This window comes from Mycobacterium gordonae, from assembly GCF_002101675.1.
GTDB classification, from domain to species: domain Bacteria; phylum Actinomycetota; class Actinomycetes; order Mycobacteriales; family Mycobacteriaceae; genus Mycobacterium; species Mycobacterium gordonae.
On the sequence record NZ_LQOY01000014.1, the window covers coordinates 57,242 to 113,532 of the forward strand.

58 protein-coding genes and 1 pseudogene (2 of these 59 running past the window's edge) are annotated in these 56,291 nt (G+C 66.0%); 34 read left to right on the top strand and 25 right to left on the bottom strand.

The window, feature by feature from the left end:
• The 3 genes in view from AWC08_RS01640 to AWC08_RS01650 are tightly spaced (at most 29 nt apart) and all read right to left on the bottom strand, a layout consistent with a single transcriptional unit that may run on beyond the window.
• Positions 1-869, bottom strand: the 5' portion of a protein-coding gene (locus AWC08_RS01640; RefSeq protein WP_069433049.1) for an acetyl-CoA acetyltransferase. Its footprint begins 304 nt before the window's first position; the window shows 869 of its 1,173 coding nt (coding positions 1-869); its start codon is at positions 867-869; the stop codon falls past the left edge of the window.
• Positions 866-2,335 carry a class I adenylate-forming enzyme family protein gene (locus AWC08_RS01645; RefSeq protein WP_083271046.1) on the bottom strand — a complete coding sequence of 490 codons (1,470 nt, stop codon included), beginning with the start codon at positions 2,333-2,335 and terminating at the stop codon, positions 866-868. Before AWC08_RS01645 ends, AWC08_RS01640 begins: the two co-directional genes overlap by 4 nt.
• A gap of 29 nt (positions 2,336-2,364) precedes the next feature.
• Positions 2,365-3,438, bottom strand: coding sequence for an LLM class flavin-dependent oxidoreductase (locus AWC08_RS01650; RefSeq protein WP_065133418.1), 1,074 nt, complete (start codon positions 3,436-3,438; stop codon positions 2,365-2,367).
• A gap of 117 nt (positions 3,439-3,555) precedes the next feature.
• Here AWC08_RS01650 and AWC08_RS01655 point away from each other — a divergent pair, with 117 nt between their 5' ends.
• The 7 genes from AWC08_RS01655 (at position 3,556) to AWC08_RS01685 (ending at position 10,023) form a co-directional block, all read left to right on the top strand.
• On the top strand, positions 3,556-4,383 hold the full coding sequence (locus tag AWC08_RS01655) for a MaoC/PaaZ C-terminal domain-containing protein (protein WP_065133417.1): 828 nt from the start codon (positions 3,556-3,558) through the stop codon (positions 4,381-4,383).
• A gap of 2 nt (positions 4,384-4,385) precedes the next feature.
• The gene (locus AWC08_RS01660) at positions 4,386-5,018 is read left to right on the top strand and encodes a TetR/AcrR family transcriptional regulator (protein WP_069433047.1); all 633 of its coding nucleotides are present in this window, start codon (positions 4,386-4,388) and stop codon (positions 5,016-5,018) included.
• A complete protein-coding gene (locus AWC08_RS01665; protein ID WP_065137676.1) occupies positions 5,008-5,757 on the top strand; it encodes an SDR family NAD(P)-dependent oxidoreductase in 750 nt (249 codons plus the stop codon). Before AWC08_RS01660 ends, AWC08_RS01665 begins: the two co-directional genes overlap by 11 nt.
• 71 nt (positions 5,758-5,828) lie before the next feature.
• Positions 5,829-6,599 carry an enoyl-CoA hydratase-related protein gene (locus AWC08_RS01670; protein WP_065137672.1) on the top strand — a complete coding sequence of 257 codons (771 nt, stop codon included), beginning with the start codon at positions 5,829-5,831 and terminating at the stop codon, positions 6,597-6,599.
• Between the two features lie 13 nt (positions 6,600-6,612).
• The gene (locus AWC08_RS01675; RefSeq protein WP_232007777.1) at positions 6,613-8,244 is read left to right on the top strand and encodes a class I adenylate-forming enzyme family protein; all 1,632 of its coding nucleotides are present in this window, start codon (positions 6,613-6,615) and stop codon (positions 8,242-8,244) included.
• On the top strand, positions 8,241-8,894 hold the full coding sequence (locus AWC08_RS01680; RefSeq protein WP_065137671.1) for a nuclear transport factor 2 family protein: 654 nt from the start codon (positions 8,241-8,243) through the stop codon (positions 8,892-8,894). Before AWC08_RS01675 ends, AWC08_RS01680 begins: the two co-directional genes overlap by 4 nt.
• Positions 8,878-10,023: an acyl-CoA dehydrogenase family protein gene (locus tag AWC08_RS01685; protein ID WP_232007776.1), complete on the top strand. Its 1,146-nt coding sequence runs from the start codon at positions 8,878-8,880 to the stop codon at positions 10,021-10,023. The genes AWC08_RS01680 and AWC08_RS01685 overlap by 17 nt, the downstream gene beginning before the upstream one ends.
• 5 nt (positions 10,024-10,028) lie before the next feature.
• On the opposite strand, the gene AWC08_RS01690 is transcribed toward AWC08_RS01685, so the two are convergent.
• Complete coding sequence (locus AWC08_RS01690) at positions 10,029-10,838, bottom strand: SDR family oxidoreductase (RefSeq protein WP_065137669.1); 810 nt, start codon at positions 10,836-10,838, stop codon at positions 10,029-10,031.
• A gap of 103 nt (positions 10,839-10,941) precedes the next feature.
• On the opposite strand from AWC08_RS01690, the gene AWC08_RS01695 reads away from it, so the two are divergent.
• Together AWC08_RS01695 and AWC08_RS01700 are read left to right on the top strand one after the other, a co-directional pair.
• Complete coding sequence (locus AWC08_RS01695) at positions 10,942-11,712, top strand: SDR family NAD(P)-dependent oxidoreductase (protein WP_069433046.1); 771 nt, start codon at positions 10,942-10,944, stop codon at positions 11,710-11,712.
• Between the two features lie 16 nt (positions 11,713-11,728).
• A complete protein-coding gene (locus AWC08_RS01700) occupies positions 11,729-13,012 on the top strand; it encodes a DUF427 domain-containing protein (RefSeq protein WP_065137667.1) in 1,284 nt (427 codons plus the stop codon).
• A 9-nt stretch (positions 13,013-13,021) separates the two neighbouring features.
• On the opposite strand, the gene AWC08_RS01705 is transcribed toward AWC08_RS01700, so the two are convergent.
• Together AWC08_RS01705 and AWC08_RS01710 are read right to left on the bottom strand one after the other, a co-directional pair.
• Positions 13,022-13,633, bottom strand: coding sequence for a TetR/AcrR family transcriptional regulator (locus tag AWC08_RS01705; protein ID WP_065137666.1), 612 nt, complete (start codon positions 13,631-13,633; stop codon positions 13,022-13,024).
• Between the two features lie 67 nt (positions 13,634-13,700).
• The gene (locus tag AWC08_RS01710; RefSeq protein ID WP_082986832.1) at positions 13,701-14,000 is read right to left on the bottom strand and encodes an aldehyde dehydrogenase family protein; all 300 of its coding nucleotides are present in this window, start codon (positions 13,998-14,000) and stop codon (positions 13,701-13,703) included.
• A 357-nt stretch (positions 14,001-14,357) separates the two neighbouring features.
• Between AWC08_RS01710 and AWC08_RS01715 the strand changes: the two genes are divergently transcribed.
• The 4 genes from AWC08_RS01715 (at position 14,358) to AWC08_RS01730 (ending at position 17,622) form a co-directional block, all read left to right on the top strand.
• The gene (locus AWC08_RS01715) at positions 14,358-15,137 is read left to right on the top strand and encodes an SDR family NAD(P)-dependent oxidoreductase (protein ID WP_232007775.1); all 780 of its coding nucleotides are present in this window, start codon (positions 14,358-14,360) and stop codon (positions 15,135-15,137) included.
• 99 nt (positions 15,138-15,236) lie between these two features.
• Positions 15,237-16,037: an SDR family NAD(P)-dependent oxidoreductase gene (locus AWC08_RS01720; protein ID WP_142283361.1), complete on the top strand. Its 801-nt coding sequence runs from the start codon at positions 15,237-15,239 to the stop codon at positions 16,035-16,037.
• Between the two features lie 5 nt (positions 16,038-16,042).
• The gene (locus tag AWC08_RS01725; RefSeq protein ID WP_065137664.1) at positions 16,043-16,447 is read left to right on the top strand and encodes a Zn-ribbon domain-containing OB-fold protein; all 405 of its coding nucleotides are present in this window, start codon (positions 16,043-16,045) and stop codon (positions 16,445-16,447) included.
• The gene (locus AWC08_RS01730; protein ID WP_065137663.1) at positions 16,447-17,622 is read left to right on the top strand and encodes a thiolase family protein; all 1,176 of its coding nucleotides are present in this window, start codon (positions 16,447-16,449) and stop codon (positions 17,620-17,622) included. Before AWC08_RS01725 ends, AWC08_RS01730 begins: the two co-directional genes overlap by 1 nt.
• Before the next feature lie 17 nt (positions 17,623-17,639).
• Here AWC08_RS01730 and AWC08_RS01735 read toward each other — a convergent pair whose 3' ends face one another.
• The 3 genes from AWC08_RS01735 to AWC08_RS01745 form a co-directional block, all read right to left on the bottom strand.
• Entirely contained in the window at positions 17,640-18,116 is a 477-nt protein-coding gene (locus AWC08_RS01735) for a VOC family protein (RefSeq protein WP_065137662.1), read from the bottom strand.
• 63 nt (positions 18,117-18,179) lie between these two features.
• Positions 18,180-18,665: a hypothetical protein gene (locus tag AWC08_RS01740; protein ID WP_142283362.1), complete on the bottom strand. Its 486-nt coding sequence runs from the start codon at positions 18,663-18,665 to the stop codon at positions 18,180-18,182.
• Between the two features lie 98 nt (positions 18,666-18,763).
• Positions 18,764-19,348, bottom strand: a complete 585-nt coding sequence (locus AWC08_RS01745; protein WP_065137660.1) for a TetR/AcrR family transcriptional regulator — start codon at positions 19,346-19,348, stop codon at positions 18,764-18,766.
• 109 nt (positions 19,349-19,457) lie between these two features.
• Here AWC08_RS01745 and AWC08_RS01750 point away from each other — a divergent pair.
• Together AWC08_RS01750 and AWC08_RS01755 are read left to right on the top strand one after the other, a co-directional pair.
• Positions 19,458-19,927 (top strand): annotated as a pseudogene (locus AWC08_RS01750) (DUF1772 domain-containing protein).
• A gap of 34 nt (positions 19,928-19,961) precedes the next feature.
• Entirely contained in the window at positions 19,962-20,336 is a 375-nt protein-coding gene (locus AWC08_RS01755; RefSeq protein ID WP_065137336.1) for a nitroreductase/quinone reductase family protein, read from the top strand.
• Here AWC08_RS01755 and AWC08_RS01760 read toward each other — a convergent pair.
• From AWC08_RS01760 to AWC08_RS01765, 3 genes are read right to left on the bottom strand one after another with little or no spacing between them, the layout of a single operon-like run.
• A complete protein-coding gene (locus AWC08_RS01760) occupies positions 20,333-20,695 on the bottom strand; it encodes a PaaI family thioesterase (protein ID WP_065137337.1) in 363 nt (120 codons plus the stop codon). The two genes, AWC08_RS01755 and AWC08_RS01760, sit on opposite strands and share 4 nt — an antisense overlap.
• A 16-nt stretch (positions 20,696-20,711) precedes the next feature.
• Positions 20,712-21,041 (bottom strand): hypothetical protein, encoded by a 330-nt coding sequence (locus AWC08_RS36230; RefSeq protein WP_065137338.1) that lies wholly within the window; start codon positions 21,039-21,041, stop codon positions 20,712-20,714.
• A gap of 53 nt (positions 21,042-21,094) precedes the next feature.
• The gene (locus tag AWC08_RS01765) at positions 21,095-21,841 is read right to left on the bottom strand and encodes an alpha/beta fold hydrolase (protein WP_065137339.1); all 747 of its coding nucleotides are present in this window, start codon (positions 21,839-21,841) and stop codon (positions 21,095-21,097) included.
• Between the two features lie 149 nt (positions 21,842-21,990).
• On the opposite strand from AWC08_RS01765, the gene AWC08_RS01770 reads away from it, so the two are divergent.
• Entirely contained in the window at positions 21,991-22,197 is a 207-nt protein-coding gene (locus tag AWC08_RS01770; protein ID WP_065137340.1) for a long chain fatty acid-CoA synthetase Faa4p, read from the top strand.
• A gap of 20 nt (positions 22,198-22,217) precedes the next feature.
• Here AWC08_RS01770 and AWC08_RS01775 read toward each other — a convergent pair whose 3' ends face one another.
• A complete protein-coding gene (locus AWC08_RS01775) occupies positions 22,218-24,653 on the bottom strand; it encodes a glycogen/starch/alpha-glucan phosphorylase (protein WP_065137341.1) in 2,436 nt (811 codons plus the stop codon).
• A 259-nt stretch (positions 24,654-24,912) separates the two neighbouring features.
• Here AWC08_RS01775 and AWC08_RS01780 point away from each other — a divergent pair, with 259 nt between their 5' ends.
• A complete protein-coding gene (locus tag AWC08_RS01780; protein ID WP_065133791.1) occupies positions 24,913-25,530 on the top strand; it encodes a TetR/AcrR family transcriptional regulator in 618 nt (205 codons plus the stop codon).
• Here the strand turns inward: AWC08_RS01780 and helR are convergent.
• Positions 25,473-27,692, bottom strand: a complete 2,220-nt coding sequence (helR, locus tag AWC08_RS01785) for an RNA polymerase recycling motor ATPase HelR (protein ID WP_172835135.1) — start codon at positions 27,690-27,692, stop codon at positions 25,473-25,475. The genes AWC08_RS01780 and helR overlap by 58 nt on opposite strands.
• 190 nt (positions 27,693-27,882) lie before the next feature.
• Between helR and AWC08_RS01790 the strand changes: the two genes are divergently transcribed.
• Positions 27,883-28,338 carry a CD225/dispanin family protein gene (locus AWC08_RS01790; protein WP_065133792.1) on the top strand — a complete coding sequence of 152 codons (456 nt, stop codon included), beginning with the start codon at positions 27,883-27,885 and terminating at the stop codon, positions 28,336-28,338.
• On the opposite strand, the gene AWC08_RS01795 is transcribed toward AWC08_RS01790, so the two are convergent.
• The 3 genes from AWC08_RS01795 to AWC08_RS01805 form a co-directional block, all read right to left on the bottom strand.
• Positions 28,335-28,901, bottom strand: a complete 567-nt coding sequence (locus tag AWC08_RS01795; RefSeq protein WP_065133788.1) for a TetR/AcrR family transcriptional regulator — start codon at positions 28,899-28,901, stop codon at positions 28,335-28,337. The two genes, AWC08_RS01790 and AWC08_RS01795, sit on opposite strands and share 4 nt — an antisense overlap.
• Positions 28,898-29,221, bottom strand: a complete 324-nt coding sequence (locus AWC08_RS01800; RefSeq protein ID WP_083271049.1) for a DMT family transporter — start codon at positions 29,219-29,221, stop codon at positions 28,898-28,900. Before AWC08_RS01800 ends, AWC08_RS01795 begins: the two co-directional genes overlap by 4 nt.
• 72 nt (positions 29,222-29,293) lie before the next feature.
• Entirely contained in the window at positions 29,294-29,929 is a 636-nt protein-coding gene (locus AWC08_RS01805; RefSeq protein WP_069433044.1) for an HD domain-containing protein, read from the bottom strand.
• 102 nt (positions 29,930-30,031) lie between these two features.
• Here AWC08_RS01805 and AWC08_RS01810 point away from each other — a divergent pair, with 102 nt between their 5' ends.
• Entirely contained in the window at positions 30,032-30,457 is a 426-nt protein-coding gene (locus AWC08_RS01810) for a DoxX family protein (protein WP_065134284.1), read from the top strand.
• Here AWC08_RS01810 and AWC08_RS01815 read toward each other — a convergent pair.
• Entirely contained in the window at positions 30,450-31,169 is a 720-nt protein-coding gene (locus tag AWC08_RS01815; protein ID WP_065134285.1) for a hypothetical protein, read from the bottom strand. The two genes, AWC08_RS01810 and AWC08_RS01815, sit on opposite strands and share 8 nt — an antisense overlap.
• Positions 31,169-31,999 (bottom strand): oxidoreductase, encoded by an 831-nt coding sequence (locus AWC08_RS01820; RefSeq protein ID WP_065134286.1) that lies wholly within the window; start codon positions 31,997-31,999, stop codon positions 31,169-31,171. Before AWC08_RS01820 ends, AWC08_RS01815 begins: the two co-directional genes overlap by 1 nt.
• A gap of 475 nt (positions 32,000-32,474) precedes the next feature.
• On the opposite strand from AWC08_RS01820, the gene AWC08_RS01830 reads away from it, so the two are divergent.
• Positions 32,475-33,173 (top strand): MspA family porin, encoded by a 699-nt coding sequence (locus AWC08_RS01830; protein ID WP_065134299.1) that lies wholly within the window; start codon positions 32,475-32,477, stop codon positions 33,171-33,173.
• 9 nt (positions 33,174-33,182) lie between these two features.
• On the opposite strand, the gene AWC08_RS01835 is transcribed toward AWC08_RS01830, so the two are convergent.
• Together AWC08_RS01835 and AWC08_RS01840 are read right to left on the bottom strand one after the other, a co-directional pair.
• Complete coding sequence (locus tag AWC08_RS01835; RefSeq protein WP_065134288.1) at positions 33,183-33,848, bottom strand: nitroreductase family protein; 666 nt, start codon at positions 33,846-33,848, stop codon at positions 33,183-33,185.
• Positions 33,835-35,364 (bottom strand): Hsp70 family protein, encoded by a 1,530-nt coding sequence (locus tag AWC08_RS01840; protein ID WP_065134289.1) that lies wholly within the window; start codon positions 35,362-35,364, stop codon positions 33,835-33,837. The genes AWC08_RS01835 and AWC08_RS01840 overlap by 14 nt, the downstream gene beginning before the upstream one ends.
• Positions 35,365-35,578: 214 nt before the next feature.
• Between AWC08_RS01840 and AWC08_RS01845 the strand changes: the two genes are divergently transcribed.
• From AWC08_RS01845 to AWC08_RS01890, 10 genes are all read left to right on the top strand, one after another.
• On the top strand, positions 35,579-36,352 hold the full coding sequence (locus AWC08_RS01845) for an MlaE family ABC transporter permease (RefSeq protein WP_065134290.1): 774 nt from the start codon (positions 35,579-35,581) through the stop codon (positions 36,350-36,352).
• On the top strand, positions 36,349-37,152 hold the full coding sequence (locus AWC08_RS01850) for an ABC transporter permease (RefSeq protein ID WP_065134291.1): 804 nt from the start codon (positions 36,349-36,351) through the stop codon (positions 37,150-37,152). The genes AWC08_RS01845 and AWC08_RS01850 overlap by 4 nt, the downstream gene beginning before the upstream one ends.
• Before the next feature lie 20 nt (positions 37,153-37,172).
• The gene (locus AWC08_RS01855) at positions 37,173-38,594 is read left to right on the top strand and encodes an MCE family protein (protein WP_065134292.1); all 1,422 of its coding nucleotides are present in this window, start codon (positions 37,173-37,175) and stop codon (positions 38,592-38,594) included.
• A gap of 24 nt (positions 38,595-38,618) precedes the next feature.
• Entirely contained in the window at positions 38,619-39,641 is a 1,023-nt protein-coding gene (locus tag AWC08_RS01860) for an MCE family protein (RefSeq protein WP_065134293.1), read from the top strand.
• On the top strand, positions 39,638-40,927 hold the full coding sequence (locus tag AWC08_RS01865) for an MCE family protein (protein WP_065134294.1): 1,290 nt from the start codon (positions 39,638-39,640) through the stop codon (positions 40,925-40,927). The genes AWC08_RS01860 and AWC08_RS01865 overlap by 4 nt, the downstream gene beginning before the upstream one ends.
• Positions 40,924-42,204 carry a virulence factor Mce family protein gene (locus AWC08_RS01870; RefSeq protein WP_065134295.1) on the top strand — a complete coding sequence of 427 codons (1,281 nt, stop codon included), beginning with the start codon at positions 40,924-40,926 and terminating at the stop codon, positions 42,202-42,204. Before AWC08_RS01865 ends, AWC08_RS01870 begins: the two co-directional genes overlap by 4 nt.
• Positions 42,204-43,331 carry a virulence factor Mce family protein gene (locus tag AWC08_RS01875; protein ID WP_065134296.1) on the top strand — a complete coding sequence of 376 codons (1,128 nt, stop codon included), beginning with the start codon at positions 42,204-42,206 and terminating at the stop codon, positions 43,329-43,331. The genes AWC08_RS01870 and AWC08_RS01875 overlap by 1 nt, the downstream gene beginning before the upstream one ends.
• Position 43,332: 1 nt before the next feature.
• A complete protein-coding gene (locus AWC08_RS01880) occupies positions 43,333-44,742 on the top strand; it encodes an MCE family protein (RefSeq protein WP_065134297.1) in 1,410 nt (469 codons plus the stop codon).
• 62 nt (positions 44,743-44,804) lie between these two features.
• Positions 44,805-46,100: a PucR family transcriptional regulator gene (locus AWC08_RS01885; RefSeq protein WP_069433730.1), complete on the top strand. Its 1,296-nt coding sequence runs from the start codon at positions 44,805-44,807 to the stop codon at positions 46,098-46,100.
• A gap of 111 nt (positions 46,101-46,211) precedes the next feature.
• A complete protein-coding gene (locus AWC08_RS01890; protein WP_065134300.1) occupies positions 46,212-46,679 on the top strand; it encodes a 2,4'-dihydroxyacetophenone dioxygenase family protein in 468 nt (155 codons plus the stop codon).
• On the opposite strand, the gene AWC08_RS01895 is transcribed toward AWC08_RS01890, so the two are convergent.
• Both AWC08_RS01895 and AWC08_RS01900 read right to left on the bottom strand, forming a co-directional pair.
• Complete coding sequence (locus AWC08_RS01895) at positions 46,663-48,891, bottom strand: carbon starvation CstA family protein (protein ID WP_232007864.1); 2,229 nt, start codon at positions 48,889-48,891, stop codon at positions 46,663-46,665. The genes AWC08_RS01890 and AWC08_RS01895 overlap by 17 nt on opposite strands.
• Positions 48,892-48,939: 48 nt before the next feature.
• Positions 48,940-50,463, bottom strand: a complete 1,524-nt coding sequence (locus tag AWC08_RS01900; protein ID WP_065136922.1) for an ATP-dependent DNA ligase — start codon at positions 50,461-50,463, stop codon at positions 48,940-48,942.
• A 112-nt stretch (positions 50,464-50,575) separates the two neighbouring features.
• Between AWC08_RS01900 and AWC08_RS01905 the strand changes: the two genes are divergently transcribed.
• Positions 50,576-51,334 carry an SDR family NAD(P)-dependent oxidoreductase gene (locus AWC08_RS01905; RefSeq protein ID WP_065136908.1) on the top strand — a complete coding sequence of 253 codons (759 nt, stop codon included), beginning with the start codon at positions 50,576-50,578 and terminating at the stop codon, positions 51,332-51,334.
• 72 nt (positions 51,335-51,406) lie between these two features.
• A complete protein-coding gene (locus AWC08_RS01910; protein ID WP_065136909.1) occupies positions 51,407-53,572 on the top strand; it encodes an acyl-CoA dehydrogenase family protein in 2,166 nt (721 codons plus the stop codon).
• Positions 53,573-53,644: 72 nt separating this feature from the next.
• Here AWC08_RS01910 and AWC08_RS01915 read toward each other — a convergent pair whose 3' ends face one another.
• A complete protein-coding gene (locus AWC08_RS01915) occupies positions 53,645-54,319 on the bottom strand; it encodes a winged helix-turn-helix transcriptional regulator (protein WP_065136923.1) in 675 nt (224 codons plus the stop codon).
• 153 nt (positions 54,320-54,472) lie between these two features.
• Between AWC08_RS01915 and AWC08_RS01920 the strand changes: the two genes are divergently transcribed.
• Complete coding sequence (locus AWC08_RS01920) at positions 54,473-55,294, top strand: class I SAM-dependent methyltransferase (protein WP_065136910.1); 822 nt, start codon at positions 54,473-54,475, stop codon at positions 55,292-55,294.
• Between the two features lie 73 nt (positions 55,295-55,367).
• On the opposite strand, the gene AWC08_RS01925 is transcribed toward AWC08_RS01920, so the two are convergent.
• Complete coding sequence (locus tag AWC08_RS01925; RefSeq protein WP_065136911.1) at positions 55,368-55,706, bottom strand: Zn-ribbon domain-containing OB-fold protein; 339 nt, start codon at positions 55,704-55,706, stop codon at positions 55,368-55,370.
• A 61-nt stretch (positions 55,707-55,767) separates the two neighbouring features.
• Between AWC08_RS01925 and AWC08_RS01930 the strand changes: the two genes are divergently transcribed.
• Positions 55,768-56,291 carry the 5' end (the start) of a thiolase family protein gene (locus AWC08_RS01930; RefSeq protein ID WP_065136912.1) on the top strand. 661 nt of this gene lie beyond the right edge of the window, so the window shows 524 of its 1,185 coding nt (coding positions 1-524); it begins with the start codon at positions 55,768-55,770; its stop codon lies off the right edge, out of view.

Below are 56,291 nucleotides of genomic sequence, written 5' to 3' on the forward strand. Positions count from 1 at the left end.
GTGAACGAGTCATACAGCTCGACCACGTCCACCTCGCTCGGGGTCAGGCCCGCAGCCCGGAACGCCGCCGGACCCGATACCGCTCCGGGCGTCACGGTCAGGTCAGGCATCTGCGAGATCATCGCGTGGGATGCCGCCGAGGCGGCACCCAGCACCAGTACGGGCGGCCGGGGTAGCCGGCGGGCCCGTTCGGCGCTGGTCAACACGATCGCCGCGGCACCATCGGTGACCAGGCAACACTCCAGCTTGTGCATCGGCTCGGCGATGAAACCCGATGCCAGCACGTCGTCGATGGTGATCGGGTCACGCAGGTGGGCGCGCGGATTCATCTCGGCCCAGCGCCTGGTGTCGACAGCGATCTGGGCCAGCTGCTCGGCGGTGGTTCCGTAGGTCGCCATGTGCCGATTGGCGGCCAGCGCGTAGGCGCTGATCGGCAGCATGACGCCATAGGGTGTTTCCCACTCCAAACGCTCGGGTGTGGCGAACACCCCGAGGCCCTTCTCGCCGCGCTTGCGGGCAGCACGGGGAGTGGATGCGTAGACGATCACCACCGTCTCTGCCGCCCCGGCGGCGATTGCCGCGGCGGCATGTTCGACATAGAGCCCGTAGGCGGCGCCTCCGGTCTGGGTGGCATCGGTGAATCTCGGTGCAATTCCGAGGTATTCGGCCAATTCGACGGAGTGCATCAGCGTGCCGCCGGTGCACGTGCACAGCCCGTCGACATCGCGGAGCGACAAACCGGCGTCGGTCAGTGCCGCCCTGATCACGCGAGCTTCGAGTTCACGCAGCGCAACGTCGATCACCCCGGACGGCGAAACCTCATCGGCCACACCGACAATCGCGGCCGCGCCGCGGATCGGAGTTGTCACGCCTGCGCCTCCTGGAATAGTTCGCGGATTCCCGGCTGGCTGACCTTCAACGACGGGGTTCGTGGCAACTCATCGACCACGACCAGCCGTGCCGGGACCTGATACCGGCTGAGCCGATCGCGCAAGAAGTCCAGCAGTTGCTCGGCGGTCACCTCGGCGCCGCAGGCCAACTCGACCGCGGCTACCGGTATCTGCCCGAGCCGATCGTCGGGCAAGCCGGTGACGCCGGCGTCACGCACCGACGGGTGAGTGCGCAACACCGCGATGATGTCGGCAGGGTTCACCTTGAAGCCGCCGCGGATGATGACGTCGTCAATGCGGCCGCTGATGAACAGGAACCCGTCCGCGTCGAGGTGTCCTAGATCGGTCGTGGATACCCACTGCCCGCCCGTGGTTCGTACCTCGATGCGACCCTGCTGCCCGGGAGCCACTTCGGTGCCATCCGGGACGGACACGATGCGGATCTCACGTCCTTGCTGCGCCCGGCCCACGCTGCCGCGCTTTCTCCCGGACCACTCTCGGTGCAGGGCAAGGTTCCAACCCGCGACCCCGCCCGCGAACTCGGTGGCGCCGTAAGACGGCAGCACGGCCACGCCGTAGCGGTCTTCGAACGCCGTCTGGACATCCACCGGTAGGGGTGCCGTCCCGGAGGTCACTACCTCGACGCTGGAGAACACCTCGGGGGGCACCTCGGCGTCGAGGACCATCACGAGCGCTGACGGCACCAGACTGACCGCGCGGGGCCGGTGCCGGACCACCAGGTCGACGAAGTCGGGCACTCGGAAGCGCGCGAGGAGCGCAATCTTCCTGCCTTCGCAGATATTCAGCAGCGTACGGAATAGCCCGGACATGTGAACCAGGGGCGAGGAGACGATGGCGACTCCGGACCGAAGTCGGGCCTGCGTGCCGGAGTGGGAGCCGTAATGTGCGCCGGCCGCCGCCAGCGTATGGTCGAAAGACCGATACGTCAACGGGATTCGCTTGGGTGGACCGGTCGTGCCGCTGGTCAGCATCTCGACGGCGACCCGATCGGGGCCTTCTTGGGTGGCACGAAACGGCCCGGAGCCCGGCCGCTCCAGACCGGCAACGGTTAGACAGGCCGCCGGGTCGGCGCAGACCTGCAATCCGAGCGCGCCCGCCGCGGCTTCGCGGACGCCGGGGCGCTGCCAGTCCTTCGGCAACGCGACGACCGCGGGTATCTGTAGGCCCGCGATCTCGGCGGCCAGGCCGGCGTCACCGTGTGATGGGTTGATCGTCACGACACAACCGTCGGCGAGGAGCACGCCGAGCATGGCCCCGACCATCGCCGGATGATTCCGCAATACCAGTCCGACTGCCGTTCCGTCGGTCAAGCCCGCTGCTACCAAATGGTTTTGGACATCGGACGCGATATTCGCCAGGGTTCGCCAGTCCGTCCAGCGGCCCTGGTATTCGATGGCGGGCGCGGACGGATCCAGCGCCAGCACGTCGCGTAGGCGATCGCCGAGTCGCTGACTCAAACTGCGGCGGCCGCAAGCTCGGTGGCGGCCGGGATCACCTCTTGGGCGAACAATTTCATCGACTCGTAGACCTTGGTCCGGTCCATGGCGCCGCCGCGGGACATGCGCAACATGATGTTGCGCCAACCCATGTCGATAACCGTGCGCATCTTGGCCACGATGCGGTCGGGGTCGCCCATCAGGGTCAGGTGCGAGTTCAGTACCTGCTCGTAACTCTGCTTGTCGTGCTTCTCGAACCAGTCTGAGTAAGCCTTGTAATCGGCCGGTATCTCGCCGCCCCGCTCGAAGGGGTTGGAATACTTGCGATGGGTCTGGATCGACAGCTCGACGCTGTCCCTGGGATAGCTGCGGGCGAACCCGTCGTCCTGGTGGCAGAACGCGTTGAGGAGCGCCCAGACGTTGCCGGTGGCGGCATCAAGCCCCTTCTTGGATTGCACATCGAGGTAGATGTCCAGTGCGCCCTGCAGATCTGGATCCACCTGGTAGGGATTGCCGATGATCGCGCCGAAACCCTTGTCCGCCAACCACTCGAAGCTCGCCGGAGTCTTCATCACCGTTCCCCACACCGGCACCGGCCGCTGCACCGGTCGCGGAAAAATGGTGACGTCCTGGACCGCAAAATACTTGCCGTGATAGGTGACGTTCTCCTCGGTCAGCAGCCGGTTCACAATCTCGACGCACTCCTGGTATCGCCCGGTCGCTTCATCCATAGAGACACCGAAGCCCTTGAATTCGTGTGACTGGTAGCCACGCCCGAACCCGGCGTCAAACCGGCCGCCGGAAAGGGCGTCGACCAGCGCGATCCGCTCGGCCAACTGGATCGGGCTGTGGAACGGCGCAACCATGCACGCTGTGCCGATCCGAATGCGCGAGGTTTGCGCGGCGATCGCCGTCGCGATCTGTGGGAGGTCGGCCAGCATTCCGTAGGGCGAGAAGTGGTGTTCGGCCAGCCAGACCTCGTCGTAACCCAGTTCTTCGGCCCAACGCGCTTCCTGAAGCACGTTCGCCAGCACTTCCCGGTCGCTGAGATGGTTGGGCTTGTCGCCGAGAATGAATACGCCGAATCGCATGCCGTTCCTCCCGTCCCCCGGCTCTCCCGGTGAACGCCGTCCACAAAGTAGTTGCAGTAACTGCCACTATACTGCACGATGAGACAGATAGCGTCAATCCGTACAGCAGGAGGCTGAATGGCCCTCGGCGAATCGATGGTCGGAACCGCATTGCGCCCGAGAGCATTTCGCTGGAAAGACACGGACGTGATCCTGTACGCGTTGGGCGTGGGGGCCCGTCCACCGGCCGAACTGTCGTTACTCAACGAGACGCAGGGACCCGCGGTTCTGCCCACCTTCGCCCTGATCGCCAACTGGTGGGCCGTCAAGGATCTGCGCAGCGTCTTGGACCTCGGTACCTACCCGATCGTGCACTCGGCGCAATCGCTGCAACTGCACCGCGCGATCGGGCCGAGCGGTGAAGTCACGGTGCAGGCGGAGGTGTCGGCGGTGTGGGACACCGGTAAGCACGCAGCCGTTGAGGTGACCGGGCGGGGATCCGATGCCGAAGGCACCTTGTTCGTCGCTCGTTCGCAGACCATGGTGCTCGGGGCCGGGGGATTCGGCGGCCCGCGCCCTCCCAGCGCCGATCCGGTCCCCGAAAATGTCCCAGATGCGGTATGGCACGACATGATCTGCCCGGAACAGGCCGCGATCTACCGGTTGTCCGGAGACCGCAATCAGTTGCATATCGACCCGGCGGCAGCGCGCAAATTCGGCTTCGATGACGTCTTTCTGCACGGGCTGTGCACACTGGGATTCGCCGCGAGAGCCTTGATCAATGAGATCGGCGGCGGCAATACTCAGGCGCTGACGTCGGTGAGTTGTCGATTCTCCAAACCGGTGCGCCTCGGTGCTGAGCTGCGGACCGAGATGTGGCGAAACGGTCACGACGTGCAATTCAGGACGTTGCAGGGCGACGTCGTGGCGCTGAGCTCCGGAAACGCCAGACTGGCAGGAGGCTGAGCATGGATCAACGACGAGCCCGCGGATTACGGAACCGCCAGGCGCTGATTCAGGCGGCCATCGAGCTGTTCGCCGCGCACGGGTACGAATCGGTCACCATAGAGCAGATTTCAGCTGCCGCGGGGGTGGCACCGCGAACCTTCTTCCACCATTTCACCGCCAAGGACGACATACTCTTCGACGGCTATGCCGAGCGGCTGGAGGAGGCAACCCGCCGATTCCGCGCCGCCGCTGCCCAGCCGTCCACGTCTCTGTGGGAGGCCCTCGCTGACGCCTCCTCGGCTGTGGCGCAAGCGATTACCGAGGCGCCGGAGATCTTCTTGGCCCGTGCGCGGATGTATCACCGCATGCCCGCACTGCGTGCGACCATGCTGCGGATCAACGAGGACTGGATCGACCAACTCACCGCCGAAGTCGCCCGCTGGCTCAATAGCGGCACCGAGCCCGACCTGCGCCCGCGGCTGGCCGCGACGCTGATCAACAGTGCCAACCGCGCCGCAATCGACGTGTGGGTGGCCGGCGGGGGGACGGCCGACCTGCGCAGGTTGATGGCTGAATCCGTGGAACTGGTCCGGCCCTCCATCAGCGCGATCGAACAAGCCGCGGGTGGCGCCGGAGGTCGGCGTGTCGGTTGAGGCGCTACCCCTGGCGATCGTCACCGGCGGGGCACGGGGCATCGGTGAAGCCATCGTGGCCGAGCTGATCACCACCGGTCACCGGGTGGGCGTACTCGACGTCAACTCCAAAGCAATTGCCAAAGCGGGAGATTCGGACGCGGCACGGCAGGGACTGTTGTTGCCGATGCAACTGTCCATCACCGATCGCGCCGCGGTGCAGAGTGCGCTGAGCGAGCTGGCCGACCGCCACGGTCCGGTCCGCGCCCTGGTCAACAACGCCGGAATGACGCTACCGGCAACCTTTTTGGACCAATCGGAGGAGGACTGGGACCGCATCATCGACGTCAATCTCAAAGGCACGTTCCTGGTCGGTCAGGTAGCCGCGCGACAAATGGTGGCGGAAGGTCGCGGGGCAATCGTCAACGTCAGTTCCGTCTCCGCGCATGGGGTGCGCACCGGCCCCCCTGCCTACGCGGCCGCCAAGGCCGGGGTGGAAGGGCTCAGCCGGTTGATGGCCGTGCAACTGGGTCCACTGGGCGTTCGAGTCAACACGGTCGTCGTGGGTACCACGGCAACGCCGTGGCTGTTGTCGCGGAAGACCGACGAGGAGTTGGCGACGATGCGCCAGAGCACGCTGACCGGTGAGCTGGGGGACCCCGGTGACATCGCAGGCGTGGTCGCATTCCTGTGTTCTCCCGCGGCCAAACACATCACCGGGCAGTTGATCTCGGTCTCGGGCGGCCAATGGATGCCATAACAGCGGCTGCGTTACAATGTGACATTTGATGACTTAGTGTTTAGGTGAGATCGTTGCGTGCAGGAGATGACGTGGACAACTTGAAACGGATCTTGTTCGACGTCAGCCAGCACGTCGCCACGATCACCATCAACCGCCCGGAGCGGCTCAACGCCACCGACGATCTGACCCGTACCGAATTGGGCATGGCGTGGGCGCGAGTGCGCGACGACCCCGGGATCCGGGTCGCCATCATCACCGGTGCCGGTGACCGGGCTTTCTCTGCGGGACAGGACATCCGGGCTACTGCCGAGGGCGGCATCCGCAACAAGGTCCCGGGCTCCCGTCTGCACCACAACGTCTGGAAGCCCGTCATCTGTGCGCTGAACGGGATGGTGGTCGGCGGTGGTCTGCATCAAGTCGCCGACGCCGATCTGATCATCGCGGCCGACCATGCCGAACTGATCGACACGCACCTTGCCGTCGGCAATGTCTTCGCGCTCGAGCCCGCGGTGCTGCTGCGCCGGATGCCGCTGTCCATGGTCATGCAATTGGGGTTGATGACCAAGAAGGGCCGCATCAGCGCCCAACGCGGCTACGACATCGGCCTGATCAATGAAGTCGTGCCTGGCGACCAACTTCAACACCGGGCGCGCGAAATCGCACTTGACATCGCGAAGCTGTCGCCCGGGACCGTGCAGGCATCGATCAAGGCGATGTGGGCCAGTCTGGATGTCGGACTGCACGCCGCCAACGATGTCGCCTACCGCTACGTGCTGCAGCACCAGCTGACCCACCCGGACTATCGAGAAGGGATGGTCGCATTCGCCGAGAAACGGGAGCCGCGTTGGGTCGTGCAGTGAAAGCGGCGGTGCGGTGAACCGCTCGTTCAGCTACGAGCCGATGCCCTACCCACCGGTGGTTACCGCGATGCTCAACGCCGTGGTTACCTCCCACGGCGGTAACGATTTCATCGTCACCTCGACCGGCGATGGCAGGATCGAGCGGATTACCTATGCGGAGGCTGACGCCCGCTCGGCGGAATTGGCCCGCCGTTTGCTGGCTGCGGGCGTCACCAAGGCCGTGCGCGTTGGGGTGATGGCACCCAACGGACCGGACTTCGTCGTCGCCTTCCTGGCCACCACCCGCATCGGTGCGGTTGCGGTGCCGATCAATACGTTCTTCCAGCCCGCAGAGCTTCGCTGGCTGCTGCGTGACGCCGACATCCACACCCTGTTATCGGTCGACTCGCTGCTCGGCAAAGACATGCTGGCCCGGATCACCGAAGCGATCGGCGAAGTCGCCAGCTCGGGTGGTCAACTCGCTTTGGAGCGACTTCCGCAGCTACGCAACGTCTTTGCGCTCGGTCACACCGAGCGCAGCTGGCCCAGTGCCTGGCCGCAACCGTTGTCAGAGGCCTTTCTGCGCGCAGCGGAGTCCACGGTGCGGCCGGCAGACGATCTGGTGGTCATCTACACCTCGGGCAGCACGTCGGATCCCAAGGGCATCATCCACACGCACGCCACCGCGATCACGCACTCCCGATTCATCGCCACCCAGCACGACTGGAAGCCGCATGACCGGGTTTACATCCCGATGGCGTTCTTCTGGGTCGGGGGACTGGTGTTCGGGCTGTTGGGGCCGATGCAAACCGGAGTCACGATCCTCACCGAGCACAGGTTCGATCCGGGTGAGGTACTGCGACTACTCGCTTCCGAACGCGCCACCTATACCACGGGTTTCGGCCACGTCGGTCCGGCGCTGGTCAATCACCCCGACTTCGCCGGCACAGACTTGTCGACGCTCCGGGACGGTTACCAGCAGGTGCTGCTGGCGCCGGAGCTGCGGGTGCCCGATCCCACCTTGCGGGTGGCCCAGCTCGGCATGACTGAAACGTGCAGCTCACACACGTGGTGGCCACCGCACGAATTGGTGCCCGAGAGCAAGCGGGGCTCGCTGGGCGTCTCCGCGCCCGGCTACGAACACAAGATCGTCGACGATTCCGGCCGCGAGGTACCCAACGGCACGGTGGGCGAAATCTGCGTGCGGGGAGTGGCGATGATGCGCGGGATGGTCGGGCGCCAGCGCACCGATGTGTTCGACATCGACGGCTGGTATCACACGAAGGACGCGGGCTACCTCGACGACGACGGGCATTTGTACTTCACCGGACGCACGGACGACATGATCAAGACCTCGGGCGCCAATGTCGCACCGGTGGAGGTCGAGAGGGTGATCGCCCAGACCGACGGCGTGCGGATCGCCTATGTCGTCGGGGTACCCGATGCGGAGAAGGGCGCCGTCGTGTGCGCGGTGGTCATCCTCAACGAAGGAGTTCATGCTGACCGTGACACCCTGACCGCGTCCTGCCGGAAGGCGTTGGCCGCGTACAAGGTTCCGAAGCGCTGGGTGATCCTTGCCGGACCCGAGAAGCTCCCGTACACGACGACCGACAAGATCGACAAGGCCCGGCTGGCCCAATTGGTGGCTGCAGGGGAGCTGGCATGACGGACATGGCGGCACTCGAGGCGCGGATCGCTCGATTGGAAGCACTGGACGAGATACGCCAACTGGCCGCCAAATACGCTGTGGCGCTGGATATGCGCGATTTCGACGCGTTGGTGAACCTGTTCGTGGACGACGTCGGCGTCCCGGGGAAGCGGCGCGGGCGCGAAGCTCTGCGGCGGTGGTACGACACGCAGATCCGGCGATCGCTGCTGCTCGGCAGCGCTCACGGTGTCCTGGGCCACGTCATCGACGTCCACGATGCGCAGCGGGCCACCGGTCTGGTGTACTCCCGCAATGACCTGGAGACCCGATCAGCGTGGGTCATCGAGCTGCTGGCCTACCTGGACAGTTACGAAAAGCGTTCCGGGCAATGGTATTTCACCCGCCGGACACCGCTGTTCTGGTATCAGAGCGACATCACGGATCCACCCGTGGGTACCGCCAAGATGCGCTGGCCCGGCACCACCACCCATGACGGCACCTTCCACCACGCCTTTCCGTCGTGGGAGGCCTTCCGCAATGCCGATCCCGGACATTTCGACCACCCCGTGCCGGCCCCCGCAGCGGTGGGTTGCTGGCTGCAGACCCTGCGTCGCGGACAGGACACGCCGCGGGTGGACCCTACTGGCCGACATGACGGCGGCATCTGACATGTCCGGCGATGCGACGAACTTCGCGCTCAACCATGACCACACCGAGTTGCGTCGCACGGTGCGTTCGTTCTTCGAGGCCAAAGCCGACGAGGCCGCGGTGCGCAGCCAGCTGGAGCCTCCGGTGGGCTACGACGCGCAGGTATGGCATCAGATGTCCGGCCAGCTCGGCTTGACCGGCCTGGCGATCCCCGAAGAACTCGGCGGCCAGGGCTTCACCTTCGTCGAACTCGGCATCGTTACCGAAGAACTGGGCCGATGCCTGCTTCCGACACCGTATTTCGCAACCGTGGTGCTGGCCGCCAGCCTGCTCATGCACGCCGGCGACGACGCAATGCAGGAGCGCTACCTGCCCGGCATCGCCGCCGGCTCCACGGTGGCGACCGTGGCAGTCGTCGAGGAGTCGGGCCGCTGGCACCCCGACAGCATCCAGGCACCCGCGCACGGCGATGGCAACCGCTGGGTGCTGGACGGAGTCAAGACCTACGTCCTGGACGGCTGCAGCGCCGACCTGATCTTCGTGGCCGCCCGAAGCGGTGACGACATATCGCTGTTTGCGGTGCACGAATTCGACACGGTGGTGCGCCGCCCGTTGTCGACCCTCGACCCGACCCGCAAACAGGCGCACATCGAGTTCCACGCCACCCCAGCCGAACTCATCGGGCGCCAAGGTGACGGATGGCCGGTTCTGGCCCGGACTCTGGCGTTGGGCGCCTCAGCGCTGGCAGCCGAACAGGTCGGCGGGGCGCAACGATGCCTGGAGATGGCAGTCGACTACGCGAAGGTGCGCAGACAGTTCGGCAAGCCGATCGGATCATTCCAAGCGATCCGGCACAAATGCGCCGACATCTATCTCGATGTCGAATGTGCCCGTGGCTCGGCCTATTACGCCTTACGGGCTGCTGCGGCCCTCTCTGAGGAACTGCCGGCCGCATCGTCAATGGCGAAGGCCTGCAGTTCGGAAGCGTACGCACGCGCCGCCGCGGCCAATATCCACATTCACGGTGGCATCGGTTTCACCTGGGAGCATCCCGCGCACCTGTACTTCAAACGCGCCAGGTCGTCGGGACACTTGCTGGGTGATGCGGCCTTTCACCGGGGACTACTCGCGGACCTGATTGGCATTTGAGGCACTCAGAAGTCGGTCCCTCCGTCAATGTTGATCGCCGCACCGGTGAGGTACGCGGCGCGCTCGCCGAGCAGGAAAGCGATCAGTTCTCCCGCTTCCGTCGGCCTGCCGCCCCGCCCGAGCGCCACCCGCATGTTCCAGTCCGGGTTGCTGGACAGGTGGGTGTAGATCGCGTCCTGCAATGGCACCCCGTACTCGGCCGCGCGCTGAGCCCGGATGAAGTCGTTGACCTCGGTGTCGAAGAGTCCCGGGCATACCGTGTTGACCCGAATGCCGTCGGCTCCATGCGTTTTCGCCAATATCTTGGAAAGGGTCAGCACAGCTGCCTTGAGCGCGTTGTACGGCGGAATCAGCACCTTGGGCGCCCGCACCGAATAGGCAGCTGTTGTCACGATCGTTCCGCCGCCGTTGCGCTGCAGATGCGGTATTACCGCCCGGCAGGAGCGCACCGTCGCCATCAGGATCATCTGGTAGTACCAGTCCCAGGAGTCGTCGGCATGCTCGAGAAACGGCCCTTGCTGTTTCATCGGTCCGGCGGTGACCGCGAGGCCCCGCAGCGGGCCCAGACTGGCGGCCGCCTGCTCGACCGCGCGGGCCATCCCGTCGCCGGTGGCGGCCGCGTCAACCCCGATGCCCACGGCGCGAACCCCGTGCTCGTCGGCCAGGCGCGCTGCGCGGGCGCGGGCGCGATCCTCGTCGCGGGCCAACAGAGCGACATGTGCGCCGTCCGCAGCCAGTTGTTCGGCGGCGGCGAATCCGATACCGGTAGTGCCGCCCACCAGGACGAAGTTGGCACCCGAGACCCCGAGATCCATGTCGCATCCCCTTCCGAGGTCGTATTCAACTAAACATATTGTGTATTATTGTTCTTCAACGCATACGGTAGGGGACGGCGCGAACCGCAGCAGAGAGGGCGCCATGGCTGAACGGACGCTGGCCGGTAAGCGCGTCGTTGTCGTGGGCGCCTCGGCAGGAATCGGACGGGCATTCGCGGTACGCGCCGGTAAGGAGGGTGCGAGCCTGGTTACCGCGGCACGCCGGGCGGACCGATTGGCGGAAGTGGTCGCTGAAGCTGGTTGCGGCACATCCGTTGCCGCCGACGCCCGCAGTGTCGAGGACTGCGCGCGCATCGCCGACGCCGCCCGGGAACGGCTCGGCGTCATCGATCTGCTGTTCGTTTCCATCGGCTACGCGCCGCTGCGCATGTTCGCCGACACGTCGCCCGACGAATGGTTCGACGTGCTGCAGACCAATGTCGTCGCTGTGCACCGCGCCATAAAAGCCTGCCTGCCGGTGCTGGCGCCGGCCGCGCTGGTGGCGACGATGACCTCGGAGACCGTCGGGCAGCCGCGGGTGGCGCTGGGTGCCTATTCGAGCAGCAAGGCGGCGCTCGCGGAGAGCATGAACGCTTGGCGTACCGAACATCCCGGGTTTCGGTTCTGCAATGTCACGGTGGGTGGAACCGTGCCGACCGAATTCACGGCGGCGTTCGACGCCGACCTGCTCGGTGTCGCCGTGCAGCAATGGATCGCCCGGGGTCTCCTGCAACAGACGATGATGACGCCCGACGATGTCGCCGACGTGCTGGCGGGAATGTTCGCCAGCGTGCTGGACTTCCCGGGGGTCGGACCGGAAAACCTTGTCCTGCGGCCGGCCTCACCGTTGGTGACGCCGCGAGAATGTGTATAAACGGGAAGTACCGACGATGACGACTGCTGAAGTCCGATCGGCGTGGCCCGATCACCCCGGCTACCGGATCGAGGCCACCCCGTGCGGCCACACCGCTCAGGTCTGGTTCGGCGATGTGCTCCTCGCCGAAAGCGACCGTTGCCTGGTGGTCACCGAGACCGATCACATTGATCGGCTGTATTTTCCGGAATCCGCTGTGCACTGGGAACATCTCGCCTCCTCGGACTACAGCAGCGTGTGCCCGTTCAAGGGTCGAGCGGCCTACTGGAATCTGGTTGCCGCGGATCCGGTGATCGAGAATGTCGTCTGGAGCTACCGCACACCTTTGGCCGAGGTGGCGGCGATCGCCGGGCATGTGTCGTTCTACCAGGAGTCGCTGCGGGTGGTGGTGCTCGAACACTGGCCGGACGGCTCGACGGTGACCATCGCGTTTCCGTTGTGGGGTGACGCGACGGAGTTGCGCCGGCTCATCGATGTGGTGCCTACCGGGGCCGGCCACTTCCTCGGACCGGCGCACGGCCCGACCCGCCGCAATGTCGTCGAGGGTGGCCAACTGCTGGCCGAATCCGTCGTCGCTGCGTCCAAAACATTTGTGGGGCAGCGGGTTACTTCAGCCTCCATGATCTTCGTCAAGTCGGCATCCTTCGACGCGCCGGTGAACATCTCCGTGGAGACGCTTCGCCGCGGGCGAGTGTTCTCGTCGGCGCACGTCAGGATCGCCCAGGACGGCGTCTTGCGAAGCGCTGGGATTGTGCTGGCAGACTCCGGAGCGGATGACGTCATGCGCGACGTGGAACCGATGCCGGACCTGCCAGGGCCTGAGGCGGCGGTGCCGTTCGCCGGGTTCGGAATGACGGGCCGGGAGATTCGCGTGGTCGAGGCGGCATACGACCCCGACCCGGACCGGTTGGGGCCGCCCGTCATCGACGCGTGGGTGCGCTTCCGCGACGATCCCGGCGAGCCGTACCTGCGGGCTGCCCTGCTTGCCCAGTCGACTACGCACTGGACCATCGCGGCCGCGATGCGGCCGCACCGCGGACTGGGTGAAGCGCGCGCGCACATAACGCTTTCGACCGGAATAATGAAAGCTGACGTCGCGTTTCACGACGACGTCGATATCACGGAATGGCTGCTCTACAGCAATCGCGCCTTCTGGTCGGGCCGTGGGCTGGCCCAGGGCGATGGCCGGGTGTTTACCCGGGACGGGCGACTGGCGGCGTCGTACACCGTCCAGGCGATGGTGCGTGAATTCGCGGTAGAGCCGGCAGCCATGGGTAGAGACAGCGGCACGGCGATGTGAGGAGAAAGGTCAGCGCAACCCGTTGATCGCGAACTTCTCCACGTACTGCCGAACCGTCTCCGGCTTGGTCATATCAAAGCTCAGTCCCTGATTGACCGTCGAGAACGAGTACACGATCCGGGCCAACCATTCACTGGCAGCGGTGATGTCGACGCCGGCGCCGACCTCGCCACGCTTCTGCGCGTCCCGCACATACGGTTCCAGAAACCTCGTGGTGCGCCGGACGGCGCTGTCACCATCGGCGATCATGTGTCGCATCAGCTCAGCGTCATCGGCCATCAACCGGTTGCGGGTGCGGTGGTCGAGAAGAATCGTCGCGTGCGTCTGGGCCATGGCACCGAGCTGTTCGGCCAACGTGCTCTTTCCGGCCATCGCCGCAGCGACCTCGCGGTAGAAGCGTTGAGCGCCATGCTCGATGGCGGCTTCGATGAGCACATCGCGATCGACGAAGTACCGATAGATGGTGCCGCGGGAGACCTTGGCCATCCGCGCCACGTCCTGCACACTGGTGCGCCCAATGCCCAGTTGGCTGAAACACTCGTTGGCGGCGTCCAAAATCTGCTCGCGACGGTCGAACTCGTCGGCGACGTCGACCTCGCCAGCGACTCGATCCGTTGACATGACGCTCCTCTGCCTGTGACCAGATACTTTCGCTAGTCGATGCTACGTGACAAATGATGTCCTAGTGTTACGGCACACCACTAGGTCGGCCGATGAACGCGGTCTTGGTCTCGAGATATTCCATCAATCCTGCCTTTCCGTTCTCGCGTCCCACGCCAGATTCCTTCATCCCGCCGAACGGTGCGTGGGGTTGCAGTGTCCATGAGTTCACGCCGACGTTGCCCGCCCGCAGCGCGCGACTGACCCGCAGAGCACGGCTGATATCGCGGGTGTAGACCGCGGCTCCCGAGCCGTACCGGGTGTCGTTGGCCAACTCGATAGCCTCCTCGTCGGCGAAGGGGAACACGCACACGACCGGACCGAAGATTGGGCAACGGGCCCGATCGCGCCCGGGGAGACGGGGCCAGGGGCCGTTGTCGAAGGCGGTGCGGGCCGCCGTGACGGCGGCATCGACCGCGGTTCGGTCGGCGTTGGGGCAGCGAAAATGCTTTCACCGCTTGCCGGATGAATGTGCTGCACCGGATCGAGCTGTCCGTCGACCCAGGAGCCGTCGATGAACATCTGCGGTCGTGGCAGCGTCACGCGCGACAGGTGGGGAAGCATCGAAATTGCGCTCACATGCATAACACTAGTACAGTATCTGTACTTGTGTAGAGCCGCCTGGGTGTCCGGCGTAGGACGTGAGGTGCAGCCGATTCAATCGACGACGTCGAATAGTGCCGCATTGGCGCTGGGCGGACGGGTAGCCATGGTCACCGGCGCGAGTGGCGGTATCGGGCGGGTGTTGGCCCGGCGGTATGCCAGGGCTGGTGCGTCCGTTGCCCTGGTTGCTCGCCGGGAAGCCGAGCTGGAGCAGACGGCGCAACTGGTGGGCGGCGAGGGTGGTGAATCGTTGCAGCTGGTTGCCGACATTCGCGATGAGGAGCAGTGCCGGGATGTCGTCACGCGGGCTGTGGCGCGTTTCGGTCGCCTCGACGTGCTTGTGAACAATGCGGCAATTCCTGGCGCCGATCAGCCAATCAGCCAAGCGGATGCAGCCAATTGGCAGGAAGTGTTGGCGACCAATCTGCTGGCCCCGGTCATGTTGTCACGGGAGGTGTTGCGGCAGAACATGATATCCCGCGGGAGCGGCAACATACAGTTTCTGTCGTCGGCCGCCGCACGGTCGGTACGTCCCGGGAAGGGACACTATGCCGCCTCTAAATTGGCGCTGAGCGCGCTGTGTCAAACGCTCGCGCTGGAGGTCGGCGCGGCAGGGATCCGGGTGAACACGCTCGTGATCGGTGCGGTGGCCGGCGAGCTGCTGGACCGCTACATCGCCAGACAGGCGGCCCAGCAGCAGGTGGAAATCGACGAAGCGTGCAAGCGCATTACCGCTGGGAACGCCCTGGGGCGGCTGGTCGAATCCGGGGAAGTGGCCGACGTGTCGGTCTGGCTCGCTTCGGATGCCGCTTCGGCGATCACAGGACAGGACATCTTCGTGACCGGGGGCCAGCGGGTGTGATCGGCCGCGTCCACACATCGTGGAGCGTTGGTCACATTGAATAGATGAACGAAATATGTTCAAGTGTTATATCCGACTTTGCAGGGCGAAGGAGTGGTCGTGACCGGTTTGGTGGACAGGCAAGCCTTGGTCACCGGCGGAGCGCAGGGCCTCGGCCGCGCGATCGCCCACCGGCTGGCCGATATGGGTGCCTACGTCACCATCGTCGATCTTAACGAGGACAAGGCGCGCGAGACCGTCGAGCAGATCCGCCTGAAGGATGGTCAGGCGTCCTTTGTCCGAGCGAACGTCGCCCGCCGCGAGGACATCGAGATAGCGGTGCAGCAGGCGGCGGACAACGGCGACGGTCGCATCGACGTCATGGTCAACGCCGCGCAATTCTTCGCGATGCCCAAGGCGCTGGAGCTGGTCACCGAAAAGGATTGGGAGCTTTCGGAAGCTACCGGGCCCAAGGCAACCTTTCGCTTTATGCAGATCGGCTTTCCGTACCTGCGGGCATCCGGTCGGGCCTCGGTGATCAACTTCGTGTCGGGCTCCGCACTGGCCGGAATTGCCTACACAGCACCGTATTCCGCGGCCAAGGGCGCCGTGGCAGCGTTGACGAAGGTCGCCGCGAACGAGTGGGCCCGGCATCGCATTCGGGTCAACGCTGTCTGCCCCTTCGCCCTGACGGAGGTGCAGCAAAAGATGATCGGGACCGAGTGGGACAACTACACCCGAACGGCCGATGCGTCGCCGATGAAGCGGGGCGCAGATCCCGATACCGAAATCGCCCCTGCGGTAGCTTTTTTGGCCGGTGATGATTCGGCGTTCGTGACCGGAACGGTGCTGCACATCGATGGCGGCATGACCGAACTATCCACGGTCGACTACTCACAGTCACCTGGCGTCTTCGGGTAACGGCCATGCGACCGATGCCTGCGGCGACCGAGTTGAGCATGCCCTTCTGGACCGGCGGCGCGCTCGGCGCACTGCGCATGCAGCGTTGCACAGGCTGTGCGCGCTTGTGTCACCCACCGGCGCTGCGCTGCCCACGCGACCACGCGCGGCTGGACTGGGTTGACCTGAGCGGCCGCGGCCGGCTCGAATCATGGACAGTCAACCGGCATCAGTGGTTTCCCGGGTATCCGCCGCCGTACATCGTCGCGTTCGTCAACCCGGTCGAGGACCCGGGTGCGAGATTGCTGACCAATCTGGTCAACGCCGATGCCGGTGCGCTCGTCGCCGGCATGACCGTGCGCGTTGTCTTCGATCGACTTGTCGACGGAGACGACGAGATCTACGTGCCGTTGTTCGAGCCGGAGCGGTGATGGCGAGCCCGCTGACCGAGCGCGTCATCATCAGCGGCATCGGACAGTCCGCGATCGGCCGCCGGCTCGGTCGGGATGGCCTCGCCCTCACCGTCGAGGCATGCGAGAACGCGGTAGTCGATGCGGGCCTCTCCCTGGCCGACATCGACGGACTGACCACCTATCCCGGCTCCTCACAACCGGGACTCGGATTCTCCGGGGCCTCGCTGCGTGACATTCACGACGCATTGGGCCTCAAGCCGAATTGGGTTGCCGGAGGGGTGGAGTCACCCGGCCAGCTCGGAGCGGTCGTCGACGCGATGATGGCCGTCGCCAGCGGACTCGCCGACCACGTGCTGTGTTGGCGGAGCATCTGGGAAGGCACCGCGCAGGGCGCCGGCCCGCGACGGGGGTACGGCGCCGGCGCGGGCCGACCCGGTGGAATGTTGGCCTGGCAGGTGCCTTTTGGCGCGACGGCGGCCAACTTGGCCGCGCTGCAGATCCGGACGAGGATGCACCGTTATGGTCTGACCCGCGAGCAGTTGGCTTCGATCGCGATCGCGCAGCGGTCCCATGCAGCCCATAACCCGTGCGCAATCTACACCGATCCGATAGACATCGAGACCTACCTGAGCGCCCGGATGATCTCGGACCCACTGTGTTTGTTCGACTGTGACATCGCCTGCGACGGTGCGACCGCATTCGTGATTTCGCGGGCCGAGCACGCCGGTGGTCTCGACCATCCGGCCCTGGTCTGCGAGGCGCTCGACTGTGCTCATCACGACCGCTTTACTTGGGAGGCCGGACAAGACATCACCAGGATCAGCTCTCGCTGGTTGTCGCTGTGGGAGCGAACCGATTTCACCGTCGCCGACGTCGACATGGCTTCGCTCTACGACGGCTTCAGCGTGTTCGTGTTGTGCTGGCTGGAGGATCTCGGCTTCTGTGCTGTCGGCGAGTCGGGTGACTGGGTCGCCGATTGGCGTCGCATTTCGTTGGGTGGCGAGCTGCCGATCAACACGGCCGGGGGTCAGCTGTCCGGTGGCCGACTGCACGGCTTCGGTCATCTTCACGAAGCCTGTCTCCAGATTCGCGGTGAGGCAGGGGCCCGGCAAGTCGATGGTGCGGGACTGGCAGCGGTCGGCGTCGGCGCGGCCAACAGTGGCACTACCGCGATGCTGTTGCGGCGTGCATAGGCCACTCGGCGAGGACGTCAGGTCTGGGGCCGCCAGAGCTGCACCGTGCAGGACGCCCCGCCGGGCAGCTCGATGATCTCGATCGGTGTCCCGTCCGGGTCCTGAACGAAGAACATCCGGACGCCGCCGATATCGACGGGCGGTTCCGCGTGGACATCAGGATGCTGCCGTCGGACGTTGGCGTAGGCGGTGTCGAGGTCGTCGACGCGAAACGACATGTTCGTGTACCCGAGGTGGGGGCCACTCGGCCCTGCGGGAACGGAGCCGAGCGACAGCAACTCGACCATGACGTCACCGATGAGCCCGCCGACCATACGGCCGTGCTGCGCGGCCCCGCCGGTCACCGAATCCAGCCCGGCCCCTTCGAGTTCCACGTCGAACACGACGTCCATGCCCAGGACCGCGGTATAGAACGCCCGGGATGTCTCGATGTCGGACACGCCGACGCAGATGTGGGAGAAGTTCTGCACTGTGATCGCAGGCTGTTGGCCCATTGCGGCACCCTTCGAGACAGACTGGCTTTCCTCGCCTTCCGTTGTACTCGCAGGCGTGTCGGCTCAGTGCTGGGGGCGGATGCCGATGGTGGCGAGGGCCGTGCTCAGATCATCGTGATAGCGCACGGCCGACGGCGACGCTGACGGAACGAGCCATTGACCCGCAGGCTGCTTCGTCGGCGTGGGCCGACTACCGCTGGGGCGGGACAGCTCGATGTAGCCCGCCGCTCGCAAGGCCAGCAGGCAGCTGGTGGCGAGCAACGCACCACCGAACACCGCGACATTGACCGAGATGTTCCGTCGGGCGGATACCAGGGCATCGCACTGAGCCCGGTAGTCGCTGAGTTCGTAGTGTGCGCCAAAGCCGGTGTGCAGATCGCGATTAACGGCGTCTTCGCGTGCCGCGCGGCGATGGTCTGGGTGGAAGCCGGTGCCGCAGGCGATGGGTGCACCGCTGCGATCGACGGCCTGCAATGACAGCGGCAGCGTAAGCCCGAAAAGCGATCCGAGCACCGCCGCGGCGCCCACGACACCAAGTACCCACCTCACCGTGCAGCCCTCCGGTTCTGCAGAGCGTCTATTACACGTGTGTTTACCCCGTGCGGCGGTTTTTACGCCTTCGATAAAACGCCGGTAGCCGGGGCAGTTCAGGAGGGTTCGGGCCGGCAAAGCTGCTCGGTCAGCAGGTCGATGCGGTCAGTGTCGAAGCCCGGACGCAGTCGGCGGTTCCGGGCGAGGCTGACCAGTCCGTGCAGCGCTGACCAGAGCACCTCGGCGAGCGTGTCGGTGTCCCGGTGTCCGTCAAGTGCAGCTACCACCTCCCGGAGTTCGGTGAAGGCCGCTTCTAGTTCGGGCGGGGTGTCGTCATCGGCGAAGTGCAACGTGGTCGCCCGAGTGAACATCGCGTCGTACAGCCCGGGGTTTTCCCGGGCGAAGTCGACGTAGGCGCGCGCGAACCGTCTCAGTGCGTCGGTGCTCGTCGTGGCGCCAGTGCGTGCGGTGCGCAACTTTTCGGTCAGCTCGCCGAAGCCTTCGAGGGCGACGGCCTGCGCGAGTTGGTCCATGTTGGTGAAGTGCGCGTACAGCACGGGCTGGCTGTACTCGATCTCGGCGGACAACCGGCGCGTGGTGACGGCGTCCCACCCTTCGGCCTCGGCAAGCCGGCGCGCGGTCGAGACAATCAGCCGCTGCCGCGCGGCCCTCTCACGTGCACGACGATCTTCGACAGGCATACCAGAAGATAGCATCGCTAGGACCGATAGCGATGCTATTGACACCGCGCGCCGAATGTTTCTAGCATCGCTAGAATAGCTAGCATCGACAGACTTGCGGAGGTTCCCGATGACTCACTTCATTCAGTTCGCGGCGCTGATCGCCGTCATCGGCAATGCGGTGGTCTACGGAACCGACGTCTTCTGCGCGATCGTGCTGCGCCCCGCGCTGGCCCACGTTGACGACCGGGCGCTGTCGGCGGTCAGCGGGTTTGTGCACCGCCACGGTGACCGGCGGATGCCGGTGCCGGGCGTGGTCGGTGTCGTCGCCGCCGCCGCGACCACTGCCCTGGCAGCACTGGCCGGGCACTGGCTCCAAGCCGCCAGCGCCGGTGTAGCCGTGGTGCTGTTACTGATCTGACTGTCGCTCTACGTCCGCATCAGCGCGCCGATCAATCGACAGCTCACCGCCGCCGCCGACCACGGCCGATATTGGCGAATGTGCGCGCCTTGCAGGCTGATTGGGACCGCATCATCAACGCCCGCGCCGGCTTACCGGGCCTTGCACTCGTTTCGCTGTGCCTCGCCCTGATCGCCTGACCCCCGTTCCACCACCGGAAAGGACAACCCCGTCATGTCTTCGCGAACAACAACTCTGGGCCGACTGCTGATGCGCTGCGCTCCGCTCTTCAATGCGCCGGTGGCAGCGGTGGCGAAATCCCGCCGTTTCGGCGGCTTGGTGAATCGCAACATCACCATGCTGAGTTACACCGGGCGGCGATCCGGGCGCGAGATCAGCATCCCGGTGGCATACCGCCGTTCGGCTGACGAAATCACCGTCAACGCCAACCTGCCCGAGACGAAAACGTGGTGGCGCAACTTCCTCGGCGATGGCGGCCCCGTCTCGCTGCGACTCGACGACGCCGAGCGCACCGGGCATGCGGTGGCGACCCGCGACAGCAAGGGCCGGGTCACCGTCACCGTTCGGCTGACCGACCACCGGAACTAGACAACGGCGTGACTGCCGATCGCGCGGGCGACCAACTTGCCGTCCTGGAAAATCTCCGCTTCCGAGGCGACGACGCGGCGACCGGCCTTGGTCGTACGCGCCTTACAGGTCAGCAGCGTCCCGGCCACCGCCGGCCGCAGGTACTGGATCATCAAGTCGAAGTGCGGAGCCGCCATGCCGTCGCCGAGTGCGGTGTGAACCGCCAGTCCGGTGCTGGTATCCAGTAGGGCCGCGAGGAATCCGCCGTGGATGGTTCCACGCTCGTTGCAGTGCTGCGCTGTCGGCAAAGCCTCCACGACGGCGTCCTGACCCTCGGACGGCAGGTATCGGAAGCCGAGGAATTCGGCGAAGTGACTCACTGCCAAACCCGTTGCGTCACTTGCGCTGCTGGCGTGTGGAATCGCGCACCGCCTCCGCGGCGTCGCGGAAGATCTGCCCGAAGTCCGGCACCCTGGCGCGCGCGGCGGGCAGGGAAGCCGTCGTGCGTTGCGCCTCGGGCAGATCAAGGACGAGCCACGCGCCGAATTGATGCGGTTGCACGCGCAGCAGCAGCGTGTCCAGTTCGTCTTCGAGCACGACGGGGACGGTCACGAATTCGCCCGGCTGCGCCTTATCGAGCCGGCGGCGCACCTCGGTGACATCGGCGTCTTCGGCGAGGCGCCAACGAAGCTCCTGACCGGTGCGGTGGGCCGGTGAATACAGCACAAGATATTTCCCCACGAGACGAAGCGTAAGGCCTGTTCGCAAGCTTGGGTCGCTCAGTCCAGCGAATCCCAGAACTCGGTGAGCACCGCCGCGCCGCGCGCCGGGTCCTGCGCCATCCACCAATGCCCGAGGCCCTCGAGCGCCGCGGTGCGGGCTCCGGCCCGCTCGGCCGCGCGGCGCCGCGTCTGTTCACCGCCGATGTACGGGTCGTCGGTTGCCAGCAACGAAAGCCCGGGCCGGACCGCGGCGTTTCCCAGCGCCCGACCGGCCTCGGCCATCGCCGGTTGGGCGGCCGAGCGGTAGAGCGCGAGAATCGCCCGGCCCATCGCCGGACCCTGCTCCCGCGCGATCGACGTGGCGATGCCGGACGGTATGCCGAGCGCGCCCAGCTGCGCGGCCCGGTCCTCGACGGTGCCGCCGAGCATGGTGTCGACGAGTTGCTCGCCGGCCCCGGGCGTCTGCCACACCTGCGCCAGGTCGTGCCAGACGTAGTCGGGGTCGAACAGGCCGACGGCGTCGCTGGCCCAGCTGCGCACCAGCTCGGGCCGGTGCATCACCACATTCATCACGTGCCCGCCGCCCCAGTCGTGGCCGACCAGGTCGATGGCGCCGCCGATGCGCTCCAGTTCGCCCTCGAGCCAGTCCCGGTAGGCGAGGTAGGTGGCGGGAAAGTCGTCGGGCAGGGGGGCGCCGAACCCGGGCGGGGACAGTCGCACCACGTCGTCGCGCCGCAGGGCGTCGACCAGTAAGTCCCAGATCGCGTCGGTCTCCGGGTTGCCATGCACCAGAACAATCGACACGAAGCCTCCTCAGACGGGTTCCGATTAGGTTTTACTCCGCGGCCGGATTAGTCTTGCGCGCGGTCCGTCATCGACTCAGGAACACACCTATGCCTCTTCAGCCCACCCTGCGCCGCCCACATTCCCCGCGCAGGGGTCGTACCCAGCGTATGAACTGCGTAACGGTTGGCCAGTGCTTCGATATCGACATCACCCGGGACGCGGACGGATGGTTGATTCGGATACCCGAGGTGGACGGGATTGCCCGCGCCGGTAGACGGTCGGCGGTCGAACTCGCGGCGCGCCAGTGCATCACCCGCAAGACCGGCATCCCGATCGGTTACGTCGCCGTATGGGTCGCCAGCGAATCCGGCTAGCTGCTCCGGACCGGCCCCCGTCAAATCTTGACGGTCAGCGGCCAGACTTTCCAGATGTCTTCGCAATATTCGGCGATGGCGCGATCTGAGGAGAACTTGCCGCTGCGTGCGGTGTTCAGGATCGACATCTTCGTCCACGCATCACGGTCCTGCCACGCGTGGCTCACCCGCTCCTGGCACTCGACGTAGGACGCGAAGTCCGCGCAGACCAGAAACGGGTCGTGGTAGCGCAGGTTGTCGACCAGCGGCCGGAATACCTGGTGATCGCCGTGTGAAAAGGTGCCGCCGGCAACGAGATCCAGCACGGCGCTGAGTTCCTCGTTGTTGTCGATGTAATCCGCCGGGCGGTAGCCGCTCGCCTTGAGCGCCTCCACCTCCTGCACGGTCAGGCCGAACAGGAAGAAGTTCTCCGTTCCCGCCTCCTCACGGATCTCGACGTTGGCCCCGTCGAGAGTGCCGACGGTCAGGGCGCCGTTGATCATGAACTTCATGTTCCCGGTGCCCGATGCCTCCTTGCCCGCGGTCGAGATCTGCTCGGACACGTTGGCAGCCGGATAAATCAGATGGGCGTTCTGCACATTGAAGTTCGGGATGAACGCCACCTTGAGGAACTTGTTGACCTGCGGGTCGTTGTTGATCGTCTCGGCCACGGCGTTGATCAGCTTGATGATCCGCTTGGCCAGGAAGTACCCGGGCGCCGCCTTGCCGCCGAAGATGAAGGCGCGCGGCGGAATTGGCAGACCTGGGTTCTGCTTGAGCCGGTAATACAGCGCGATGATGTGCAACACGTTGAGATGCTGGCGTTTGTACTCGTGAATGCGCTTGACCTGGATGTCGAAGATCCATTCCGGATTGAGCTCCACTCCCGTCGCCGACCGCACGAATGACGCCAGGCGCGCCTTGTTGTTGCGCTTGATGTCACGCCACTGCTCGCGGAAGGACGAGTCGTCGACAAACTGCTCCAGCCCGCGCAGCCGGCCCAGTTCGGTCAGCCATCCCTCGCCGATGGTGCGGTCCAACAGCTCCCGCAGCCCGGGATTGGCCAGCGCCAGGAAACGGCGGGGTGTCACGCCGTTCGTCTTGTTGCTGAAGCGCTCCGGCCACATCTCGTAAAAGTCTTTCAGCACACTGTCTTTCAGTAGCTCGCTGTGCATCGCGGCGACGCCGTTGACGGCGTGGCTGCCGACGGTGGCCAGGTGCGCCATCCGGACGAACTTGGTGCCGTCCTCGCCGATCAGCGACATCCGGCGGACCCGGTCGGTGTCGCCGAGGAAACGGATACGGACCTCGTCGAGAAAGCGGCGGTTGATCTCGTAGATGATTTCGAGGTGACGCGGCAGCGACTCGCCGAACATCTCCAACGGCCATGTTTCCAGCGCTTCGGGCAGCAGGGTGTGGTTGGTGTAGGCGAACGTGGCAACGGTGATGTCCCACGCCTCCTCCCATTCCAGATGCCGCTCGTCGATCAGCAGCCGCATCAACTCCGCCACCCCGATGGAGGGGTGAGTGTCGTTGAGCTGCAGGGCAAATCGCTGGGGAAGTTCGCGGACCGACACGTCGGCCAGATCATCCATGATGTGCAGCACGTGTTGCAGCGAACAGGACACGAAGAAGTGCTGCTGCAGCAGGCGCAGCCGCTTGCCGGCTTCTGGCTCGTCGTTGGGGTAGAGCACCTTGGTGACCGTCTCGGAGGTCACCTCGTCCTCGACCGCTTTGTAGTAGTCGCCGGTGTTGAACGCCTCGAGGGCGAACGATTTCACCGCGCGGGCGCTCCACAGCGTCAGCACGTTGCAGGTGTTGACGCCGTAACCCTGGATAGGGGTGTCGTAGGCAACGCCTTTGAGCATCAGGCCCGGCACCCAGCGGCTCCGTTGGCGGCCGTCGTCGTCGGTGTAATGCTCGACGTAGCCGCCCCACTTGACCAGGTAGTTGACATCGGGTTTGGCGATTTCCCAGGGGTTTCCGCTGTCCAGCCAGTTGTCGGTCTGTTCGACCTGCCAGCCATCGTGAATCTCCTGATCGAAGATGCCGAACTCGTAGCGGATGCCGTAGCCGATCGCGGGGCGCTCGAGGGTCGCCAGTGAATCCAGGTAGCACGCGGCGAGTCGGCCCAAACCGCCGTTGCCCAGACCGGGTTCCTCCTCGCAGGCCAGCACCTCGTCGTAGTTCTGGCCCATCGCCGAAAGCGCTGCCTTGGCGGCTCTTTCCATGCGCAGATTCAACAGGTTGTTGCCAAGTTGAGGGCCCATCAGGAATTCTGCCGACAGATAGCAGGTCACCTTGCGGCCGAGATCGAGTGAGACCTGGGTCGAGGCGACCCGGCGGTCCTGCATCCGGTCCCGCACGGCCAGTGCCAGCGCGCGGTAGTAGTGCTCGGGCCGCAGCGCGGCCGCCGGCCGGCCGATCGAGTAGCGCAGATGATCGGTGATCGCGCGTTGCAGTGCGGCAGCGCCCATTCCGGTCCGGGAGTGCTCGATCAGTTCGGCCCGTCCGGGACCGGTGGCCGGAATTTCGTCGGAGGGTGTCTGATCAAGATCAGTCATCGTGGGTCCTATCCCTGGAAATTTGACCAGCGCACGGGGGAAAGCAGGCAGACAGTCTGGCAGCGATGTTTGCACACCCGCCACGCGAATGCCTTCCGAAAACATGAACAGCAAGCTATGCAGTCGTTATGCATTAGTCTCACGCTACGATGAAACCGTGGCGAAGAAGGCGGTGACTCCGGGACCGCGCGACGAGCGCGGTGTGCTGCAGGCGCGAATCCTCAACGCCGCCAGGCAGGAATTCGCCATCCACGGCTGGGCGGGAACCACCATCCGCGCCGTCGCGCGTGCGGCCGACGTCGACCCGGCACTGGTGTATCACTACTTCGGGTCCAAGGAGCGCCTGCTGGATGCGGCGACGGATCCGCCGGCGAAATGGCTGCAGACGGTTGCCCAGACGTGGGCCACGCCGCGCGATGAGTTGGGTACCCGTCTGGTGCGCACCGTGCTCGGCGCCTGGGCCGACGACGAGATCGGTCCGGTGCTGCGCGCCGTGGTGCTCACCGCCGCGCATGACGAGCGCACCCGGGAGAAGCTGCGTATGGTGGTCGAGCGCAGCCTCATCGGTGGATCGACGCTGGGAACCGACGAGACGGATCGGTTGTGGCGCAGCGGTTTGATCGCCAGCCAGCTGATCGGCTTCGCGCTGATCCGCTACATCTGGAAGATCGAGCCCGTCGCCTCGATGTCCGAAGACGACGTGGTCGCCGCCGTCGCACCGAACATTCAGCGCTACATCGACTCAGACCTGCTCGCCAAGCCGGCCAGCACCGGCGGCAGCGGTTCCTGATGCAGGACGCCGAGGCGCTGAGTGGCGCGGGTAAGGGCGACGTAGAGTTCGGCGGCGCCGCGCTGCCCGTCGGCGAGGATCCGTTGCGGATCCACCACCAGAACGGAGTCGTACTCCAGCCCCTTCGTCGCTGAAGGGGCCACCGCGCCGGGAACCCCAGGTGGCCCGATCACCACGCTGGTGCCCTCGCGGGAAGCTTCCTCGCGCACGAATTCTTCGATAGCAGACAGTATTTGATGCTGTTCGACGTGCCGGGACCACGGTGGGACACCGCACGCACGGACCGACTCGGGCGCCACGACGTCGGGTGCGAAGTCAGCGAGCAATGCAGTGGCGACCGCCATGATTTCCGCGGGCGTGCGGTAATTCACTGTGAGCGGGCGGTAAACCCAGCGACCGGGCACATACGGTCGCAGCATGGCGTCCCAGGACGTCGCTCCGGCCGATGACCGTCGTTGCGCCAGATCGCCTACCACCGTGAAAGATCGGGCCGGGCATCGACGCATCAACACTCGCCAGTCCATTTCGGACAGTTCCTGGGCTTCGTCGACCACCACATGCCGGTACGTCCAATTTCGGTCCGCCGCAGCGCGTTCTGACAGTTCGCGCAAGTCATGCTCGACGAACCTTTCGGCCAGGTCCTCGCCGTAGAGTAGGTCCTGAGCGAGCAGCTGGTCCTCGTCGTCCATCAGGTCTTCGCGGCCGACCATGAGGTCCAGCACGCCGGCCGCGTAGGCCGCCTCCTCGGCTTGCTCTCGCTCGGCTGTCTTCCTGGCCAGTTCTTCGGCCTCCTTGTTGACGCCCAGCAGGTCGACCAGTTCGTCCAGGAGCGGCACGTCGGACACCGTCCACGCGTCGCCACGCTCACGCCACAGCGCTGGGTCGGCACCGGCCGCGCGCAGCTTTTCAGGGGACTCGAGCAGCGAGGACAACAATGCATCCGGGGTCAGAATCGGCCACAGCTCATCGAGCGCGGCCGCGAACGCGGCATTGTCGGCGAGCTCCTCGATGAGTTCCTCCCGCAGCTTCTCCCACGCGTTGCGGTCCGCGCGGGTCAGCCAGCCCCGGCCGATCTTGGCGATGGCGCGCTCCGTCAGAACCCACGTGACGATGTCGGTGAACGCGGCTCGGGCCGCGTTGTGCGGCAGGCCGGTCGCGCGGGCCTCCTCCCTGGCCCACTGGGCGGTCTCGGCGTCGATGCGCAGCACGACATCGGAGAGTTTGATGGGCAGCGGATCCTCGGGCAGCCGTTGGTGATCGGCGATCGCGGCGGCCAGCACGTCCAGAATGTGCAGTGAACCCTTGAGTTTCGCGGCGGTCGGTTCGTCTTCGTCGGTGATGTGCCGTCCGGGGACCAGATCGCCGATCGTCATGAACACGACGGTGGACTCGCCCAGCGACGGCAGGACGCGGCTGATGTGGTTGAGGAACTCCGGATTCGGGCCGATGACAAGTACGCCGTGGCGTTCCATCCGCTCGCGCTGGGTGTAGAGCAGGTAGGCGACGCGGTGCAGTGCAACCACTGTCTTTCCGGTGCCGGGGCCGCCCTCGATCACCAGCACACCGGAGTGATCCAACCGGATGATTGCGTCCTGCTCGGCCTGGATGGTCGCGACGATGTCGCGCATACCGTCGCCGCGGGGGGCCTTGATCGCGGCGAGAAGTGCTGCATCGCTTGAACTTTCGCGGTGGTCGCCCTCGCCGGGACGGCCCAGCACCTCGTCGGTGAAATCGACGACCGAGCGTCCGCGGGTGTGGAACTGGCGGCGCCGCCGGACGTCCTCCGGGCTGGCCGCCGTGGCGGTGTAGAACGGACGTGCCGCCGGCGCCCGCCAGTCGATCAACAAGGGCTCGTATTCGTTGTCCTCGTCGAGCAGGCCGATGCGTCCGATGTAGGACCGGTTGCCCGAGGCACCGTCGAGGCGACCGAAACACAGCCCGTCGTCGGCAACATCCAGCCGCTTCATCCGCCTCGCCAGGGCGCGCACCTCGACATCGCGATCCATGGGAGTTTCGCCGTCACCCCGCAATGCGGTGCTGTACCTCGATTTCGCCTGTGCGCGTTCGGCGTCCAGCCGCGCGTAGAGGCCGCGGACGTACTCCTGCTCGACGCGCAGTTCGTCGTTGTAGGCCTTGTCTGATTCTCGCAAGTCACCCCCCATTCGGGCCCCTTCATTCGGTGCCCGGTGTCCGGCCAGCCATTGTGCGGCATGACCCGGGCCTTGCCGCAAGCCCCAGGTGCCGCTATATGGTGGAAGGGGCCTTCAGCCGCAACGATCCGGCATTGACAGTCCCGGTGTCGCAGTTCACTGTTAGGCGATATCCAGCCAACCCCCGCCGCCTGGAGTGATCATGACCGGACCGCCGCCCGACAACTATCCGCCGCCCGGTGGTTACGACCCGCCGGGGAGCTATCCGCCCTACCAGGGCGGCGGATACACACCGCCCCCGCCGCCACAGGGACCCTACGGCGGCTATCCGCCACCGGGGGGCGGGTACCCAGGCAGCGGTTACCCACCGTCTGCGCCGCAGCCGTACGGCGGCTTCTCGCCGCAAGGACCCTACGGGCAGCCGATGAAGCCGAACAACTACCTGGTGTGGTCCATCATCACGATCTTCCTGTGCATGATCCCGGGCATCGTGGCCACGGTGTACTCCAGCAAGGTCGACGGATTGTGGGCGCAGGGCCGGTGGGCGGAGGCAACCAAATCTGCCAGTACCGCCAAGACCTGGGCGATCGTCGCGACGGTGCTCGGCGGCTTGCTCTGGCTGTCCTATCTGGGCCGGCTGGGCGCCCGCGTGTCCTAGCGATCGCCGGCCAACCGGGCGATGGCGTCGGCCAGGGCCTCGGTGCTCAGCGGCGTGCCGGTGGCCAGCGGATGCAGCATGGCGCCGTCGAGGAAGACCGCGATCGCCTCTGCGGCCCGGCGCCCGACCCGCGGTTCGAGCAACGCAACGAGACCCTCATTCCACACCCGGGCCAGCGGCCGCAATTCGTCCCGGTAACTTGCGGCCAGATACAGCTCGTTGAGGGTCCGGTACCGGTCGTGGTCGGCCAGATATTCCGCGGTGAGCCGGGCCAGGACGGCCGGCAGGTCGGTGTCGGCGTCCAGTTCCCGCCGCCACTGGTCCAGACAGTCGGTCGAGGCGGTGGCCGCGTGCGCTAGAGCCGCTTCGCGCAGTTCGGCAAGATCGCTGAAGTAGTAGGTCGTCGACCCCACCGGGACGTCCGCCTCGGCAGCCACCAGGCGGTGCGTCAGCTGGCCGAGGCCGCGACTGGCGATAACCCGGGTGGCCGCCTCGACGATCGTCTGACGGCGACCGGCCGGGTCGCGTGGCCGGCGTTCGGGCGCTGAACTCGCGGGACTCAATGGGCACCCCCCAGGTTCAGCGTCACCACGCCGCCGATGATCAGGGCGACGCCGATCAGCTTCGCCGCCGACAAGGGCGATCCGAGGAACGCCACCGCGATGAACACGATCGCGGCGGTCCCGATCGCCGACCACAACGCATAGGCGACGTCGGTCTGCATGCCGCGCGCAATGGACAGCGCCAGCAGCGCGAAGGAGACGGCGTAACCGATCAGGCAGATCACCGTCGGCCACAGGCGGGTGAAGCCTTCGGTGCTCTTGAGCATGCTGGTTGCCGCGACCTCCGCGAAGATGGCGACGAGCAGAAACAGGTAAGCCACGATCACCTCTCGTAGTGTACATATGTACATGTACAAATGTACACTAAGGATCGCAGCGGGGGCACCCCCGGTTCAGTCGCCCCATCGGCCCAGCGCGGCCATTTGCTCGAGTCGGGTGATTCCGGTCTCGCGGCGTTCGCGCAACACCTCGCCGGCCATTGTGTAGGGCAGTGCCGCCTCGGGGCTGTGCTGCGCCTGCGCGGCGATGGCGTCCATCAGTGACTTCGCCATCGACAGCCGTGGGTAGCGGGCGTGGATCGCCGCGGCCGCCTGATCGTCGATGAAGTCGGCGTTGCGGCCGAAGTCGATCCCCACCCCGCCGTTGACCAGGTAGCAAATCGCTCCTCGGCGCTGGGCGATTCCGAAGGAGCTGTGCAGCGCGATCGCCTCCCACACCGCGTCCACCACAGCGCGGTCGCAGCCCTGCTCGGTCAGCAGGTTCGCGGCCAGGTCGGCACCTTCGATCTCGAAGCGTTCCTGGCCGGCGGCGGCGGACCCGGCGCCGAGATCGTGCAATACGCATCCCAGGAACAACGTTTCGCTGTCGAAATCGCAGCCGGGGCGCAAACCTTCGTGTGTCGCGAGCAGCTCGGCGAACACGTAGCTGCGCACGCTGTGGTTGAACACCGGAGCCGATTCGGTGGTTTGAGCTAATTCAATTGCGGCACAGGCGACTTGAGACTCGATCAACGGCGGAATCGTGAGCATGGCAACGACTTTAGGCGCTGCGGTGACGGCATAGTGAGTGGCTTGACGGACGTCCATCCCACTATTTCGGCCATGTCGGGAGACGGTCGTAACGTGGGCGCTATGACGAACGACCTCGATCGCCGATTGGCCGGGATGTCGCCGGCCGTCCTGAGCCTGTTCCGGTTGGTCTACGGCTCGCTCTTCGCCGGCTACGGCGCCATGATCCTCTTCGGCTGGCCGGTCTCGTCCGGGCATCCGGTCGAGTTCGGTGAGTGGCCCGGCTGGTATGCGGGGGTGATCGAACTGGTTGCCGGACTGTTGATCGCTGTGGGGCTGTTCACCCGCGCCGCCGCGTTCATCGCGTCCGGCCAGATGGCCGTCGCGTATTTCTGGATGCATCAACCGCTGGCGCTCTGGCCGATCAGTAATCCGCCCGACGGCAATGGCGGGACCCCGGCAATCCTGTTCTGTTTCGGCTTCTTCCTGCTGATTTTCCTGGGGCCCGGCAGGTACACGATGAGCGGTCGCCGGTCGCGCCTCAGATGACTCCGGTGACGCGCTCGCTGCAGTAGGTCCGCCTGGGCTGCGGAAATGTTACGGTGCGCGCTCCCGGCGGGCAGGCGGAGGCGTCGACCGTATTGTCCAGCCGCGTGGTGATCCGCACGACGCTGCCGCCGGCGCCGCAGCTCACCGCGCGGATGGTCTCGCCGTTGTGGTCGGAGGAATAGCAATGGCTGACAAGCAGATTGGGTATGAAGCAGCGCCTAGACCCATCGTGTTCGACGGATAGGTAGGAGCTGGTGTCGAGCTTGCCGTCAGGACAGTTTCCGCCTGCATCGGCCTTTGCGGCATATTCCAGCACCGCGTCGGGGTTGCCACAGCTCTTGGACTTCCAGCGCTGCTTGTCCAGGATTTCGTTGGTGAAACAGTCGCCCACCGCCAGGCGGGTACTGCGGCCGGCAGCCAGGGCGACCGTGCCGACGACGCTGACCCCGCTCAGGGCGATTAACGCGACGCCGGTGATGATCAAGCCTGTGCCGGACTTTCGCGGTGGCTGAGGCATGGGTGGGTAGCCGCCGCCGGGGTAGCCGGGCAACGCGGGGGGGTAGCCGGGGAACCCGGGCGGATAGCCCGGCAGGTAACCGGTGGGGGCTTGAGTGCGTGGCGTCGAACGATTCCGCAATCCGATGATCAGCAGGGTCACGCCCGCGGCGGCCAGGACGACTACACCGATGATGCCCAGGGCCGCCGGTTGCATCAGCTGTCCAAATTGGTGCTGGTGGTGAACTCTTCCCACGCGGCGATCTCGGCCGCCCGCCGCTCGGCGATGTGGCGGTAGGAGAACAAGGCGTCCTCGCCGAGCAGCAGAAAGGCGGGGGGCGTGTCCGACTCGACCGCGGTGATGATCACTCCGGCCGCTTTGGCCGGGTCGCCGGCCTGGTTGCCGTGCATTGTGTCGTTCTCGATGCGGCGGCGCCCGGCGGTGTCGGCGTAGTCGTCGATGACGGCAGACGACTGCGTCAGCGAGCGCCCGGCGAATTCGGTTCGGAACGAGCCAGGTTCGACGACGGTGACCGAAATGCCCAGCGGCGCCAGCTCACCGTGCAGTGCGCCGCTCATGCCTTCCACCGCGGCTTTGGCCGCCGAGTGGTAACCCGATCCCACCGGCGTCAGCTGCACGCCGATCGAGGAGATGTTGACAATTGCGCCGGAGCGGCGCTCCCGCATGCCCGGCAGGACCGCCTTGATCATGGCGACGGCGCCGAAGAAGTGCGTGTCGAACAGCGCGCGCACATCCGCGTCGTCCCCCTCCTCGATGGCGGCGCGATACCCGTAACCGGCGTTGTTCACCAGGACGTCGACACCGTCGAACCGCTCCTGGGCCTGGTGCACCGCCGCAGTGATCTGCTCGGCGTCGGTGACGTCGAGGGCGACGGCCAGCGTGCGGTCGGATGCGGTCTCGGCCAGGTCGGCGACCTTGGTGACGTCGCGTGCGGTCAGCACGACGTTATGGCCGGCGTCGATGACCGCCTCGGCAAGCGCGCGCCCGAATCCGGTTGAACAACCGGTGATGAGCCAGGTGGACAAATTCAGATCGACTTTTCTCGAAATCGGTGCCTTCAGAATCCCTGCTTCTGACACTTGACGTGTGCGTTCTGGCAGTACATGCCCGTACCGCCCCACTCGTTTGCTCCGTGTTTCTCGGCCGGATTCAGCAGACGGGGGTCTTGTGCCAGTGGCGGGACCACAATTTGCAATTCGTCGATTATCACCGGCGTCGCATCATCGGGGTCTGCTCCGGCAACGCCAGTGCCGCCTACGAGAACAGCGGCTCCAATGACGCCGGCGACAAGTCTCGGAACAAACCTGCGAAGGGTCATTGTTTGCCCTCTCTAACTTCTGCCTAACGTCGACCCTACTCGCATATGAGAGCCTAAACAGTCCGGTTTGCCACCGTGCTCGGGTCCTGATCGCGAACGAGCTACGGAAACACAACAACTGTGCGTTGCTCGATCAGCAATAGCTGTGGACGAGTGAAGTTGTGCATACCGTGAAGGCCGTGATGCCGATTGCCGCAGTCGTACGTCGAGCTGCAGTGATCGTCGTTTCCCTTGCCGTGTCAGCTACTGCGCCGTCGGCGAATGCGGAGCCCGAGGCCCAACCCGTCGCCGGCACCGTGCCATCGGCTGATGGGGCGGTTCCCCCCGGAGCGCCGGTGCGGTTGACTACCCCTGACGGTTGGGTGCTGGCCCTTGGCGGCAAGGACGAGAGTCATGTTCCCGTGGCTCCTTTGATCACCGCGTTGTCGTCCCGTGAATACCTGTCCAGCGGTGTGTTCGTTGCTTCGCTGAACGGTCCCGAGACGCCCCACGGCGTACTCGAGGTGGGTTACGAGATCGGCTGCGGAATCGACATGAGTACCTCCAACGGCGTGGTTCAGGCCAATGGTGGCGGTGTCGCGCCCTCTCTCGGCGCGGAGCTACCGCTAGCGCCCGGGCAACCTCCGACCCTGATACCACTGATCACCGGGCAGTACAACAACGTGGTCAGCGTGGGCCTCAAGCCCGGATTGGTCGTCGTGGTGCCGGTGGTCAGGAAACAGTTCACGGGGGCAAATCCGTGGATCATGATCAGCGCCTTCCATATCAAGATTGACGGCTGCGTCGGCCAGTCCTTCATCCGCTCATATTCGACCCTGACCCGTATCACCGACGAGTCCGACGTCGTGCTGTCCTACGTCGGCAGCACCAAGGCGGTCTGAGCGGTCGGGTCAGCCGTCGAAGGCCGTGCCGTCGAAGCGTTCGCGGGTGACGAACTCGGCGACCGGGCGGCGGCTCAGCCTGGTCAGCTGGCGCGGAGGCTTGCCCAGTGGGACGATCGCGGCGATCGCGTGCGTGTCGGGAATCCCCAGCAGCCGCCGGATCTCGTCTTCTTGCGGGATCGCCATGGTCGTGATGGTTCCGCCGTATCCCTCGTTGCGAGCGGCCAGCAGGATGCTCCATACCAGTGGATACACCGACGCGCCGCCGGTGAGACCGACGCGGTCCAAGCCCTGATCCAGGGCGGCCACCACGTTGAGGTCCACCGAGACGACCAGCACGACCGGGGCGTTGATCATCGGCGCGATGAACGTCTGGGGAACTTCAGTCTCGTCGATGACGTGTTGCGGTACCGCGCTGGGAAGCACGGGATTCCATGGGTTTTCGCCGACCGTCAGCTGGGCGAAATAGCGGCGGGCGGCCGGCGCGCCGAGCTCTGCGAGCCGACGGCGAGTGCCGGCCGCACCCACCACGGTGATGTGCGCGCCCTGTCGGTTGCCGCCGCTGGGAGCGAATCTGGCGTTGTCGAGGATGCGGTACAACACGTCGTCGGGCACCGGGTCGTCGGTGAATTCCCTTGCGGCGAAAGTGCTTCGGAGGGCTTCATAAAGCTCCATGTCCCCGCCGTTCCAGCCGGAAGGTGCGTTGGATGCCGGTCGGCCGGGTGGTCAGGGTGACTTCCACCGCGCCCGTGGGTGCCACGGTGTAGATCTCTTCGACGTCAGGTCCGTCCTGCCACCGGCCCACCGGCTGGCGCCCCAGATCGTCGCGGTCACTCAGGGCCGGGTCGAATGGGAACAGCACCGGATCGTAGGGCGTGACGTCGCCGTCGGGCCGCCCGTTGACCACGCGGCTGCATTCCACGAACCGGAAATGCCCGATGTTGTGCGCCGCCTGGTACTTTCGGCTGACGACCAGCGGGGTGCGGCCGTCGGCGGGCAGGGCGGCGTCTTTGGGCACGATCGGGTCGAAGACGACGTCGGCGCCGGCGTGAGCCTCCCGGAACACTCCGAAGTGCCGTGAAAATCGTTCGGAGAGAACGAAACCCGACTCGGTATCTAAGAAGACGGCAAGTCCGATGGCGGTCGCGGCGAACGGGTGCGGAGAGCGCTTGACCCGCTTGTCGCCGAAGCTCGCGCGCAACATGCGCGAGACGATGGGAAAGCTGCCGGCACCGCCAACCACATAGATGCCCGCCACCTCCGACCAGGGGACGTCCCTGCCGTCACCGACCGGATCGTGCAGGACACGGGACAGCAGCTCTGTGGTCTTGTCGACGAGCGGCGCACATGCCGCGTAAACGTCGTCGATCGGACACGAGAACGGGGGCCGGTCGACGCCGTCGACCACGCTGAGGTCGACCAGGAAACGCCGGGTCTGCGGGCCCACCGCCTCTTTGCGGGTGGCGCATTCCTCGACGAGGAGCTCATAGGGGGCGCCGTGGCGCGCCGGCAGCTGCGAGTCGGAGAGGACCAACTGTGCGATCGCTTCGTCGAAGTCGTCGCCGCCGAGGCGTTGGATTCCCTCGCTGACGACGACTTCGTTGACGTGCCCGGCCATCTTCAGCAGCGAAGCGTCGAAGGTCCCGCCGCCCAGGTCGTAGATCAGGACGTACTCACGTTTGGCGGTGATCGTGGAGCGGTACCGGTGGGCGTATTCCAGTCCCGCGGCGGACGGCTCGTTCAACAGCGCGACGACCTCGAAACCTGCCGCGGCGAAGGCGTCCAGTGTCATAAAGCGTTGTGCGCTCGACGAATTGGCGGGCACGCTGATCGCGGCCTGGACGGCCTCGCCCCTGGCGGCGCCGGCATTCGAGCGCTGAACCAAGTCGTCCTTCAGTTGAGCCAGGAACCCGGTGAGCAGGTCGGCCAACCGGTACTCACGCCCGGCCAGTACGACCGTGGTCTGCGGGCCGGCGTCGTTGAGCAGACGCTTGAACGATCTGAGCACGTCCCAGCCAGGTTCGTGGCGAACGGCGGCGGCGTCCAGTCCGAAGCGCAGCTCGCCGCCGGGGTCAGCCGCTATCAGCGACGGCCACGCGTCGACACCGTCGTAGGCGACGACGGGGTAGTTGCCACGGTCGACGATCGCAGCGACGGTGTGGGTGGTGCCGAAGTCGATACCGACTCTCATTCCGCACAATCCTAGTGCTCGGCAAGGTAGTTGGGCACCATCCCGTCACCTGCGCGCCGTGTCCAAGCTTGCCGCGCGGTGCGGAAATGTCCCTGGCCAGGCGATAGCAAGTGTTTTCGGGACCGTAAGTTGGCGACCTAAGACCCTAGTGGCGCGGCGGGGACATTGCGCAAGCTGAACCGGCCGACATCGCGCACAGTAGAGGAAGTCGCCGATGGTTTCAGTTGAGGTGGAGAGGGTCACCAAGCCGCTGCGGGCCGTCGGAGAATTCGTCGCGATGTCATTGGACACGTTCGTGGCGATGTTCAAGTGGCCTTTTCCGTGGCGCGAATTCCTGCTGCAGAGCTGGTTCGTGGCGCGAGTCTCGCTGATCCCGACACTGCTGTTGACCATTCCGTTCACGGTGCTGGTGGTGTTCACCCTCAACATCCTCTTGGTGGAATTCGGTGCCGCCGACTTCTCCGGCACGGGCGCCGCGACCGCCTCGGTCACCCAGATCGGCCCGGTGGTGACGGTTCTCGTCGTCGCCGGCACGGGAGCGACCGCGATGTGCGCCGACCTGGGTTCCCGCGCGATCCACGATGAACTCAGCGCGCTGCGGGTGATGGGTGTGGACCCTGTTCGTCGCCTGGTGGCGCCACGCGTGCTGGCCGCCACCGTGGTGGCGGTGTCCCTGGTGTCGTTGGTGACCCTGGTGGGTCTGGCCGGTTCCTTCGTTTTCTCGGTCTTCGTGCAGCACGTCACCCCCGGGGCGTTCGCCGCGGGCCTGACGCTGATCACCCATCTGCCCGATCTGATCCTCGGGCTGGTCAAGGGAGCGTTGTTCGGGATGGCGGCGGCCCTGATCGCCTGCTACAAGGGCATTTCCGTGAGCAAGGGGCCGCAAGGTGTGGGCAACGCCGTCAACGAAACGGTCGTCTACTCGTTCATCGCGCTGTTTCTGATCAACATCGTCGCCACGGCCGTTTTCTATACGGGGCCGCAATGAACCTGGTGGCGAGCTGGAATCACGCCGGCGCCCAAGTGGCATTCTATGTCAGGACATTCGCCGAAATGCGCACGGCGTTCCGGCGTTACGGCAAGGAAATCGTGCGGCTCGTCGCCCAGATGAGCCTGGGCACCGGTGCGCTGGCGGTGATCGGCGGAACGGTGGTCATCGTCGGCTTCCTCACCTTGTCGACCGGAGCGGTGATCGCCGTGCAGGGCTACAACCAGTTGTCGGGCATCGGTGTCGAGGCGATGACCGGCTTCATCTCCGCCTACGTGAACGTGCGGATCATCGCGCCGGCGGTGGCCGGCGTGGGTCTGGCCGCCACCATCGGGGCTGGGGCGACCGCCCAACTGGGGGCGATGAGCATCGCCGACGAAATCGACGCACTCGAGGTCATGGCGGTGCGCTCGGTGGCCTACCTGGTCTCCACCCGGGTGGTGGCCGGGGTCGCTGTGGTGATCCCGCTGTACTGCGTGGCCGTGGTGTGCGCCTTCCAGGCCGCCCGGTTCGGAACCACCAGACTCTACGGACAGTCCACCGGTGTCTACGACCACTACTTCCACACCTTCCTCAATTCGATCGACCTGCTCTGGTCCTTCGTCACGGTGATCGTCGCGGCGATCGCAATCATGTTGGTGCACACCTACTACGGCTATACCGCCCGCGGTGGACCCGCCGGAGTGGGCGAGGCGGTCGGCCACTCGGTGCGCACCTCGTTGATTGTGTTGACCCTTGTGGTACTTGCGATCTCGCTGGCCGTCCACGGCCAGTCCGGACACTTCAACCTGTCGGGCTAGCCGGGTAGATCGGGGCTGGCATGCAGGAATCACGTCCAGGGGGAATGCATCCCGGGTGGTGGACCCTGATCCTGCTGGTATCGACCGTCGGGGTGGTCGTGGCGACCTCGGCGCTGTTCAGCGGATCGTTCAAGTCCTATGTCACGGTGACACTGATCTCGGACCGGGCCGGGCTGGTGATGGATCGCGGCGGCAAGGTCAAGATGCGCGGGGTGCAGGTGGGCCGGGTCGGCGCCATCGACACCGGCAAGGAAGACGTGCTTATCAGGCTGGACATCTACCCGGGAGAGATCAGATACATCCCGGCCAACGTGCGGGCCCGCATCCGGGCGACCACCCTGTTCAGCGCCAAATACGTCGACCTGGTCTACCCCAGTGACCCCAGTGCCCGGCGCCTGGCCGCCGGTGCTTCGATCAGAGTCGACAGTGTCGGCACCGAGGTCAACACGATGTTCGCCAACCTGGTCAAGGTCCTCAGCCAGATCGACCCGGCCAAGTTGAACGGTGTGCTGTCGGCGCTGGCCGAGGCGCTGCGCGGGCACGGTGCCGCCATCGGACAGGGCATCACCGATGCCAACCAGGTGCTGCTGGCGGTCAATCCGCGGGCGGAGACGATCCGTGCCGATACCCGGGCGGCCGGGAGGATGGCCGACACCTACAGTGCTGCCGCACAAGACATTCTGCAGGCGCTGAACGGGGCCGGTGTCACCGGGGCGACGCTGTCCGACGGGCCCCAGTTGGATGCGTTGTTGGCCGATGTCATCGGGTTGTCGCGCAGCGGTATCGGCGTTCTGGGAGCAAACAGGGACAACCTGATTCAGGCCGTGAACCTGTTGGAGCCCACCACCAACCTGTTGATGAAGTACAACCCCGGCCTGACCTGCATGCTGGTCGGCGCCAAGCTGGCACTGGACACCGGTTACCTGGAGGCAACCGGAGGGGCCAACGGGTATTCACTGGTGATCGACAGCACTCCGCTGTTCGGCGCTGATCAATACCGTTATCCGCAGAACCTTCCGGTCGTCGGGGCCAAGGGCGGACCGGGCGGCAAGCCGGGCTGTGGATCCCTGCCCGACGTCGCGGCGAATTGGCCGCTGCGCCAACTGATCACGGACACGGGATGGGGGACGGGTCTGGACATCCGGCCCAACCCGGGCATTGCCTTCCCGGCCTACGCCGATTACCTGCCGATCACCCGCGGGGTGCCAGAGCCGCCCAGCATCCGGTATCCGGGCGGTCCGGCGCCCGGGCCCATCCCGTATCCCGGTGCGCCGCCCTATGGGGCTGCGCAATACGCACCGGACGGAACCCCGCTCTACCCCGGATTGCCACCGGCGCCCGCGCCCGGTGCACCGCGTGAACCCGGACCTCCGGCGCCGGGATCCGAGCCGTTCGTGGTACCGGAACCGGCCCAGGTGCAACCCACCCCGAGCGGCCACTAAAACACAGGAGCAGCCCACGTGAGAATGACTGTGCCAGGCGCGATCTGGCGGCTCACCGCGTTCATGGCCGTGTGTGTGCTCGGCCTGGTCGCCATGCTGGCGATCTTCGCCGACCTGAGGTTCGGGAAAGAGAAGCAGTACCGGGCACAGTTCAGTAACGTCTCGGGGCTGGAAGTGGACAACTTCGTTCGCATCGCGGGTGTAGAGGTCGGGCAGGTCAAGAAGATCGTGGTCCAAGACGACGGCACCGCACTCGTCGACTTCGGCACCGACGATTCCGTGGTACTGACCGAGGGCACCCGAGCGGTCATTCGGTACCAGAACCTGATCGGTGGCCGCTATCTCTCGCTCGAAGAAGGGCCGGGCGGTACCAGGCGACTCGAACCGGGGGGCACGATTCCGCTGGCCCGCACCGCCCCCGCGCTGGACCTCGACACACTGATCGGCGGGTTCCGGCCGCTGTTCCACGCGCTGGATCCCAACCAGGTCAATGTGTTGTCCAGCGAGCTGATCAAGGCTTTCCAAGGTCAGGGGGCCACCATCAACTCGGTCCTGGTGCGCACTGCGGCGCTGACCAACACCCTCGCCGACCGGGGACAGTTGATCGGTGAGGTCATCGTCAACTTGAACACCGTGCTCGGTTCGCTCGGCGACCAGAGCACCCAATTCGCCAGGGCCGTCGACTCGTTGTCGCAATTGCTGGCCACGCTGGCTGACCGCAAGCGCGACATCAGCACTTCGCTGGCCTACAGCAACGCCGCCGCCGGTTCCCTCGCGGATCTACTGGCCCGCGGACGGCTGCCGCTCGGCAAGACGCTGCACGAATCGGACCGGATAGCGGGTCTGGTCCTGGCCGACCACGACTACTTCGACGATCTGCTGAACACCCTGCCCGACGCCTACCAGATGCTCAACCGCCAGGGCCTGCACGGCGACTTCTTCAGCTTCTACTTGTGCGACCTGATATTGAAGGTGAACGGCAAAGGGGGACAACCGGTCTACGTCAAGGTGGTCGGTCAGCCGTCGGGGAGGTGCACGCCGAAATGAAGTACTTCTCCGAACGCAATCCGCTGGTCGTCGGCGCCGTCGGTGTGGTGGTCATCAGCGCGGCGGTGGTAGCCGCGCTCACCTACAGCAAGCTGCCGTTCTTCAAGTCCGGCAAAGAGTACTCGGCCTATTTCGCCGAAGCCGGTGGGCTGTTGATCGGCACCGCGGTGCAGGTGTCCGGCTACAAGGCCGGCAAGGTCGACGGCATCGCCCTGGACGGGCCCCGGGTTCTGGTCACCTTCGAGGTCGACAAGATTATCCGGCTCGGCGACCGCACCGAGGCGTCCATCAAGACCAAAAGCCTGCTGGGCGCCAAGATTCTGGAGATCTCACCCCGCGGCGACGGCAGGCTGCGCGGGCCGATTCCACTCGAGCGCACGACGTCGCCCTACCAACTTCCCGACGCGCTCGGGGATCTCGCGGCCACCATCAGCGGGCTGGACACCAACCGGCTGTCCGAATCACTGGGCGTGCTGGCCGACACCTTCGCCGACACGGCACCGGACCTCAAGATGGCGCTGAACGGGGTGGCCCGGTTCTCCGCGGTGCTGGCCGACCGCGACGCGCAACTGCGAAAGCTGTTGTCTGATGCCAACAAAGCAACGACCGTGCTCTCCGAGCGCAGCGACCGGATCGTGCGCCTGGTCGCCGACAGCAACGCGGTGCTTGCCCAGCTGCGCAGTCAGAGCCAGGCACTGGATCAGATATCGGGCAACATCGAAGCTGCGAGCCGTCAACTCACCGGCTTCATCGCCGACAACCGGCAGACCCTCAAGCCGACTCTGGACAGACTCAATGCGGCGCTGGCGATCGTCGACAACCGCAAAGAGCGGATTGCACTGGCCATCAAGAAGTTCGACGACTACGCGCTATCCCTGGGCGAGTCCATGTCCACCGGCCCATGGTTCAACTTCTACATCGCGAACCTCATCCCCGGCCAGTTCATTCAGCCGTTCGTCGACGCGGCGTTCTCCGACCTGGGTCTGGATCCCAATGTGTTGCTGCCCTCACAACTCACCGATCCGGAGGTGGGCCAACCCGGTACCCCGGCCCTGCCGATCCCATTCCCACGCACGGGCCAGGGTGGCGAGCCGAGGTTGACCCTCCCGGACGCGATCACCGGCAACCCCGGGGACCCCCGCTACCCCTACCGGGAACCGCCGCCGGCGCCGCCGCTGGGCGGACCGCCACCGGGGCCACCGGCCCTGGCGCCCGGGCAGACGGCCCCGCCGCCGGTACCGACGCACCCGCCGGTCTTCGTGCCGGCACCGGGGGAACAACGATGAACCGCACTGTGATTCGCCTCGGCCTGGGCGCCGTGCTGGTGCTCACTCTGTTGGCCGGAGTCGTGACGATCTGGAATGGGCCGGGTGGCTCCGGCAAGACGACGGTCGTCGCCTACTTCCAGAACAGCAACGGCATCTTCGCCGGTGACGAGGTACGCATCCTGGGGGTGGCCGTCGGCAAGATCGACACCATCGAGCCGCAGCCGCAACGGGTCAAGATCACCTTCTTCTTTGACTCGAAGTACCCGGTGCCCGCGGACGCCAAAGCGGTGATCCTGTCGCCATCACTCGTCACGTCGCGGGCCATCCAGCTGACACCGGCCTACACCGGCGGGCCGCAGCTGCGTGATCACGCGGTGATTCCGCTGGAGCGCACCGCCGTCCCGGTGGAGTGGGACGACCTGCGTTCGGATCTGGAAAGGCTCACCCAGATGCTGCAGCCGACCCGGCCCGGCAATGTCAGCGCGCTGGGAGCGGTAATCAATACCGCCGCCGACAATCTGCGGGGTCAGGGCGCGACCATTCGGGACACTCTGATCAAACTCTCCCAGGCGGTTTCGGCGATCGCAGACCACAGCAATGATCTCTTCAGCACGGTGCGCAACCTGTCGATCCTGGTTTCGGCGCTACACAGCAGCGCTGACCTGATGACACAGCTCAACCAGAACCTCGCCTCGGTGACCGGACTGCTGGCCGACGACCCGGACGAAGTCGGCAAAGCCGTTGCGGCCCTTGCCGATGTGGCCCGCGACGTCACCGGTTTCGTGGCCGAGAACCGCGAGACGTTGGGCAGCACCGCGGACAAGCTGGCGTCGGTGTCCCAGGTGCTCAACGCCAGTCTCGGTGACATCAAGCAGGCGCTGCACATCGCCCCGACCGAGCTGCAGAACTTCATGAACATCTACCAGCCCGCGCAGGGCACGTTAAGCGGCGCGCCGGCCTTCAACAACTTCGCCAACCCCATCGCCTTTCTGTGTGGTGCGATTCAGGCCGCGTCGCGGCTGGGGTATCAACAGTCGGCGAAGCTGTGCGTGCAGTACCTGGCCCCGATCATCAAGAACCGTCAATACAATTTCCCGCCGCTGGGCGAGAACACGGTGGTCGGCGCCGTGGCGCGGCCCAACGAGGTGACCTACAGCGAAGACTGGCTGCGCCCGGACTACGTGCCGCCACAGCCGACGGCGGGCCTGGGCCTGCTTCCGTTGCCGGCCGAAATTCACGCTACCAACCCCGCCGACGGACTGCCGGGATTGCTGCTGCCGGAAGGGGGTAACTGATGATTCGCCGTGGGACGGCAGCTCTGTTGCTGGGGTTAGCCATGCTGAGTCTCGGCGGCTGTGGCTGGCGGGGCCTGAATTCGCTGCCGCTGCCGGGAAGTGTCGGAAACGGACCTGGCTCGTTCACAATTCACGCCCAACTGCCTGACGTGGGGACGCTCGAGCAGAACTCCCGGGTTCAGGTGGGCGATGTGACGGTAGGCAACGTCACCAAGATCGAACGACAGGCATGGCACGCTTTGCTCACCATCAGGCTCAATGGCGATGTCGATCTGCCGGCCAACGCCACCGCGACGATCGGACAGACCAGCCTGCTCGGTTCGCTGCACATCGAACTGGCCGCGCCAACCGATGTTGCCCCGCAAGGCAAGCTCACCGAGGGATCACTGATCCCGCTGGCGTCGGCGGGCAGCTACCCGTCCACGGAACAGACCCTGGCCGCAATCTCGTTGCTGCTCAACGGGGGCGGCATCGGCCAGATTCAGGACATCACTGAGTCGTTGAGTACCGCGCTGGCCGGTCGCGCCGACGATGTACGCAGCCTGATCGAGCAGCTGGACCGGTTCACCGGCTCCGTGGCAGACCAGACCGGCGATATCCTCGCCGCGACGGACAGTCTGAACAACCTGGTCGGCCAGCTGGCCGATCAGCGGCCCGTGCTCGACCGGGCGCTGCAGACTGTCCCGAACGCGCTGGCCATCCTCAAACAGGAGCGACAACAACTGGTCGAGGCCCTCGATCAGATCGGCAAGTTCAGCGCCCTGGCCGCCGACTCCGCCAATCAGACCAAAGAAAATCTGGTGAAGGAGCTCAAAGACCTGGGGCCGGTGCTGGAATCGCTGGCCAACGCCGGCCCGGCCCTGACCCGCTCGCTGGGTCTGCTGCCCACCTATCCCTTCCCGAAAGACACCATCAGCAAGTGGGCCCGCGGCGATTACGCCAACCTGACCGCGATCATCGACCTGACTCTGAGTCGGCTCGACGCCTCATTCCTGACCGGCACCCGGTTCGAGGGCAATCTGACCGAGCTCGAGTTGCAATGGGGCCGCACCATCGGGCAGCTGCCGAGTCCGGCGACGGCCGGTAATCCCCTTGTGGCGCCTTATCATTGGGATCAGGGGCGCTGACATGCCACCGCTGACCAGGCGAATCCTGATCCAACTGGCAATCTTCACGGTCGTCGCGGTGATCGGCGGCACGGTGATGGCGTTGGGCTACATGCAGTTACCGGCCATGCTCGGGGTGGGTCGCTATGAGGTCACCGTGCAGCTGCCCCAGGCCGCCGGTCTCTACGTCAGCGGGAACGTCACCTATCGCGGCACCGAAGTCGGCCGGGTCGACAGCGTGCGTCTTACCGAAACCGGCGTCGCAGCCGTGTTGTCGCTGAAGTCGGGGATCGACATCCCGTCGGACCTCGATGCTCAGGTGCACAGCCAATCGGCGGTGGGCGAGCAGTACGTGGCGCTGCTGCCGCGCCGGGATTCGCGACCGCTGCGCAACGGAGATGTGATCACCCGCGACCGCGTGTCCGTGCCGCCGGATCTCGACACGCTACTGGACTCGGTAAATCGCGGCATGGAAGCGATCCCGCGCGAGAACCTGAAAACCGTTGTGGACGAGTCGTTCACGGCGGTGGGCGGGCTGGGCCCGGAGCTGTCCCGACTGGTGACCGGTACCAGCACGTTGTCCAGCGACGCTCGTAAGAATCTCGGCCCGCTACTGACCCTCATCGATCAATCCAAGCCGGTGCTGGACAGCCAGTCGGCTTCGCCGGACGCGGTGACACAGTGGGCCGCCCACCTGGCCGATATCAGCTCGGGGTTACAGCGCAACGACGGCGCGCTGCGAGACGTGTTGCGCGACGCCGGCCCGGCAGCCGCGCAGGTGCGCCAACTGCTGGACCGGCTGAGCCCGACGCTGCCGATCCTGCTGTCCAACCTGATCGGCGTCGGCCAGGTCGCGCTGACCTATCACGCCGGTATCGAGCAGCTGCTGGTGCTGCTTCCCCAGGCGGTGGCGACGATCCAGGCCATCGGTGTGCCCAACCGCAATACCAAACAGGCCTACCGCGGAGTGTTCCTCAGCTTCAATCTGAGACTCAACCTGCCGCCGCCGTGCACCACCGGTTACCTGCCGGCACAGCAGCAGCGGGTGCCATCCTGGGAGGACCACCCGGACCGGCCGCCGGGCGACCTGTACTGCCGGGTGCCGCAGGACTCGCCGAATAACGTTCGCGGCGTGCGCAATACACCATGCGTCGGCCAGCCCGGCAAACGCGCTCCCACGGTCGCGATGTGTGAAAGTGACGAGCACTACGTCCCGCTCAACGACGGCTACAACTGGAAAGGTGACCCGAACGCGACGCTGTCGGGCCAGCCCGTCCCGCAATTGCCGCCGACTCCGGTGCCGGCCGCCGAGTACGACCCTGCCACCGGCAGCTACGTCGGCCCGGATGGGCGTGTTTACACCCGGTCCGACCTGGCGCCGGCCGGCGGGGAGCGCTCCTGGCAGTCGATGCTGCTGCCGCCCGGGAGTTGACCGCGCCCGCCGCATCGGCCGAGCATTGTGGCCGCGGCACAACGGGATTAGATTCTGGCCTCATGGAGCCTCAATGGCGGCCACTGCGGGAGCCGGCCGCAAACCAGGTGTGGCAGCAGGTCTTGCGGCCCGTCGCTGCCGAATTACGCGTGGGTGCAGGCAAAGTGGCGGAACTGATTGTGCAGCTGTACCAGGCCGAGGCGCCGGAAGTAGTTCCCGACGCGTCGGCCGTTGCCGAGCAGATGGCCAGCACCGAAGCAGCGCTGCACCAGGTGGCTCAGTGCATTGACATCGGGCTGGATCCGTGTAGAGCTGAACTCGCTCCGGCTACGGCGGCTTTCGCCCGCTCCAGCGTGCAACGCAACATTTCGCTCAACGAGCTCATTCGCTCGGTACGTCTGGCTCAGCGGCAACTGTGGCAGTGGCTTTTCGACCAGATCACCGAGGCCGGTCAGCCGGAAGACCACGGTAAGGCGCTCGAACTGGTGACGAACTGGCTGTTCGCGTACATCGACGACTTTCTCGCTCAGGGCGAACATGCGTACGCCATCGAGAGGGAGGCGTGGCTGGGCGGTGCGGCGGCCGCGCGTGCTTCGGCGGTCGATGACATCCTGGCTGGACGCGAGCACGATCCACAGCGGGCGTCGACGCGGCTGCGTTATGACATCAACCGTCACCACGTAGGGGTGCAGACTTGGCTGAACCCGGCGCACGACGTCGGTGGTGAGCAGTCGCTACTCGCCGAGGCCTTGTCACAACTCGCGCGTGCCGTATCAGCGCAGAGCACTCTGGTCCATCCGGCGCGCTCGATGGCCATCGCTGCATGGATCACTAGGCCGCGCGCCTACGCCGTCGAAGACCTGAAAGTGGTTCAGGACGAGGCCGGTACGCTGTTGCCCGGCGGCGTCAGGATTGCGATCGGTGAGCCGGGATGGGGGATTATCGGCTTCCGGCGCAGCCACGTCGAGGCCTCGCACGCCCGGCGGGTCGCCTCGCTGCTGGGGGATAGAGCGGGGCTGGTGACGTGCTACCGCGATGTCGCCGTCGCCGCGCTCGGTTGTGCGGACGCCGAGCATGCCGTCGCGTTCGTCAGACGCGTCCTGGGCCCACTGGCCGCCGACGACGAGACGACTTATCGGATAGCCGGCACACTGGCCGTTTATCTTGAAGAGAACCGCAGCCCGGCCAAGGCCGCGCACCGGCTCTCCGTGCATCCCAACACCATCAGTTATCGGATCAACCAGGCCGAAGGGCTACTGGGTCGCCCGATCGACGCCAACACCGTCGAGCTGTCGGTGGCGCTGGCGTTGCTGCCGGCATTGCCCGGTCTGATTGATCGTCGCACTGCGCAACTGTGACGGCGGCACAAGCCGATCACCCATTTCTGTTGTCGCAGCCCGAGACGGGCCGGGCGGATGCTCCTAGTGTCCCGACTCAGCCGAAAGCGGTCTGGATATTTGGAGGAGATCATGCAAACGCTGCAAGAGCTCGATGTCAACTACATGAAGGGCTCCGACAACCCGTGGGTACCGTTCACACCACTGAGCGACCAGGTCTTCTTGAAGTACTGGAAGATCGACCCGGTGCGCGCAGAGATCATCGTCTCGATGAGAATCCCGGCCGGGGTGGAAATGGGAGCCCACTATCACACCGGAATCGTTGTGGCGCACACGGTTAGCGGAGCATGGCGGTATAAGGAGAGCGACTGGGTCGCGCGTGCCGGAGACACTCTCTACGAGGTCGCGGGCTCGTCGCATAGCCCCGAGAGCTTCGAGGACACCGAGGTCTTCTTCTTCCTGGTCGGCGAGTTGCTCTTCCTCGACGAGGACAACCGGATCCTGTGGCAGGAAAACCACAAGACATCGCTTCAGCGATACCACACCTACTGCGCCGAAAACGGCATACCTCCACGAGATCTCACTAGTTGGACCGCGTAGCCGCGTCCCACTGGCGCTGCACGTCTCGTTCGGCTGCGGTGGGAATCAGTCCGGACGGGGCGAATCGCCGGGAGGCCACTTGATCGTCTTCGCTCAGTGGCCTCCCGGTGCCCCGAATCGCCTTATACGACACCACAATTGCCGAAATGAACACCACCACGACCACCAACGCGAAAACGATGGACAGGGTCCCTTGTACGAGTGAGTTCCGGATCACGTCGTCGAGTTGCGCGGGGTCGGCCGCCGATCCGAAGGATATCTTGCCGCCCTTCCTGGCCGCCGCATACTGGAAGTATTGCGTGAAGTAACCGACTTTGGGGTCTCCGGAGAAGATCTTCTGCCACGAGGCTGTCAGCGTGACGGCCAGGTCCCACAGCAGCGGAACACCCGGAATCCACGCCCATTTCAGGTGGCCCCGTTTGATCACGATGACGGTGATGATGGTCAGCGAGATGGCGGCCAGCAGCTGATTGGCGATGCCGAACAGCGGGAACAGCGAGTTGATACCGCCCAACGGGTCGGTCACCCCCAGTAGCAGCATGCTGCCCCAGGCCGCGACCACCACCAGGCTGCACAACACGGCGCCCGGTCGCCAACTGGGATTGCGGAACCGGCGCAGCGGTCCGCCCAGGTTGCCCAGGGCGTCGGACACCATGAAACGGGCGGCCCGCGTGCCGGCGTCGACGGTGGTCAGTATGAACAGCGCCTCGAACATGATCGCGAAGTGATACCAGAACGCCTTGAGGCCGCTACCGCCGAGCAGCCGGTGCAGCATCTCCGCCATTCCGAACGCCAGGGTGGGCGCGCCGCCGGTACGCGAGACGATGCTCTGCTCGCCGACGCTGTCTGCGGCCTGTTGGATCTGCTCGGCGGTAGCCGGTCTACCCGACAGTCCGAGGCCGTTGACGTATTGTGCTGCTGTTGAGGCCTTTTCGCCGGTCTGAGCGCCCGGAGCGTTCAGGGTGAAGTACAGGTGCTGGTCGAGGATTGTGGCGGTGATCAGCGCCATGACCGCGACGAACGACTCGGTGAGCATCCCGCCGTAACCGATCAGGCGCATCTGGCCTTCCTTCTCCAGCATCTTCGGCGTCGTGCCGGACGAGATCAGGGCGTGGAAGCCGGACAGGGCGCCGCAGGCGATGGTGATGAAGAGGAAGGGGAACAGCGAGCCGGCGAACACCGGCCCGTCGCCGCGGCCGGCGAAATGGGACACGGCCGGCGCCACGATGACCGGTCGCACCACGCAGACCCCGACCGCCAGCAGCGTGATGGTGCCCACTTTCATGAACGTCGACAGATAGTCGCGCGGCGCGAGCAGGAGCCACACCGGCAATACCGAGGCCGCGAAGCCGTAGCCGATCAGCAGCCAGGTCAACGTGACCGGTGAGAGGTTGAACCACGTTGCGCCCCAACGAGTATCAGCGACCCAGCTGCCGGACACCACGGCCAGCAGCAGCAGTGCGCAGCCGATCCCCGACACCTCCGACACCCGCCCCGGCCGCAGGAACCGCAGGTAGAAGCCCATGAACAAGGCGATAGGGATGGTCATGGCGATCGAGAACACACCCCAGGGGCTCTTCGCGAGGGCACGGACCACCACCAGCGCGAGCACCGCGATCACGATCGTGATGATGACCGGAATCCCGATCAGTGCGACCGCACCGGCAGCCGCGCCGAGTTCGTCGCGCACCATCTGACCCAGCGATCGGCCGCGCCGGCGGGTGGAGATCCACAGCACCAGATAGTCCTGCACGCCGCCCGCAAGCACCGCTCCGATCACAATCCAGATCGCGCCCGGCAGGTAGCCCATCTGCGTGGCCAGCACCGGCCCCACCAGCGGGCCCGCTCCGGCGATGGCGGCGAAGTGGTGGCCGAACACCACTCGTCGATCGGTCGGCACATAGTCGGTGCCGTCGTCGAGGATTTCCGCCGGTGTCGCCAGATCATCGCGCGGCCGGACGATTCTGGCTTCGATCAACCGGGCGTAGAACCGGAACGCGATGACGTAGGTGCAGATCGCGGCGACCACCAGCCACATCGCGTTCACCGTCTCGCCGCGGACGAATGCGATGAGGACCCAGGCCACGGCGCCGATCGCCGCGATCACAGCGAAGAAGATCTTGTGCGTGATCGTGATCGGGGAGCGGTCGACGATGGCGACGGGTGGCAGGTCAGGCTCGGTGCGGATGTAGCTGATGTCGCTGTCGGCCACGGCGCACACCCTACGCGGGTGCTGCGGGAATCGCCCGCGGGCGCGGGATCAGTACATGGCGCGCACCGCGTCGATGGTGTCGGCCTCGGCGGGGCTCTTGTCGTCGCGGTAGCGCACCACCCTCGCGAATCGCAGGGCCACCCCGCCCGGGTAGCGGCTCGAGCCCTGCACACCGTCCAGTGCGATCTCGACCACCTGCTCGGGACGGACCGGCACGACGTACCCGTCCGTCCCCTCGGTCGCCAGCTCGGTGAACCGCTGGGTCTGCCAGTCCAGCATGGCGTCGGTCATCCCCTTGAAGGTCTTGCCCACCATGACGAATTGGCCGGACTCCGGATCCCTTGCGCCCAGATGGATGTTCGACAGTTTGCCGCGACGGCGCCCGGAACCCCACTCCACGGCCAGCACCACCAGGTCGAGGGTGTGCACCGGCTTGACCTTCAGCCAGCCCGCGCCGCGGCGGCCCGCCTGATAGGGCGCGCCCGGCGCCTTGGCCATCACCCCTTCGTGGCCCGCGGCCAGCGTCGCCGCAAGGAAGGCGTCTGCGGCCGCCGCATCGGAGGTGGCAAGCCGGTCCACCCGGTGTTGCGCCGGCACCAGCTCGTCCAGCGCCGCGAGCCGTTCGGTGGTCGGCGCGTCCAGTAGGTCGGTGCCGTCCCGGTGCAGGATGTCGAAGAGGAACACCGAAAGCGGCTGCTTGTCTCGCGCCGCTGCTACGTCGACGGATCGCCCGAATCGTGACGCCGTGACCTGGAAGCGATGTGGCCGGTTGTCCGGGCGGAGCGCGATCGCCTCGCCGTCAGCGATCAGCTCGTGGACGGGCAGGGCCAGCGTCGCCTCCACCACCTCGGGCAGCCGTGCCGTGACATCGTCGAGGCTGCGGGTGTAGACGCTGACATCGTCGCCGCGGCGGTGGATCTGGACCCGCGCACCGTCCAGCTTGGCTTCGAAAATCGTTGTGCCGTCGTGGCGTTCGAGCGCGCCGGCGACGTCGGTGGCGGTCTGCGCCAACATCGGCCCGACCGGCCGTCCGACTTGCAGCATGAACGCGTCCAGCGATCCGCCGGAAAGGGCGGCCGCGGCCACCGCCGGCAACTCCCCGCCGAGCATGGCCGCCCGCTGCACCGCGGTGGCGGGGAGCCCCGCGGCTTTGGCCACCGCGTCGGTCATGATCCCGATCAGGGCGCCTTGGCGCAATTCGCCGCCGAGGAGGCGGACCAGGAAGGTCTGTTCGGTGTCGGTCGCCGCGGCGAACAGTCCGGTGATCAATGTGGCGCGCCGCGCCTGGGAGCCCTTGCCCGCGACGGCACCGATCTCGGTGAAGGTGGCGTCCACCCGGTCGACGGTCAGTGCCGGATGCGGCGCGGGTGGCGGCAGGGAGCGCAGTGCCGCCCAGCCGACGCCGATCTGACGTTGCCGAAGCTCGCCGGAAAGCCACGACACGACGGTGGCGACCAGCTCGGGATCGCCGGCGGCACCGCGCAGCAGCTCGGCGATGTGGGCGACCTTGGTCAGGCGCGACGAGGTGGCGCCCACAGTAAGCGAGGTGCTTGCGACGTCGAGGAGGAGCACGGTTTCGAGCTTGGCACGGCTCGGTGACAACGCGTCGGACCCGACGCGCTACCGTGACGGGTTAACGTTACAAATTGCAGTCAAAGTGACAACCCAGATATTGGAGGTTCGGGTGGAGATCAGCGGGAAGAAGGTCGTCGTCATCGGCGGCGCCTCGGGGATGGGACGGGCCAGCGCCGAACTTCTGCACCAGCGCGGCGCGCAGGTCGCGGTGCTCGACCGGGAGAGCTCGGACGGCAAGGCGGTAGCCGACGGGATCGACGGCAAGTTCTATCCCGTGGACGTCACGGACTTCGCCGGCACCGAGCAGGCGCTGCAGGCCGCAGTCGACGATCTGGGCGGTCTGCACGTCACGGTGACGACCGCCGGCGGCGGCATCGCCAAGCGGACCATGACCAAGTCCGGTCCGCACGACCTCGAGTCGTTTCAGTCCGTCATCGACCTCAACCTGATCGCCACCTTCAACATCAGCCGTCTGGCCGCTGCGCACATGGCCAAGAACGAGCCCGAGGACGACGAGCGCGGCGTCATCATCAACACCGCGTCGATCGCGGCGTTCGAAGGTCAGATCGGGCAGGTCGCCTACACCGCCGCCAAGGCCGGTATCGCGGGCATGTGCCTGACCATGGCGCGCGACCTCGGGTCGTTGGGCATCCGCGTGTTGGCCATTGCGCCGAGCCTGTTCGCCACGGGATTGACCCAGGGCATCCCGGACGAGTTCGCGGCGGCCCTGACCAAGGACGCGGCCTTCCCCAAGCGCCTGGGCCGCCCCGAGGAGTACGCGAAACTGGTCGCGGCGATCGTGGACAACCCCATGCTCAACGGCCAGTGCCTGCGGCTGGACGCGGGGCAACGGTTCGCGCCCAAGTAACACCCCGGCCGCGGTTCGCGTCGCAATGAGTACACTCTTTGCAGAATCAGCAGCGCTGCGAGGAGGACCCGTATGGGTATCGCACTGACCGACGACCATCGCGAACTCGCCGAGGTAGCCCGCGGGTTCCTGACCTCCCAGAAGGCGCGGTCGGCGGCACGGTCGCTGCTCGATGCGCCGGAGGAGGAGCGGCCTTCGTTCTGGCAGGGACTGGTGGAACTGGGCTGGCTCGGTCTGCACATCGGCGAAGAGCACGGCGGATCCGGCTACGGACTGCCCGAATTGGTGGTGGTCGTCGAGGAACTCGGGCGTGCGGTGGCGCCCGGGCCGTTCGTGCCGACCGTGATCGCCTCGGCGGTGATCGCCCACGCCGGCACCGCCGACCAGCAGACCCGCTTGCTGCCGGGACTGATCGACGGAACCGTCACCGCCGGCGTCGGTTTGGTTGGCGGCGTGCGGGTTTCCGACGGGGTGGCCGACGGCGAGGCCGGGGTGGTGCTCGGTGCCGGGCTGGCCGACGTGCTGTTGCTGGCGGCCGGTGACGATGTGCTGGTGCTGGACCGCGGACGCTCCGGCGTCTCGGTCGAGGTGCCGGAGAATCTCGACCCGACCCGGCGCTCCGGGCGCGTTCGGCTGCAGGACGTGCAGGTGACCGACGACGACATCTTGTCCGGCGCCGCCGCGTCGGCCCTGGCCCGGGCGCGCACGTTGCTGGCCGCCGAAGCCGTCGGCGGCGCCACCGACTGCGTCGAGTCCGCGGTGGAGTATGCCAAGGTGCGCAAGCAGTTCGGCCGCACCATCGCCACTTTCCAGGCGGTGAAACATCATTGCGCGAACATGCTGGTGGCCGCCGAGTCCGCACTGGCAGCGGTGTGGGACGCCGCCCGTGCGGCGTCGGAGAACGAGGATCAGTTCCGGCTGGTGTCAGCAGTGGCCGCCGCGCTGGCATTCCCCGCGTACGCCCGTAATGCCGAGCTGAACATCCAGGTGCACGGCGGAATCGGATTCACCTGGGAGCACGACGCGCATCTGCATCTGCGCCGTGCGCTGGTGACTTCGGCGCTGCTCGGCGGTGACGCGCCCGCGCGCGACGTGTTCGACCTGACCGCGGCCGGCGTCGTACGGGAGAACAGCCTGGACCTGCCTCCGGAGGCGGAGGAGTTGCGCACCCAGATCCGTTCTGAGGCAGCCGAACTCGCCGGGCTGGAAAAAGCGGCACAACGCGACAAGCTGATCGAGACCGGCTATGTAATGCCGCACTGGCCCAAGCCGTGGGGCCGCGCCGCCGACGCTGTGGAGCAGCTGGTGATCGAAGAGGAGTTCCGCGCAGCGGGCATCAGGCGCCCAGACTACGGCATCACCGGCTGGGTCATCCTCACGCTGATTCAGCACGGAACCGATTGGCAGATCGAAAGATTCGTGGAGAAGGCGCTCCGCAAAGACGAGATCTGGTGCCAGTTGTTCTCCGAGCCGGAGGCCGGCTCGGACGCCGCGTCGGTCAAGACCCGCGCCACCCGGGTCGACGGCGGGTGGAAGATCAACGGCCAGAAGGTCTGGACCAGTGGAGCGCAGTACTGCGCGCGCGGTCTGGCGACCGTGCGCACCGACCCCGAGGCGCCCAAGCACGCCGGCATCACCACCGTCATCGTGGACATGAAAGCCCCGGAGGTGGAGGTGCGCCCGCTGCGGCAGATCACCGGCGGTTCCGAATTCAACGAGGTGTTCTTCAACGACCTGTTCGTGCCCGACGAGGACGTGGTCGGCGCGCCCAACTCCGGGTGGACGGTGGCGCGCGCGACGCTGGGCAACGAGCGGGTCAGCATCGGCGGCAGTGGCTCGTTCTACGAAGGTCTGGCCGGGGAGCTGGTCAAGCAGGCACAACGGCGTTCGGATCAGTTGGCGGGCGCGGTGATTCGGGTGGGGACCTACCTGGCCGAGGAGAATGCGCTGCGACTGCTGAACCTGCGCCGGGCCGCCCGCAGCGTGGAGGGCGCGGGTCCGGGGCCCGAAGGCAATGTCACCAAGCTGAAGCTGGCCGACCACATGATCGAGGGTGCCGCCATTGCGACCGCGCTGAGCGGACCGGAGACCGCGCTGCTGGACGGGCCGGCCGCGTTGGCCGGCCGGATGGTGATGGGTGCCCGCGGCATGGCGATCGCCGGCGGCACATCTGAGGTCACCCGCAACCAGATCGCCGAGCGGATTCTCGGCATGCCTCGCGACCCGCTGATCAACTAGGCCGCTGGCGAGCAGACGCAAGAGCACCGTGGAGCACCAGCTCCACGGTGCTCGAGCGTCTGCTGGCGGGAGTCAGGCGGGGCGGGGGACTGCGGCCAGGCGCGACTGGCCGAGCCAGTCGGGCACCGCTTTGCGCGCGTCCGCGGCGCCGTGAATGGCCAACGCGCCGTTGAGCATTGCCCGCGACCAGGACAGATCGCCGCGCCACAGCTGGATGAGGGTCAGCAGGCTGGTTTCCACCGTCGCGGCCGCCTCGTAGCCGGGGTCGAAGTCGCAGACATCGGCCTCTCCCTCGGATACCACCAGCCACCAGCGGGCGGCCTTGGGGTCCACGCCGGACAGCTGAAAAGCCAGCACGGTGCGGGCCCGCGGCCACGCGTCGACGGAGATCGTGCGACGGATATCCCACATCAGCAGGTGCGGATCGAGATCGTCGTCGCCGAGTTCGGAGATCCAGCGCACGCCCCACGCGCCCAGCGCATCAACCACCGTGGCCAGTTCCTGGCCGCACGTCGTCAGGGAGTAGGACGTTCGGCCATCGAGGTCGGTGCGTTCGACCACACCGGCACGGGTCAGTGACTTCAGGCGCTTGGACAGCAAGGCCGGCGACATTTTCGGTACTCCGCGGCGCAGGTCGTTGAAATGGGCGCTGCCTCGCAGTAGTTCGCGCACGACAAGCAGCGTCCAGCGTTCGTCGAGCAGTTCCATCGCCTTGGCGACGGGGCAGAACTGACTGTAGGTGGACATCGGCACCCTCCCTCGTTTCCAGTAGACGCCGCGCCGAGGCAGTTGACTAGTACAGATTGTGTACCGCAGGTGCTTCACATCTGGCACTGGAACCAGTTCATCGGACGATCCGATGATGGAGATCAACCAGTTCAATCAGAGGGGAAGCCAACGATGACCACAGTCACCGAGCCGGATCGCGGCTACGAAAGCAAGCATCGAGCGCTGTGGGCGCTGGGCGACTACGCGTCGGTTGCGACCGATGTGGTGGCACCGCTGGGTCCGGTCCTGGTGTCGGCCAGCGGTATTGGCGCCGGTGACCGCGTCCTGGACGTGGCGGCCGGATCCGGCAACGCGGCCATCCCGGCCGCGCTGCTCGGTGCCGACGTGATCGCCAGCGATCTCTGCCCGGAGCTGCTGGAACGCGGCCGCCGGCTGGCGCAGGCCCGCGGCGCGCGGCTGCGATGGATGGAGGCCAACGCCGAGGCGCTGCCGTTCGGGGGCGATGCGTTCGACGCGGTGCTGTCCTGCATCGGCGTCATGTTCGCCCCCCATCATCAGCGCTCGGCCGACGAGTTGCTCCGAGTCTGCCGCCCCGGCGGGGTGATCGGGCTGATCAGCTGGACACCCGAAGGCTTCGTCGGCCAGATGTTCGCGACCCTGAAGCCTTACCTGCCGCCACCGCTACCGGGTGCGCAGCCGGCGCCCCTGTGGGGCGACGATAATCATGTCCGGGATCTGCTGTCGGACCGCATTACCGGCTTCGCGGCACGGCGAGAGATGTTGCCGGTGGCTACTTTCGGTGACGGGGCGGCCTTCCGGGACTTCTTCAAGGCGAACTATGGGCCGACGGTCGCCGCTTACCGGGAAATCGCCGGGGACCCCGACCGCGTCGCGGCGCTGGATGCGGAGTTGGCGGCACTGGGCGACCGCCATCTGGCCGGAGGGTCGACGATGCGGTGGGAGTACCTGCTGGTTACCGCGCGCAAGCGCTGACCCGGCCCTGGTGAGCAGACGCAAAGCGCCCCAAAATCGGTGATTTGGGGCGCTTTTGCGTCTGCTCGCGCAACTAGGCGACAGGCGCGAACAGCGGGGCACCGGCGGTGCCACGCTCCGGCCGGATGGCGACAGGCATCCCGCAGGACACCGAATCCGGTTCGCAGTCAACAATGTTCGCGGCAACGCGCAGCCCGCTCTGTTCGGCCAGTTCGACCAGTGCGATCACGTACGGCGTCGGGATCTCCGGGTTGTAAGGGTGGTAGTTGACGGTGTAGGTGAACACCGTGCCGTGGCCGGACACCGGTTTGGTTATCAGCGGACCACCGCAATCACGGCACTGACCGGCCGCGGGATGCACCCAGTGTGCGCACTTGTCGCAGTGCTCGACGAGCAACGGGGAAGTCGACACGACAAATACAGTACACTCAATTCGTCCCGATATGTCGCGGTGTGGTCTACGGACGGTGTAGATGAAGTACTTCGAAAAAGAAGCGATCGTGTCCGGCATCGGCATCTCGCGCATCGGCCGACGCACCGGTATTCCCGGTCGGGACCTGACCATGGAGGCGGTGCGGACCGCCATCGACGACGCCGGCCTGCGGGCGGCCGATATCGACGGCATCGCGACACTGGGTGACACGCCGGCCGCCGAGGTCAACGCCGAACTGCAGATCGATGCCGCCGATTGCGGCAGTGGATTCGGCACCGGCGGTCTGCTCAGCCCGGTGATGTCGGCATGCCGCGCAGTCTCGGAGCGACGCGCCCGCCATGTGGTGGTCTACCGCACCATCCAGATGTTGGGCGGCACGATCCTGCAGGACAAAGACGCCCCCGCCCCACCGCTCGCCCGGATGTTCGATGCCCCCGAAGGAGAGCGTCCTGCCGTCGGCGCCATGGACGACATCAACGACCTGGTTGCCGCGCACGCCTACTCGGCGGCCAACTGGTTGGCCCTGAACTGCCGTCGGCACATGGAACAGTACGGAACCACCAA

Coding starts and splice junctions, on each gene's coding strand:
- AWC08_RS01845 (WP_065134290.1), top strand. CDS start 35,579: ATGGTTTCAGTTGAGGTGGAGAGGGTCACCAAGCCGCTGCGGGCCGTC.
- AWC08_RS01650 (WP_065133418.1), bottom strand. CDS start 3,438: ATGCGATTCGGCGTATTCATTCTCGGCGACAAGCCCAACCATCTCAGC.
- AWC08_RS01885 (WP_069433730.1), top strand. CDS start 44,805: ATGGAGCCTCAATGGCGGCCACTGCGGGAGCCGGCCGCAAACCAGGTG.
- AWC08_RS01700 (WP_065137667.1), top strand. CDS start 11,729: ATGACGACTGCTGAAGTCCGATCGGCGTGGCCCGATCACCCCGGCTAC.
- AWC08_RS01835 (WP_065134288.1), bottom strand. CDS start 33,848: ATGGAGCTTTATGAAGCCCTCCGAAGCACTTTCGCCGCAAGGGAATTC.
- AWC08_RS01830 (WP_065134299.1), top strand. CDS start 32,475: ATGCCGATTGCCGCAGTCGTACGTCGAGCTGCAGTGATCGTCGTTTCC.
- AWC08_RS01725 (WP_065137664.1), top strand. CDS start 16,043: ATGCGACCGATGCCTGCGGCGACCGAGTTGAGCATGCCCTTCTGGACC.
- AWC08_RS01910 (WP_065136909.1), top strand. CDS start 51,407: ATGGGTATCGCACTGACCGACGACCATCGCGAACTCGCCGAGGTAGCC.
- AWC08_RS01855 (WP_065134292.1), top strand. CDS start 37,173: ATGCAGGAATCACGTCCAGGGGGAATGCATCCCGGGTGGTGGACCCTG.
- AWC08_RS01865 (WP_065134294.1), top strand. CDS start 39,638: ATGAAGTACTTCTCCGAACGCAATCCGCTGGTCGTCGGCGCCGTCGGT.
- AWC08_RS01890 (WP_065134300.1), top strand. CDS start 46,212: ATGCAAACGCTGCAAGAGCTCGATGTCAACTACATGAAGGGCTCCGAC.
- AWC08_RS01655 (WP_065133417.1), top strand. CDS start 3,556: ATGGCCCTCGGCGAATCGATGGTCGGAACCGCATTGCGCCCGAGAGCA.
- AWC08_RS01920 (WP_065136910.1), top strand. CDS start 54,473: ATGACCACAGTCACCGAGCCGGATCGCGGCTACGAAAGCAAGCATCGA.
- AWC08_RS01875 (WP_065134296.1), top strand. CDS start 42,204: ATGATTCGCCGTGGGACGGCAGCTCTGTTGCTGGGGTTAGCCATGCTG.
- AWC08_RS01660 (WP_069433047.1), top strand. CDS start 4,386: ATGGATCAACGACGAGCCCGCGGATTACGGAACCGCCAGGCGCTGATT.
- AWC08_RS01810 (WP_065134284.1), top strand. CDS start 30,032: ATGACGAACGACCTCGATCGCCGATTGGCCGGGATGTCGCCGGCCGTC.
- AWC08_RS01860 (WP_065134293.1), top strand. CDS start 38,619: ATGACTGTGCCAGGCGCGATCTGGCGGCTCACCGCGTTCATGGCCGTG.
- AWC08_RS01685 (WP_232007776.1), top strand. CDS start 8,878: ATGACGGCGGCATCTGACATGTCCGGCGATGCGACGAACTTCGCGCTC.
- helR (WP_172835135.1), bottom strand. CDS start 27,692: ATGGGGGGTGACTTGCGAGAATCAGACAAGGCCTACAACGACGAACTG.
- AWC08_RS01880 (WP_065134297.1), top strand. CDS start 43,333: ATGCCACCGCTGACCAGGCGAATCCTGATCCAACTGGCAATCTTCACG.
- AWC08_RS01840 (WP_065134289.1), bottom strand. CDS start 35,364: ATGAGAGTCGGTATCGACTTCGGCACCACCCACACCGTCGCTGCGATC.
- AWC08_RS01680 (WP_065137671.1), top strand. CDS start 8,241: ATGACGGACATGGCGGCACTCGAGGCGCGGATCGCTCGATTGGAAGCA.
- AWC08_RS01705 (WP_065137666.1), bottom strand. CDS start 13,633: ATGTCAACGGATCGAGTCGCTGGCGAGGTCGACGTCGCCGACGAGTTC.
- AWC08_RS01870 (WP_065134295.1), top strand. CDS start 40,924: ATGAACCGCACTGTGATTCGCCTCGGCCTGGGCGCCGTGCTGGTGCTC.
- AWC08_RS01790 (WP_065133792.1), top strand. CDS start 27,883: ATGACCGGACCGCCGCCCGACAACTATCCGCCGCCCGGTGGTTACGAC.
- AWC08_RS01745 (WP_065137660.1), bottom strand. CDS start 19,348: ATGCCTGTCGAAGATCGTCGTGCACGTGAGAGGGCCGCGCGGCAGCGG.
- AWC08_RS01690 (WP_065137669.1), bottom strand. CDS start 10,838: ATGGATCTCGGGGTCTCGGGTGCCAACTTCGTCCTGGTGGGCGGCACT.
- AWC08_RS01770 (WP_065137340.1), top strand. CDS start 21,991: ATGAACTGCGTAACGGTTGGCCAGTGCTTCGATATCGACATCACCCGG.
- AWC08_RS01850 (WP_065134291.1), top strand. CDS start 36,349: ATGAACCTGGTGGCGAGCTGGAATCACGCCGGCGCCCAAGTGGCATTC.
- AWC08_RS01805 (WP_069433044.1), bottom strand. CDS start 29,929: ATGCTCACGATTCCGCCGTTGATCGAGTCTCAAGTCGCCTGTGCCGCA.
- AWC08_RS01775 (WP_065137341.1), bottom strand. CDS start 24,653: ATGGGCGCTGCCGCACTGCAACGCGCGATCACCGATCATCTGCGCTAC.
- AWC08_RS01755 (WP_065137336.1), top strand. CDS start 19,962: ATGTCTTCGCGAACAACAACTCTGGGCCGACTGCTGATGCGCTGCGCT.
- AWC08_RS01730 (WP_065137663.1), top strand. CDS start 16,447: ATGGCGAGCCCGCTGACCGAGCGCGTCATCATCAGCGGCATCGGACAG.
- AWC08_RS01815 (WP_065134285.1), bottom strand. CDS start 31,169: ATGCAACCGGCGGCCCTGGGCATCATCGGTGTAGTCGTCCTGGCCGCC.
- AWC08_RS01735 (WP_065137662.1), bottom strand. CDS start 18,116: ATGGGCCAACAGCCTGCGATCACAGTGCAGAACTTCTCCCACATCTGC.
- AWC08_RS01915 (WP_065136923.1), bottom strand. CDS start 54,319: ATGTCCACCTACAGTCAGTTCTGCCCCGTCGCCAAGGCGATGGAACTG.
- AWC08_RS01695 (WP_069433046.1), top strand. CDS start 10,942: ATGGCTGAACGGACGCTGGCCGGTAAGCGCGTCGTTGTCGTGGGCGCC.